The organism is Buttiauxella ferragutiae (assembly GCF_022637515.1).
GTDB classification, from domain to species: domain Bacteria; phylum Pseudomonadota; class Gammaproteobacteria; order Enterobacterales; family Enterobacteriaceae; genus Buttiauxella; species Buttiauxella ferragutiae.
The window spans coordinates 1,326,445-1,384,115 of the sequence record NZ_CP093332.1 but is presented as its reverse complement, the minus strand read 5'-3'; the positions used below and the strand labels follow the sequence as shown (position 1 = coordinate 1,384,115).

Sequence of the window (57,671 nt, the reverse complement as noted above, 5' to 3'; positions counted from 1 at the left end):
TAGCATAATGATATGCTCCTTAGATTACTGAATATTTATACGAGATAATTATTTTGTCTGAATGGCCTCTACGGGCAAGGTCGATGCTGTAATCTGTTTCTCGGTAATCATTTCTCCTTCGCTGGAGAATTCATTACGTTGTTGGCGATGGAAACACAACCAGCCTATAAACATGCCTAATGCAACAATCGAAGTCAGAATGGTGTACAACGCCACCGGTCCGGCATCGAGTAATACCGGTGTGACAAAAGCTAATAAAGCACATGATAAACGAGCGACACCCACAATCGCGCCCTGCGCCGTTGAACGTAACATGGTCGGGAATGACTCTTGCGACCATACTTTCATAATTCCTTCAAAAGCCATACCGCTACCGGTAGCCGTAAATAAAAGGAAGCAGAACCATGATAACTGAGAGAAATTAAGCAACACCGGCATCAAGAAACCACCGGCAAAAAAGAATGCGCCAATAATAAACACCAGCATCCTTTTTGAGGTATCGACCATCTTCATAAATAACAAACCGGACAACACGCCCACCGGCATTAACAACAGGTTCCAGAGAGAATTTTCTTCAACCGTAATACCAACCACATTCACCGCGACATAAGTCCCGAATTGCCCACCGGTATTTGCCGCCAGATTGACCAGCGTATAAAAAAAGCATAATGCGACAAACGGCCATAAGTACTTCCCATGCAGCAAATCTTTAAACGATGACTTTTGTGCGCGAACGGTTGTCGCACCTCGACGGTTCTCATCACGAGCAACCAGCCACATCGGTGATTCAGGAATAGTCCAACGCAACAGCAGTAATACGGCGGCGACAATACCGACATGGAGATACATAATTTGTGCCCCCAATTGCCCCCAACCCCCAACAACGGCTGAAACTCCCATCGTGGTACTGATGCCCACCAGCCAAAGAAGATTGGATAAGCCGATTATCTTGCCGCGGTTGTTATCGTTGGCAGCCTCTGCAATGGTTGCTAAAGAAACCGGTAAATCAGCACCTGTCGCCAGACCAACAAACATTGTCCCAGCCAGCAACACGACAAAGACTTCACCGAATGCCAACATCAGCGACCCCAGAACAATCATTGCCATGGTGGCAATAAACACTTTTCGCCTGCCAAGGCGATCCCCCAGCCGGCCACCTAAAAATGCCCCGATAGCAATGCATAGCGTTAACACGCCTGAAAGGACACCGATATCAGCAGAAGTAATACCAATAGCCTTCTGATAAATAACTAAAGCGGTACCATTGGAAACTATAGCGGCCGAGTCGATATAAGAAGCCATCCCTGAAACCACCCCAACATACCAGGGGTTAGTTACTTTCAATTTGCCCATATTATTTACTCCATTAAATTATGACTTACATCATGTGTTACTTCTTCCCATGAAAATAAAAACACATTCGTATAAAGGATTAATACAATGATATTTATGACTCTGCTATTGAAAAACTTAGATGTCTTTCTTGTGTAGGGGTGCGGGAAAATCTCTTCTTATAAACATCAGTCAATCGAGAGGCATTAACATATCCACAAAATAAGGCAACATCTCTTATTGGCCAGTCAGTCGTGCGTAACAGTTCCTGAGCTTTTAACAGGCAACAAATTTGCTGAAATTTCTCAGGCGTGGTACCTGTGATCTGTTTAAAAAAACGAAACATCGTGCGTTTAGCCATGCCACACTCATCACATAGATTGCTCCAGTTAATGTTCTTCGCGTAATTTTGTCGCACATAATTAATAATTTTTTGTCCGCTATTCTCTATGCTTCGATTTCTTTCACCTTTGCGTGCAATGCAACGGCACAACAAAGAAATTATTTCCAGAATAACCGCCTCCGTTGTCGAGAAGTAAATCGCATCAAAAGGATCATCACGCCTCGCCGTGACCCCATCGGTTAACAATACGATTTTATCCAGTTCACTTTCGGTTAAAGAGAGAAACTCTCTCGATGGAGGACGGATACTTTCCCTTACCACATCAAGCAATACATCAATATTATGTATAAAACTAAAATGCCGGTCTTTATGAAACAGAAGATTAATCAAAGAAAGATTATTGGTCGACTCGTAGTAGTGCGTGTCATTTGCAGAAACAAAAAAGAAGTCTCCCGCATAAACCAACTCCACCTGATCATTAATAATATGAAAACCACTGCCACCGCGAACAATAACCAGCTCATCAAAATCATGACCATGAACATCCGCCACCTCCTGATTATTCAACATGAATAAACAGAAAGCGTGTGCCTGTGAGAGAAAAAAGTCCTCTGGTTGTTTAATTTCCATCTATTCACCTGCCAATTATTTATTACATCGTGGTGATAGAGATATTAGAGCTTAATATTAATGACAAGTCATTATAGTGAAATGGCACTACAGCGTAAGTCGCCGTGACATTACTATCATTTTTGCCGATTAACTCAGCATCGGGAGGATAACTGCGAGGGGAAAAGGTTTTGCAGAGCGTTATCTACAAAACCATTTTGAACTTAGATGCCGGAACCTTGCGAATAACTCTCTTCGCCAAAAACGCCGGTTGATAAATAGCGGTCGCCACGATCGCAGATAATTGCCACCACCACAGAACCAGGGTTTGCCTGCGCTACACGCATCGCGCCAGCAACTGCACCGCCAGAACTCACACCGCAGAAAATCCCCTCTTCACGCGCAAGTTTTCGCATGGTTCGCTCGGCTTCGACTTGTGACATATCCATCACCTCATCAACCAGGCTGGGATTGAAAATCTTCGGTAGCCACTCTTCAGGCCAGCGGCGGATCCCCGGAATGCTGCTGCCATCTTCCGGCTGGAGGCCAACAATTTTGACCGGTTTTTCTTGCTCACGCATAAACTGGCTGACGCCGGTTACCGTACCAGTGGTTCCCATGCTGGAAACGAAGTGTGTGATTCGCCCTTGCGTCTGGTTCCAGATTTCTGGCCCGGTGGTGCTGTAGTGCGCATAAGGATTATCGGGATTATTGAACTGGTCGAGAACTTTGCCCTCACCACGCTCATCCATCAAACGCGCCAGTTCGCGCGCGCCTTCCATGCCCTGCTCTTTGGTCACCAGAATCAACTCGGCACCATAAGCCTGCATCGCCGCTTTGCGTTCCATGCTCATGTTGTCCGGCATCAACAGTTTCATGCGGTAGCCTTTCAGGGCAGCAATCATCGCCAGCGCAATTCCGGTATTCCCGCTTGTCGCTTCTATGAGCGTATCTCCAGGCGCGATTTCACCGCGAGCTTCAGCGCGCACAATCATCGAGAGTGCCGCTCGGTCTTTTACCGAACCTGCCGGATTATTGCCTTCAAGCTTGACCCAAATTTCACTGCCATTATCAAGGCCAGTGCGTTGTAATTTAACCAGAGGCGTATTGCCAATTGTGCTTTCTAAGGTGTTCACTTGCCTGTCCAAAAAATAAGAAAAGCGGCCACGTGGGCCGCCTTTGCGTGTCGTGTTGTGCGGTAAACTTATCAGGCAGTCTGCGCCAGGTCTACCTGGTCATTAAAAACGCGCTGGATTCGATTCTTCCCTTCATACAAACGTGCATGTTGCAGGCCAACGAACAGACGTTCGCCGCGCACCGGAACATGGTTTTCACGCAAAACCACGGTTAACGGTTCGTCGTACCAGCCCAGTGGCTGAACCACCAACTGCATGTAATGCCCACGCGGGCTGATTTCCAGCACCTGCACCGGCAGCGGTGAATCCAGATTAGTACGGCGGCTAACGTCTACTTCCCACGGGCGTAAGAACAAATCCACCGCGCCCTGATAAGCAGGCGTAAATCCAAGCGGCCAGCGGTGCGCTCCAACATGGAACTGGCTGCCGCGAATGGTGCCTTTCATGCGATTCACTTCACCGAGGAATTCCAGCACGAAGCGAGTCGCAGGTTCACGCCATACCGCTTCCGGTGTATCAACCTGTTCGATATTCCCCTGGCTCATCACTACCACGCGATCGGCGACTTCCATCGCTTCTTCCTGATCGTGGGTGACGAAGACGCTGGTGAATTTCAGCTCTTCATGCAACTGGCGCAACCAGCGGCGTAACTCTTTACGCACCTGCGCATCCAGCGCGCCAAACGGCTCATCAAGCAGCAGAATTTGCGGTTCAACCGCCAGCGCACGCGCCAGTGCCACACGCTGTTTCTGCCCTCCGGAAAGCTGTGCCGGGAAACGATCCGCCAGATGGGCTAACTGCACCATTTCCAGCAAACGCGTCACTTTCTGTTTGATAACCGCGGCTGAAGGACGCTCACGGCGTGGCAAAACCGTCAGACCAAAAGCGATGTTGTCGAACACGTTCATGTGGCGAAACAGCGCGTAATGCTGGAAGACAAAGCCCACTTTACGCTCACGCGCATGAATGCGGCTCACATCGGTGCCATGGAAACTAATGCGCCCACTGTTCTGGTGCTCAAGCCCGGCGATAATACGCAGCAGCGTGGTTTTACCGGAGCCAGACGGCCCCAACAGCGCTACCATTTGACCCGAAGGGATATCAAGCGTGATATCGTTCAGCACCTGGGTGCGACCAAAAGATTTCTTAATATTGGTAATATCAATGCTCATGATTCCCCTCCTGTTGCAGGCGTTTTTCCTGGCTATTCAAACGCCACTGCACCGCACTCTTTAAGAACAACGTAACGATAGCCATCAGGGTCAATAACGCGGCGGCAGTAAACGAGCCGACGGTGTTGTAATCCTGCTGTAGCAATTCAATCTGTAACGGCAGCGAGAAAGTCTCACCACGAATAGAACCGGAAACCACCGACACGGCACCAAACTCGCCAATGGCGCGGGCGTTGGTTAACACCACGCCGTAAAGTAGCGCCCAGCGGATATTCGGTAACGTGACGCGGCGGAACATTTGCCAACCGGATGCGCCAAGCAAAATAGCCGCTTCATCTTCCTGGCTGCCCTGGCTTAACATCACCGGCACCAGTTCACGCACCACAAACGGGCAAGTGACAAAAATCGTCACCAATACCATGCCCGGCCAGGCGAACATAATCTGAATATTATGCGCATCCATAAAGCCAGCAAGCGGGCCGTTGGAGCCGTAAAACAGCAGATAAATCAGGCCTGCGACAACAGGCGAAACCGCAAATGGAATATCCAGCAGCGTCAGTAATAACTGGCGGCCAGGGAAATCAAAACGCGTCACCAGCCAGGCCAGCAAAATACCGAACACCAGATTCACCGGCACGGTAATCAACGCAATCATCACCGTCAGCCAGATGGCGTGTAGCATGTCCGGGTCAACAATATTTTGCAGCGCAGGCATCAACCCTTTCGAGAAAGCCTGCGCAAAAATAGACGCCACCGGCACCACCAGCAGCAAAAACGAAATCAGTACGCCGAGGCCAATCAGCGTCCATTTTCCCCAGTTAAAACCGGTGCGGCGATAGCTTTTCAATTCAGTTACGTCCGTCATCAGTGACCTACCACGCGCCGACCAAAGCGACTTTGCAACGTGTTAATGGTGAACAGCAACAGCAGTGAAGCGGCCAGAATCACCGAAGCAATCGCGCTGGCTGCCGGGTAATCGAACTCCTGCAAACGCACGAAAATCATCAGCGATGTCACTTCGGTTTTCCAGGCGATGTTACCGGCGATGAAAATAACCGCGCCGAATTCGCCAAGGCTGCGCGTGAACGACAGCGCAACACCCGCCATCAGCGCCGGTGAAAGCTCGGGTAAAATCACGCGACGGAAACTCTGCCAGCGCGTTGCGCCCAGGGTTTCAGCCGCTTCTTCATATTCAGGCCCCAGTTCTTCAAGCACTGGCTGAATGGTGCGTACCACAAACGGGATACTGGTAAACGCCATCGCAACGGCAATGCCCAGCCAGGTATAAGTCACTTTAATGCCGAACTGCGCCAGCCATTCGCCGTACCAGCCATTAACCGAAAACAACCCCGCAAGGGTTAAACCCGCCACCGCCGTTGGCAAGGCAAACGGCAAATCCATTAACGCATCCAGCAGGCTGCGGCCTGGAAACTGGTAGCGCGTTAAAATCCACGCCATCAGCATGCCGAAGAAACCGTTGAAGATGGAAGCCACGCCCGCTGACAGCAGCGTCACTTTATAAGCGGCAACCACCTGCGGGTTGGTAATCACTTCCCAATACTGCGCCAGCGTCATCTCAGAGAGTTGCATTACCAGCGCGCTGAGCGGCAGCAGTAAAATCAGGCAAACGAACAGCAAACTGGTGCCGAGACTTAAGGTAAAGCCTGGCAGCACCCGTTTGGAGGCAACAGCAAACATTACTCACGCCCCTTTCCGAGCAGCTTGTCGAACTCACCGCCGCTGGCAAAATGGGTTTTCATCGCTTCAGGCCAGCCGCCGAATTCATCTTCCACGCGGAATAGCTCGGTCTGCGGGAATTTATCTTTCAGCTTCGCCATCACTTCCGGGTTATTCACGCGGTAGTAATAATCTGTGATGATGATTTGCGCCGCCGGGCTGTACAAGAAGTTCAGATACTCTTTGGCGGCTTTTTCAGTGCCGTTGGCTTTAACGTTTTTATCCACCCACGCCACCGGGAATTCAGCCAGAATATTGACCTTTGGGACGATCACTTCGTAGCCGTCTTTTTCGTATTGCTTACTGATGTTATTCACTTCAGATTCAAAGCTAATCAGCACGTCACCCAAACCACGTTCAACAAAAGTGGTGGTTGCGCCACGGCCGCCAGTATCAAACACTTCAACGTTTTTCAGGAACTGCGTCATGTACTGTTCGGTTTTGGCTTTATCGCCGCCGTCAGCTTTGTTCGCCGCACCCCATGCACCTAACCAGGTGTAACGGGCGTTACCGGAAGTTTTTGGATTAGGGAAAATCAGCTTCACGTCCGGGCGAACCAAATCGCTCCAGTCGTGGATGTTTTTTGGGTTACCTTTGCGCACCAGGAATGCCATGGTGGAGTAGAAAGGCGAGCTGTTGTTTGGCAAACGGGTCTGCCAGTCGGCTGGGATCAGGTTGCCTTTGTCATGCAGGATCTGCACATCTGAAACCTGGTTATAAGTTACAACGTCTGCTTTTAAACCCTGCAAAATCGCCAGCGCCTGTTTTGATGACCCGGCATGAGATTGTTTAATCACCAGCTTGTCACCGCTATTTTCCTGCGCCCACTGTTTTTCGAAGGCCGGATTCAGCGCGGCAAACAGCTCGCGAGACACATCATAAGAGCTGTTCAGCAGTTCTGTGGCATGGGCTGAACCTGCCAATAATGCAGAAACAACAAGCGCACTCCAGAGTTTTTTCACAGATGTATTGGCCATTGGGCACCCTTATAATTGTGGTAACGGTCATGCTTTATGGTTACCAGTGTATTTATAACGAGTGTCAAAGCTGTAACGGTTTTATATATCGTTTGGTGATTTGCAATAAGAAAGGGGTATAAGGTTTTTTTGCGGGGATTTGTCGGGCGTCGCGAACGCTAACCCGACGGGTTGTAAGGTGGATAAGCGCAAGCACCATCCACCATTTAATTCTACAGGTTCAATAACTTATCTAATGACGGTGCGAAGTAATAACCGCCGGTCACTGGTCGGGTGAAACGCAACATGTCGTCACGCTTGCCGTCGGTTTCGCCAAACATGCTCAGCAATTGCTGCTCAATGTTATGCAAACGCGCGCAATAAGCGATGAAGTACAGGCCGTGAGCGCCGCTGGCGGTGCCGTATGGCAGGCTCTGGCGCACAATCTTCAGACCTTTACCGTTTTCTTTTAAATCGACACGGGTCAGATGCGACGTGACCGGGCGTTCGTCACCATCAATCTCTTCATTGGCTTCTTTGGTGCGGCCAATGACCATTTCCTGGTCACTAATGCTCATGCGGTTGAGCTGCTTGAGATTGTGTTCCCAACGCTGCACCATCACATAACTGCCGCCGGCATCAATGCCATCGTTAATTACCGCGACTTCACGGCGCGTCTCTTCGCCCTGCGGGTTTTCAGTACCATCAACGAAACCACTGAGATCGCGTTCTTCAATCCAACGGAAGCCGTGGATCTCTTCTTCAATTTTCAGCGCGTCGCCAAATGCCGCGAGTGCCGCTTGCGCCACAGAGAAATTCACATCGTGGCGTAAAGAAAGAATGTGGATCATCACATCGTGCTGGGTCGCTGGTGCCAGGCCTTTGCCTAACGGCGTGAAGTTTTTCAGCTCGCTTGCACCCACGCCGCCACTTAAATCGCGCCACAGGTCATGACCAAATGCCACTACCGCGCCTAAATTGGCTTCCGGGAATTTATCCTGCAAAGCACTCAGTGACTGATTGAAGGTTTTGCAGCCCTGACGAATGGCATCGAAATCGCCCTGAAAACTCGCTTCCAGCCAAACAGCGGCGCGACAATGTTCTGGCAGAATGCCAGTTTGAACACGAGACATGAATCCTCCTAAATGAACACGCCACTCTACGTGGCGTTTATTCCCTGATGATACCCAATCGCGGCGGCGCCTTCTTGAGAAGACGCAAACCCAGGGTTAATTTTTATCGACGCCAGATAATTTTACTGATTTTCCAGTTTTTGAGCGTGTCGTCAGATGGCATCAACTCCGGCGCACCATGCCATTCGCCGCTAAACAGATAGCTAATATGCTGGCTGTTAGGTGCTTTGCACTCAACGCCATCGCTGTCGTCACCGGTCGCTTTGACACACGAACCAAATGCTTTGTCATAAAGAGTGCTAAAGGTGGTGCCAATTTTAACGCCACTATCGGTTTCAATATCGCTATCCAGCACATCGACACGACTGACCGTACCTTTTTCGCCGTTAACCACAACCATCACCGTTCTGTCAGTCATGGCTTCATAGAAGCGCACAATCTCGCCGTTATCGGTTTTCATGCCGCTGCGCAAACGGTAGTTATCGTTCAATGCACTGCTAACGGCTTTTTCATCCATTGGTGTGCTGGCAGTGATTTCACCCACACCTTGCTCGCTCACTTCAAGCGACGAACCGAACCAGTTCATTGGATTTGCCGCAGACCAGTTGACCGAAGACAGCGTCGAGCACCCACTTAAAACCAGTGGCAATCCTATTAGCATCAGGCGCAGTGTTTTCATCAGAAATTCCTTTATTAAGCATGGGGACGCGTTTTGGAGTACAAACTTTCCCAAAAGTGCCAGGTTAATCACGGCTAAGGGTGAAGTAATCGCGTAAACGTTGGCTGCTACACAGCCACCACAAGGCAAAGATATCGGCTATCAGCAGCGATAAAGTCACAGCGGTTAACTCTTCGCCTTGCCATAAAAGCAGCAGTTGCCAGGCCAGAACGATACCCTGCGCGGCAACTAAAACCCAGCGCCAAATCGCCCATAACCGAGGGTGCAAATGGCGACGGCCGCTAATCATGAATGCCAGCGCGGCGGGGATACCGGGCAATAATCCAAACCAAAAAGTATCGCGGTCAGGATAGAACACACTGAGGATGGCATCGCCCTGCTGGCGGGACGCCGCTGCAAGCACCAACACAAACCAGGTTCGTGCCTGCAGCAGGAGAATACACCAAAACAAAATGGGTGTTTTCAGATTACCGTGAGTATCGTAATCCGACGGTGGATACAGCTCAGGCATTAATATTCCTGGTCTTCAATCAGCCGTTTGCCGAGTAGCATCACATCCTGCTGCTCGTACTCGAGCCGCTCATACATGCCAATCACCAGGTCGTTTTCTTCACGCACCATGATTTGAATTTTTGGGCAACCGCGGGCAATCAGCTTTTTTTCCAGCCGGCTGAGCAGCGCATTGGCGATGCCGCGACCACGAAATTCTGGGTGCACGCCGAGGTAATAAGCGGAGCCACGGTGGCCGTCATAGCCGCCCATTAATGAGCCAACGACTTCGCCACCCACTTCCGCGACTAAGAACAGATCCGCGTCATGATTAAGTTTGCGCTCAATATCCATTTCAGGATCGTTCCACGGACGCAGTAAGTCGCAACGTTCCCAAAGCGTAATGACTTCTTCGAAATCATCCTGGCGAAAAACACGTATTTCCATGGGATCAGCCACCTGAAAGTCTAAAAGCCTGATTATGGCTTTAAGTTTCCGTTTAGCCAATAAGCAGCGAAAAAATGGCATACTAGCCACTCATTCATTTTTCGAAATAAAAATTCCGGAAAATGCTTGTCGTTTACCCTTTGCCGATACGCTATAAATGCCTATCAGCAATTTTGAAGATAAAAAAACTCGCCGTATGAGCAAAATTAAATCACTGACGCATTTGACTACTCGCCGCCAGCTACTGCTGACTGGTTTGGCTGCCTTAACCTTAACAGGCGTAAATAAGGCTTTGGCCAGTTCCGAAGCTAAACCCCTTAAAACCACCACTAACCACAGCAAACCGACGAAAAAATCTGGCGCTCGCCGGGTGGTGATGCTCGACCCAGGTCACGGCGGTATTGATACCGGCGCGATTGGTCATAATGGTTCCAAAGAGAAACATGTGGTACTGGCCATTGCTAAAAATGTGAGAAACATTTTAAAAAGTAATGGGATAGAGGCCAAACTCACACGTACCAGCGATGAATTTATTCCGCTATACGATCGCGTTGAAATCGCCCATAAACACGGTGCCGATCTCTTTATGTCGATTCATGCCGATGGATTTACCAACCCATCCGCAGCCGGTGCGTCGGTGTTTGCCCTTTCCAATCGTGGCGCCAGTAGTGCGATGGCAAAATACCTTTCTGATAAAGAAAACGCCGCCGATGACGTCGCGGGCAGCAAAGTGAAACACAAAGATCAGTATTTACAGCAGGTTCTGTTCGATTTGGTTCAAACCGATACCATCAAAAACAGCCTGACACTCGGCTCACATATCCTCAAACAGATAAAGCCAGTGCACAAACTGCACAGCCGTAATACGGAACAAGCGGCGTTTGTGGTCCTGAAATCACCGTCGATCCCGTCAGTACTGGTCGAAACCTCCTTCATCACTAATCCCGGTGAAGAGAAACTGCTTGGCACGACCGCGTTCCGCCAAAAAATTGCTAATGCCATTGCCTCTGGCGTCATTAGCTACTTCCATTGGTTTGATAACCAAAAAGCTCACAGCAAAAAACGTTGATGCCTATGAACACGCCTGATATTCATGCCGTAAAACAATTCCTGCTGCAATTGCAGGACACCATCTGCCAACAACTCAGCGCCGTTGATGGTGCCTCATTTGAAGAAGATAGCTGGCAGCGCGAAGGTGGCGGCGGTGGGCGCAGTCGGGTGTTACGTGGCGGGGGTATTTTTGAGCAAGCGGGAGTTAACTTCTCTCACGTTCATGGTGATGCCATGCCTGCATCAGCCACCGCACATCGTCCGGAACTTGCCGGACGCAGTTTTGAAGCAATGGGCGTATCGCTGGTAGTGCATCCGCTCAACCCGTACATTCCCACCAGCCACGCCAATGTGCGTTTTTTCATCGCAGAAAAACCGGGCTGTGAACCGGTGTGGTGGTTCGGCGGTGGTTTTGACTTAACGCCGTTTTACGGTTTTGAAGAAGATGCCGTTCACTGGCATAAAACTGCGCACGACCTGTGCCAACCGTTTGGCGATGACGTATTCCCGCGTTACAAAAAGTGGTGCGACGATTACTTCTTTATTAAGCATCGCAACGAACAGCGCGGTATTGGCGGCTTGTTCTTTGACGATCTCAACACGCCTGATTTTGCGCATTGCTTTAGCTTTATGCAGGCAGTGGGCAACGGTTATCTGGATGCGTATTTGCCAATTGTCGAGCGACGCAAAGCGTTGCCGTGGGGCGAGCGTGAGCGCGACTTCCAGCTTTATCGTCGTGGCCGTTATGTCGAGTTTAATCTGGTGTGGGATCGTGGCACGTTATTTGGTTTGCAGACCGGCGGGCGTACAGAGTCGATTTTAATGTCGATGCCACCACTGGTGCGTTGGGAATATAACTATCAGCCAGAAGAAGGCAGCCCGGAGGCTGCCTTGTATCGTGATTTCTTGCCGGTTAAAGATTGGGTCTAACCCTGTTGTCGGATGACGCTTACGCTTATCCGACCTACAAGACTCCACCAAACAATCACAACGGAACGGTCTGCGCCTCAACTACCGCCAGCGCCACCATATTCACAATACGACGAACAGAAGCAATCGGCGTTAACACGTGCACCGGTTTCGCCACGCCCATCAGTACTGGCCCGACGGTCACCCCTTCGGAGCTTGAAACACGCAGTAAGTTGTAGCTAATGCGTGCCGCTTCCACGTTCGGCATGATCAGGATATTTGCTGAACCTTTCAGCGGGCTGTCTGGCATACGTTCGTTGCGAATGCTTTCCACCAACGCCGCATCACCGTGCATTTCGCCATCAATTTCCAGCTCTGGTGCACGAGCACGCACCATCTCCAGCGTCGCGCGCATTTTGCAGGCGGCTTTCGAATCGGAAGAACCGTAGTTGGAATGCGACAGCAGCGCAACTTTCGGTTCGATACCAAAGCGGCGCACCGTTTCTGCAGCCAGCAAAGTGATTTCGGTCAACTCTTCCGGCGATGGATCGTCATTGACGTAGGTGTCAGCAATAAAGGTGTTGCCGCTTGGCAGCAACAGCGCGTTCATCGCCCCCGCCGCTTTCACGCCTTCACGGTAGCCGAACAGCTTCTCAACCACACTAAAGTGCTCGTGATATTCACCGATGGTGCCACAAATCATCGCGTCAGCTTCACCACGATGCACCATGATAGCGCCGATCACCGTCGTGTTGCTGATCACCGCACGCTGCGCTTGTTCTTGCGTAATGCCGCGGCGTTTCATGATGTTGTAGTACTCGTTCCAGTACTCTTTGAAACGCGGATCGGATTCGTTATTCACGATTTCGAAGTCGACACCGGCGCGCATTTGCAGGCCCAGTTTCTTCAGACGCATTTCGATAACCGCCGGGCGGCCAATCAGAATCGGCTTCGCCAGGCCCAAGGTAATCAGTTCCTGAGTCGCATGCAGCACACGCGCTTCTTCACCTTCGGTCAGCACCACACGTTTCGGATCTTTACGCGCCTGCGAGAAGATCGGCTTCATAAACAGGTTAGTTTTGTAAACGAACTCGGTCAGTTTTTCGCGGTAAGCGTCGAAATCCTGAATTGGGCGCGTAGCCACACCGGTGTCCATTGCCGCTTTCGCTACCGCTGGTGCGATTTGCACGATTAGACGCGGGTCGAACGGTTTTGGAATCAGGTAATCCGGGCCGAAAGTCAGCTCTTCTTCGCCGTAAGCTGAAGCCACCACATCACTTTGCTCGGCATGTGCCAGCTCGGCAATGGCGTGAACTGCTGCCAGTTTCATCTCTTCGTTAATCGCCGTTGCGCCAACATCCAGCGCGCCACGGAAGATGAACGGGAAGCACAGCACGTTGTTCACCTGGTTTGGGAAGTCAGAACGGCCGGTGCAGATAATCGCATCAGGGCGCACTTCTTTTGCCAACGGTGGAAGGATTTCCGGTTCAGGGTTCGCCAACGCCAGAATCAGTGGCGAACGCGCCATCTTCTTGACCATTTCCTGTGTCATGGCTTTCGGGCCAGAACAACCGAGGAAAATATCCGCACCTTCAATGACTTCAAGCAGCGTGCGCTTGCCGTTATCGTCCACCGCGTAGGCCGCTTTAGTTTCCGCCATGTTGGCTTCACGGCCTTTGTAGATAACGCCTTTCGAGTCGCAAACCACGATGTTGTGTTTCTGGATACCCAACTGAACCAGCAGGTTCATACAGGCAATCGCAGAAGCGCCCGCGCCAGAAACCACCAGGCGGACATCAGAAATATTCTTCTCAACTACGCGCAGGCCGTTAAGCACCGCAGCGGTACAAATGATGGCTGTGCCGTGCTGATCGTCATGGAACACAGGAATGTTCATGCGCTCACGCAGTTTTTTCTCGATGTAGAAACACTCTGGGGCTTTGATGTCTTCTAAGTTGATGCCACCAAAAGTAGGTTCGAGCGCTGCGATAACTTCAATCAGCTTATCCGGATCCATTTCATCGACTTCGATATCAAACACATCGATACCGGCAAATTTCTTGAACAGAACCCCCTTACCTTCCATCACCGGCTTGCCTGCCAGTGCGCCGATGTTGCCCAGACCCAGCACTGCGGTGCCGTTGGAAATCACGCCGACCAGGTTGCCACGTGCGGTGTATTTGTAGGCCGCAAGCGGGTCTTTTTCTATCTCAAGACAAGGTGCCGCCACGCCCGGGGAGTATGCCAATGCCAGGTCACGCTGAGTGGCGAGTGGTTTGGTTGGTGATACCTGAATTTTTCCGGGAGTTGGGAATTCATGAAAATCGAGGGCACTTTGCTTCAGTTGTTCATCCATTTCTTCGTTCCTTTCTTATTACTCTCAAGGGTCGGTAAGGACTTTGTAGGCCACGTAGTATCGCGCTTGCAGGCGCTCTAAACTTTGAACATAGCCATACTATCAGCAACGACTTATAAAAATGTTAGAAAACCAGAACTACTATGTTACCTGGCATTAACAACAATGCCATGCCTATCTGCTATGCTTTTTAGTTATGCCTTTGATGAATTTTCGTCACAAGCAACATGGAGCATGTAAGTAATATTCTGTATTTTAAGGAGATAGTCATGAGCCAGCTAGAGAGTATCAAGAAGTTCACCACCGTTGTTGCCGACAGCGGCGATATCGAATCTATCCGCCATTACCAGCCTATTGATGCAACTACCAACCCCTCGTTATTACTGAAAGCCGCAGGTTTAGCGCACTATCAAACGCTCATTGATGATGCCATTGCTTACGGTAAACAGCGCGGAGACACGCTAGAAGCGCAGGTTGTACAGGCCAGCGACAAACTGGCAGTTAATTTCGGCGCGGAAATACTTAAAAGCATTCCTGGCCGTGTTTCGACGGAAGTCGACGCCCGCCTCTCTTTCGATAAAGAAAAAAGCATCGCCAAAGCGCGCCATTTGATTGCGCTTTATGAAGAAATTGGCATTGATAAATCGAGAGTTCTTATCAAACTCGCTTCAACATGGGAAGGGATTCGTGCCGCTGAGGAACTGCAAAAAGAAGGTATCGACTGCAATCTGACGCTACTGTTCTCATTTGCCCAGGCGCGTGCCTGTGCCGAAGCGGGCGTATTCCTGATATCACCGTTCGTTGGCCGTATCTACGACTGGTATCAGGCTCGTAAACCGATGGACCCGTATGTGGTTGAAGAAGATCCAGGCGTCAAATCGGTGCGCAATATCTATGATTACTTTAAGCAGCATAACTACAACACCATTGTGATGGGCGCGAGTTTCCGCCGCACCGAGCAAATTCTGGCGTTGGTGGGCTGCGACCGCCTGACTATCGCCCCTAACCTGCTGCAACAATTGCAGGAAAGTGATGAACCGGTAGTGCGTAAATTGGTGCCGACTTCGCAAGGCTTCCGCCGTCCAGAACCGATTAGCGAAGCTGATTTCCGTTGGGAACATAATCAGGATCCCATGGCCGTCGAAAAACTCGCAGAAGGCATCCGCCTGTTCGCCATTGATCAACGCAAACTGGAAGATTTACTCGCCGCCAAACTTTGAACGACAACCACGGAGTGAAACATGTCATCTCGTAAAGAGCTTGCTAATGCCATTCGTGCCCTGAGTATGGACGCGGTACAAAAAGCCAATTCGGGCCACCCAGGTGCCCCGATGGGGATGGCAGATATTGCCGAAGTGTTATGGAATGACTTCTTGCACCATAATCCGACGAACCCCACCTGGGCTGACCGGGACAGATTTATTCTCTCCAACGGTCACGCCTCGATGCTGCTCTACAGCCTGTTGCATCTGAGCGGGTATGACTTGCCGATGGAGGAATTAAAAAACTTCCGTCAGCTTCACTCCAAAACCCCTGGCCACCCGGAAATTGGCTATACGCCAGGCGTGGAAACCACCACCGGTCCACTTGGCCAGGGTCTCGCTAATGCCGTCGGCATGGCGATTGCTGAACGCACATTAGGGGCGCAATTCAACCGCCCCGACCATGAAATTGTCGATCACTTTACTTACGTATTTATGGGGGATGGTTGCCTGATGGAAGGCATCTCCCATGAGGTTAGTTCGCTGGCGGGTACCCTCGGTCTGGGCAAACTGATTGGCTTCTACGATCACAACGGCATCTCAATTGACGGTGAAACCAAAGGCTGGTTTACCGACGATACCGCGAAACGCTTTGAGGCTTATCACTGGCATGTGGTGCACGAAATTGACGGTCACGACCCCGAAGCCCTGAAGAAAGCCATTCAGGAAGCGCAGAGTGTTAAAGATAAACCATCGCTGATTATTTGCCGTACCGTCATCGGTTTTGGCTCACCCAATAAAGCCGGTAAGGAAGAAGCGCATGGCTCACCGCTTGGTGAGCAAGAAGTAGCGCTCGCCCGTAAACAATTGGGCTGGAACTATCCGGCGTTTGAAATCCCAAAAGAGATTTATCACGCCTGGGATGCCAAAGAAAAAGGCGAGCAAGCGCAAGCCGTATGGAATGATAAATTCACCGCTTACGCCACAGCTCATCCTGAACTGGCCGCTGAATTTAACCGCCGGATGCACGGAGACATGCCAGAAAACTGGCAGGAAACTACGCAGAACTTCATCGAAAAATTGCAGGCTAATCCGGAAAAAATTGCCACCCGTAAAGCCTCGCAAAACGCGCTCAACGCCTATGGCCCGAGTTTGCCAGAGTTGCTTGGCGGCTCTGCGGATTTGGCTCCAAGTAACCTGACTATCTGGAAAGAGTCCAAATCCATCAAAGAGGACATCGCCGGGAATTACATTCACTATGGCGTGCGCGAATTCGGTATGACCGCCATCGCCAACGGCATCGCCCACCATGGCGGTTTTGTGCCATATACCGCCACGTTCCTGATGTTTGTTGAATATGCGCGTAATGCTGCGCGTATGGCAGCACTGATGAAAGCGCGGCAAATTATGGTGTATACCCACGATTCGATTGGCCTGGGTGAAGATGGCCCAACGCACCAGGCAGTTGAGCAACTCGCCAGCCTGCGCATGACACCAAACTTCAGCACCTGGCGCCCATGCGACCAGGTGGAAGCCGCGGTGGCGTGGAAAACGGCAATCGAGCGGCATAACGGCCCGACAGCTCTGATTCTTTCACGCCAGAACCTTGCGCAAATGGAACGCACGCCAGAACAGGTCAACGCCATCAGCCGTGGGGGTTACATTCTCAAAGACAGTGGCGGTACGCCGGATGTGATTCTGATCGCGACAGGTTCAGAGATGGAAATTACGGTGCTGGCGGCAGATAAGCTGGCGGCTGAAGGCCATAAAGTGCGCGTAGTTTCACTGCCTTCCACCGATATTTTTGATGCGCAGGAAGAGACGTATCGCGAGTCAGTACTGCCTTCTGGAGTTGCTGCACGAGTGGCGGTGGAAGCGAGTATTGCGGATTATTGGTACAAGTATGTCGGCCTGAAAGGGGCAATTGTCGGCATGACCACTTACGGGGAATCGGCACCTGCCGATAAGCTGTTCCCGTTCTTTGGCTTTACCACCGAGAATGTGGTGGCGAAGGCGAAGAAGGTTTTAGGTGTCTGATTCGTTTACACTCTTGTAGGGCGGATAAGCTTGCGTCATCCGCCGTTGTACTCCGGTGCAATTGGCGGATGACACTGCGTTTATCCGCCCTACAATAAATCTTACTTCGTCACCCACAACGTCGGCCACGACGGGCTAGCATTCCAGCCGTCACACGTCGGTTCCTCGGCATAACGCACCAGACGGAAACGTTGCCCGTCGAAACGCCAGCGCGTCGCGACTCCGCAGTCACCGATACCGCGCCCTTTCGCAAGCGTGGTCAGCTCTTTATTGGTTTCGTCGTATCCTGAATTCATCAGTTCAAGTTCGGTGTTACCGCTTGCTGGTGTGAAAGGCAGTTTTAGATGGATTTGCCGTGCAGCGAACGGCTTCTGGCGCGATACCACCCACGCGAGATCGACAATATTGTAAGCTCCTGCCTCACAACCAATCATCAGCAACGCTTTGTCGTCACTGACAGCAAACACGCGAACATCCCGACGCGCAGGATCTAACGAGCATTGGCTGCTATTGATGCGCCAGGATCCATAATCCATTAAGTCGCTGACTTCCACTTGCGTCAATGGCGTCGGTGTTGGGTTAGTCAGTTTGACGGCTTTTAGAGCGGGGGCGGGCGGGACACTCAATGGCGGATCGTCACCTTTTTTGACCCAGGCTGTTTCGCTACCGACGCGCTGTTGCTGGCTATCAATAAACAGCAACGACGCTTTTAGTCCGCTGAGCGAGATGTTTCCTTTCCCTTGTTTCAGGGTAATGGCATCCGCATTGCCGACTTTTTCGAGGAAACCATTTATCGCATCCGCATCACCGGTTTTGAGATGGTGGGGTGTTATCTGCCATTTTTCCGCATCCAACACCAGCAGCTCGCCATCCACTAACAGCTGTGAGGCAATCGGCAGCGCTGTCATGTCGGCAGTGGTCATATTGCCTAAATCGATTCTCAGCGTCGCGTCGGTATGCGCACCGGCACTGCGGGTCAGTGTCATGACCAGACCTTTATGCAGCCCAGAATTACGGGCTGAACAAAAATTTTGGTTGTTGCAGGTGACTTGCCAATCGGAAAACGATTTTTGTGCCGCTGCCGCAAAGGCAGAGTTCGCTATAAAGAATAAAAACAGTAACAGCGATGCTTTGCGCAGAAACATTGGCGACACGTATCCTGAGAAGACGAAGAGAAAAAATGGACAAAATGTGGCGATATCTTCGTCTGGTTAACGTTTGTGCTCAATCAGATTTATCGGATAGATATTGTTAAAAAAACCCATCCATAATCCATTGAATTTTAAACTCTTTAATCCATAAATCCGCGTAATTTCAGCTGTTGTAACAGAATGACTGTTTTTCCATCACGAATTTCACCTGTCGCGACCATTTCCATCGCTTGTTGGAAGGGAATTTCGAGCACATCGATATCTTCGTCATCAATCCCACCACCCGCATTTTCGCGTTGAGCGTCGCTGTATTCCGCCATGTAGAAATGGATTAACTCGGTGACACCGCCCGGCGACATATACAGCTCGAACAATTTTTCAACGTCCCCGACCTCGTAACCCGTTTCTTCGATGGCTTCTTTACGCGCACAAACTTCCGGTTCGTCGGCATCCAACAGCCCCGCGCAAGTTTCAATCAACATGCCGTCAGGGTTACCGTTGACCCACGTCGCGACGCGGAACTGGCGTGTCAGCACCACGGTTTTTTTATCGCGGTTATACAGCATCATAGTCGCGCCGTTACCCCGGTCATAGACTTCGCGTTTATGGCGAATCGCTTCGGAGTCGTTACGGTATAAATCGTAGGTGATATTGCGCAGGATGAAGTAATTATCTGAGAGGATTTTATCTTTGATGACTTCGATTTTAATCGACATACCGTCTCCACAGCGAGTTAGGGGAGCCGATAATCATAGGCTGCTAAGTGGGTAAGCGTCAATTTGATTACCCTCACCCCGGCCCTCTCCCACAGGAGAGGGAGAGAACCGAACCCGTTCCTTCTCCCTCAGGGAGAAGGTCAGGATGAGGGTGGTTACAGACTAAAAGCCATTTTTTACTTCGCTCATATCCGGCAACTTATGTGCAATCCCCTTGTGGCAATCCACACAGGTTTGCCCATCTTTAACTGCTTTATCGTGCATTTTCGCCGCTACAGTTTTCTGCGCGGTGAAATCCATGTAGTCAAAGTTGTGGCAGTTGCGGCACTCTTGCGAGTTGTTGTCTTTCATCCTGCGCCACTCGTTTTGCGCCATCGCCAGACGATGGTCATTAAACTTTTGTGGCGTGTCGATTATGCCAAACGCTTTGGCATACAACTCTTTGCTGGCCTGAAGTTTACGGATAATTTTCGGCACCCACTCGTGCGGGACGTGGCAATCCGGGCAAGTGGCCCGCACGCCGCTACGGTTGTTGTAATGCACGGTCTGCATGTATTCCTCGTAGACGTTGGCACGCATTTCATGGCAGCCGATACAAAATTCTTCGCGGTTAGTCATTTCCATGCCGGTGTTAAAACCGCCCCAGAAAATAATCCCACCAGCGAAGCCAATCAGCAGCAACGTGCCCAGAGCCAGGCGGCTCGGGCGACGCCACCACTGCCATATACGGCGGATGATGCCTGGTTTACCGGTTGATTTATCCATAATGGCCCCTAGTTTCCAAAGCCTTTAGACGGCGTGAAGGTGTTTTCCACAATCGGTGTCGCATCGGTTTGAGGAACATGACATTGCAGGCAGAAATAGCGGCGCGGTGCGACGTTCGAAAGCACTTTGCCATCGCTATCCATGAAGTGCGTCGGGCTGACACGCGGCGCTCCTGTGGCGCGGTAATGTTCAACGCCATGGCATTGCAGGCAACGGTTAGTGTTTTTGCTCACCTGATAACCGTCAACGCTATGCGGGATCATTGGCGGCTGGTTCACGTAGTTGAGCGCCATGCGCCCCTGCTGTTTAGGCATTTTTACCGAACCTTCCGGCGTGCCTGAAACTTCAGGAGATGGTGTGAGATCGACGCTGTTCGCCGCCCACAATGCGCCACTCACCAGCAGCGTCAATGCCGCCATCCATTTGAATAACATTCTGTTTTTCATGATACCCCCCTTACACCTTCGCCAGTTTGACAGCGCATTTCTTATAATCCGTCTCTTTTGAAAGCGGATCGGTCGCGTCGAGCGTCAGGTTATTGACCAGTTGCGCGGCGTCGAAGAACGGCATGTACACCAGCCCCTGCGGCGGCTTGTTACGACCACGGGTTTCGACAATCGAAATCACTTCGCCACGGCGTGAAATCACTTTCACTTTGTCGCCACGACGTAAATCACGCGCTTTGGCATCAAGCGGATGAATAAACAACACCGCTTCCGGGAAGGCACGATGCAGTTCCGGTACACGGCGTGTCATGCTGCCGGTATGCCAGTGTTCCAGCACGCGCCCGGTGGATAACCACAGGTCGTATTCCTGGTCCGGGGATTCTGCCGCAGGCTCAAATGGCAGTGCGAAGATCACCGCTTTGCCGTCGGGTTTGCCATAGAATTTGAAGCCTTCGCCCGCTTTCACATACGGGTCGTGGCCTTCGCTGTAGCGCCACAGCGTTTCTTTACCGTCGACCACCGGCCAGCGTAAACCGCGCGCTTTGTGGTAATCATCAAACGGAGCCAGGTCATGCCCGTGGCCACGCCCAAAACTGGCGTACTCCTCGAACAACCCTTTTTGCAGGTAGAAACCTAACTCGTGGGATTCGTCATTCAACTGCCCTTCAGCCAGTTCCGTGACCGGGAATTTGCTGACACTGGAGTTGGCAAACAGCACGTCAAACAGCGTTTTGCCACGATACTCCGGTTTCTGGTCGAGCAATTCAGCTGGCCACACTTCTTCAACTTTGAAGCGCTTCGCAAACTGAACGAGCTGCCAGAGATCGGATTTAGCCTCGCCCGGCGCTTTAACCTGCTGACGCCAGAACTGGGTGCGGCGTTCGGCATTGCCGTAAGCGCCTTCTTTTTCCACCCACATTGCGGTTGGCAGGATCAGATCCGCGCTTAATGCGCTGATCGTCGGGTAAGGATCGGAGACAATCACGAAGTTGCGCGGATCGCGCCAGCCCGGCATTCGTTCTTCGGTAATGTTCGGCCCGGCCTGCATATTGTTGTTACACATCACCCAGTAAACGTTGAGCTTGCCATCTTTCAGCGCACGGTCTTGTGCCACGGCATGTAAACCGACTTTCGCCGGGATGGTGCCAGCAGGAAGTTGCCAGGTGTTTTCGACGATTTGGCGGTGTTTCTCGTTGGTGACCACCATGTCGGCTGGCAGGCGGTGAGAGAAAGTCCCGACTTCACGCGCCGTGCCACAAGCCGAAGGCTGGCCGGTTAACGAGAACGGCCCACAGCCAGGCTGGGAAATTTTGCCGGTCAATAAGTGGATGTTGTAAACCAGATTGTTAGCCCAGACACCGCGTGAGTGCTGGTTGAAGCCCATCGTCCAGTAAGAAATGACTTTCTTGTTCGGGTCGGCGTACAACTTCGCCAGCGCTTCGAGTTGGTCTGTCGGTACACCGCTCATCTCAGCGGTTTTTTCCAGCGTGTACTCGGCAACGAACGCTTTGTAATCCTCAAAGCTCATCGGCTCGGAGGCATCAGAACCTGGGTTTTTGGCGGCTTTTTCCAGCGGATGGGTTGGGCGCAAACCGTAGCCGATATCCGTCACGCCTTTACGCAGATTCACATGCTGCTTAAAGAACGATTCGTTGATGGCATTGTTCTGAATGATGTAGTTCGCGATGTAGTTAAGAATCGCCAGGTCGCTTTGCGGCGTAAACACCATGCCGTTGTCGGCCAGCTCAAAGCTTCGATGCTCGAAAGTCGAAAGAACCGCGACGTTGACGTTTTCATTCGACAGACGACGGCTGGTGATGCGCGACCATAAAACCGGATGCATCTCGGCCATGTTCGAGCCCCACAATACGAAGGCGTCGGCCTGCTCGATGTCGTCGTAGCAACCCATCGGTTCGTCCATGCCGAAAGTGCGCATAAAGCCCACCACCGCCGAAGCCATGCAGTGGCGCGCGTTCGGGTCGAGGTTGTTAGAACGAAAACCGGCTTTGAATAATTTAGAGGCAGCGTAACCTTCCCAAACCGTCCACTGACCGGAGCCAAACATCCCGACCGCTTCCGGCCCTTTTTCCTTCAGGCTGGCTTTAAATTTTTGTTCCATGATGTCAAAGGCCTGCTCCCAGCTGATGGGAGCGAATTCGCCTTCTTTATCGTACTGGCCGTCTTTCATGCGCAACAGCGGCTGGGTAAGGCGGTCTTTTCCGTACATGATTTTTGGCAGGAAGTAGCCTTTGATGCAGTTAAGGCCACGGTTTACCGGCGCATCAGGGTCGCCCTGGCTTGCCACTACGCGTCCATCTTGTGTGCCGACTAATACGCCACAACCGGTGCCACAAAAACGGCACGGGGCTTTATCCCATTTGATGGCGTCTTGCTTCCCGACAACGGCTCGGGCAACGCTCGGTACGCTAAGACCTGCGGCAGCCGCCGCGGCTGCAATAGCGTTCGCTTTCATAAAGCTACGACGACTGAGTTTCATGGTGTTTCCTCACCTTGCTCATCCTGCTGGTGATAAACCAGCGACACCGCCAGCACACCCGCAATATTGCGTGCCGACTCAATTTGATTCAGCAGCACATCACTGCGCGCTGCCTCCATAACCACGACTAATTTGCCGTGTTCAGCATCACTTGCTGCAACTTCGCTGCCCGGTAGTTCGTTTATTGCGGCGCCAACCGCGAGAATATTGTGGGGTTGGGCCTGAACCACCAGACCTGCGACGTGCCAGTTAGCCTGCATTTGCGTGTCTCATAGTGATGGCTGAAACCGGACAACCGGCAATACATGCGCCGCAAGCGGTGCAATCAGCGTGGTTAAGTAGAGGTTGTGCGATGCCTTGTAGCGAGGGGCGAAAGGCAATCGCCTGAGTTTCGCAACTGTCCTGGCAACTGCGGCACTCGATGCTGTTTCTGGCAAGGCAGTTATCGCCAATCGACAAGGTATGTTCCCAGGGGGAAACCTCGCGTTTAAGAAAGATTTTTTCAGGGCAAGCTTGCGCGCAGGCGTAGCAGAAGGTGCATTCACCGTGGGCAAAGTTAACTTCGGGATAGCCACCCTGACCGCGTTTTAAAACACGTGTTTCACAGGCCGACAGGCAGGCATCGCAGCGCGTGCAATCCACCAGAAAATGGTTTTCATCTCCGCTCCAGGGTGGGCGGAAGGCAGTACCGGAGCGGCGAAAGCTGCCGGTTAATAGTCCACGTCGGGAAAAATCAGCCATAAGGCACATCCTTGCATCACAAAAGCCAGGCTCCACAACGCGAAGCTGGCAAAGATAACTTTGTTATTTCCATACTTTTTATGAGTTTTGTAGGGTGGATAAGCGTTAGCGTCATCCACCATTTACGCCAGTGGTGTCGGATGACGCTGCGCTTATCCGACCTACGAAGACGTTTGTCATCAGTCTCAGATAACGTTGTTATTTCCATACTTTTTATGAGCGTTACCATATGTGACGAAGGGGTGGTAGAGGCATCACCCTTTAGGGGTAAATACAGGGGTGGGATCAAAAAGGAATTCGTTTTGTAAAACAAACACTCACCCCGACACAAAGCCGGGGTGAGATTTGCCGTTAATTCAGGCGCTGAGGGGGAACCGCCAGATATTCCATTATTCCCGCAGCGGCATGGCGGCCTTCCGCCATCGCGGTCACCACCAGGTCGGCTCCACGTACCGCATCGCCCCCGGCAAAAATTTTCGGGTTGCTGGTTTGGTATCGCAATTTATCCTCAACGCTGGCGATGATTCGCCCCCAGCTGTCGAGTTTCACGCTGTGCTCTTCCAGCCACGGCATACCGTGCGGGTGGAAGCCAAATGCCATAATCACCGCATCTGCTGGCATCACAAATTCGGAACCTTCAATCGGTTCCGGACGACGGCGACCTTGCTCATCCGGCTCACCCATGCGCGTGCGCAGCATGCGAATTCCCATCACCTGGCCACTTTCATCAAGTTCAATGTTCAGCGGCTGCACGTTGAACTCAAACAATGCCCCTTCTTCGCGGGCATTTTTGACCTCTTTTTTGGAGCCCGGCATGTTGGCTTCGTCGCGACGATAAGCACATGTCACCCGCTCCGCCCCATGGCGTAAAGAAGTGCGCACACAGTCCATTGCCGTGTCACCACCGCCCAAAACTACCACCTGCTGACTCGCCATATTGATATACGGTTCATCAGGTAATTCAGGCAGCCCCATCACCTGTTTGGTGTTAGCAATCAGGAACGGTAGCGCGTCGTAAACCCCTGGCGCGTCTTCGTTTGGCAGCCCGGCTTTCATTGAGCGGTACGTGCCAACACCAACAAATACCGCATCAAACTCAGCCAGAACCTGTTGCAGCGGAATGTCACGACCCACTTCAGTGTTGAGTTTAAATTCGATACCCATCGCACTGAAAATCTCACGACGACGGCTTAATAACGATTTATCCAGCTTGAACGCAGGAATGCCAAACGTCAGCAGCCCGCCGATTTCTGGATGGCGGTCAAACACCGTGGCCTGAACGCCGTTTCGCGCCAGAATATCTGCACAGGCAAGCCCAGCCGGGCCTGCGCCAATCACCGCGACACGGCGGTTTGTCGCTGTGACATAAGAGAGGTCCGGCGTCCAGCCGCTCGCAAACGCATTATCGGAAATATAACGTTCAATATTGCCGATGGTGACAGCACCGTATTCATCTTTGAGGGTACAGGCGCTTTCACATAAGCGGTCTTGCGGGCAGACGCGTCCGGTCACCTCCGGCAGGCAGTTTGTCTGATGCGAAAGCTCGACCGCTTCCAGAATGCGCCCTTCTTTGACCAGTTCAATCCACTGTGGAATATGGTTGTGCAGCGGGCAAGTCCATTCACAAATACTGTGTTCACCGCATTTCAGACAGCGGTCGGCCTGGCTTTCCGCCTGGATTTTATCGAAGGTACGATAGATTTCACCAAAGCCGGTTTTGCGTGATACCAGGTCAATTTTGTCGGGGTCTTGTCGCGCTGGTGTGGCGCGCATTTTGTTCACTTTGGTTAAGTCAGCAGCCAGCAACGGCTGTTGCGCCATGTGTTGCTGCGCGCTACTGTGCCACGGCTGAGATTCCTGAGCCGCGGAGCGTAAACGCCGGGCTTTTGCCAGCCCAGCAAGTGTTTCACTGCTGATGAGTTTCAGTGCTTTACTGGGGCAGTTTTCTACACAAGCCGGGCCATTTTCACGGTGCTGGCATAAATCGCATTTATGGGCGCTGGCTTTTACCGACCGGCCATCATTAAGCGGAACGGTGATGATTTGCATGGCACCAAACGGGCAGGCTACCACGCAGGATTTGCAGCCGATGCACTTGCGCTGGTTAACCTGCACACTCTCTCTGACGCGGGATATTGCTTCATTTGGACAACTGCTGGCACATGGGGCATCTTCACAGTGGCGGCAAGTCACGGCATTGCGTCGTCCCTCATGCTTAATCACCGCAATCCGTGGCTGGAATTGCTGGCTGGTCAGAACATGCTTTTCTTCATTGTGGGACATCACACATGCCACTTCGCAGGCATGGCAGCCAATACATTGTTGAGCATTAGCGAGAACAAAACGATTCATCTTTACCCCTTGCCTGTTATCAAGAACAGAAGGCGATTACTCGTTAGCATTCAAGTTGCAGGTAGGCGGCCAGGGAGCTTATCCCGATGAGCTTACTTAAGTAAGTGATTCGGGTAAGTGAGTGCAGCCAACACCCCTGCGGCTTGAAGGATGACGGGTAAATTTTTTATGGGGTGATGTTATCACCTGGCGATGTATTAACTGGCAATGGTCATTTGCCCAGTTTGCTCTGAAATCTGCTAATAACCTGGTACGGATCAATTTCTTTTCGTGTTTGATGAAACCTCGTTTTTCTGCGTTTTGTTATGCAGCAGTTATGCTTGTGATGTCACAGAGTTAATTCCTAAGCTCTATTTTGGAAGATATGCCGAAATATAAACAACGAGGATTTGTGACGAAGCCAGTTTCTGGTACGTTTCGCTCTCTATTATTTCGACGGGTAAATATTTAGTGATAGTAAAACGCTCGGTTTCCACGAGCCTGGCCCGCGCCTTTTTTTATATTATTTTGCTATCGCTGCTTTCTACAGGCATTGCGATGCTTACCCTTGCGAGCAGTTTACGTGATGCCGAAGCGGTGAATGTCGCAGGGTCATTGCGTATGCAAAGCTATCGCCTGGGTTATGATTTGCAGGGCGACCGTGCCCATATCGATAAGCACCTTGAGCAATACAGCCAATCATTACTCTCACCTGCCCTGCTTAAAATCGAGAAATTCTGGGTGCCAGCGGAAGTCCGAACTCGCTTTGCCACAATTAATTACGCCTGGGCGGAGATGGAACAACACATCCGCCAGGGCGATTTGCAATGGTATCGGGCAAACATCGCAGGCTACGTCGAGCAAATCGATCTCTTTGTGCTGGCGCTTCAGCATTATGCTGAACGCAAAATGATGCAGGTTGTTATCGCCTCGGTGGTGGGTTTTATTGCCATTTTCACGCTGGTGTTTTTCACGTTACGCCGCTTCCGCCAGCAGGTGGTGGCTCCACTCAATAAACTGATGGAAGCCAGCCGCGCTATAGAGCGCGGTGAATTCGATTACCCTCTATTGAGTATGCAGTTGCCGAACGAACTGGGTTTGCTGTCACAGACCTTCACTCGCATGTCCGGTGAGTTGAAGAAACTTTATCGCTCACTTGAAGAGAGCGTGCAGGAAAAAACGCTGGATTTACAAGAGGCCAACCGCACACTGGAAGTCTTGTACGCCTGCTCGCAAGCACTGACGGTCAGTACCATCGATCAACACTGTTTCGAGCGCGTGTTGCAGCAAGTAAGACAGAAAACGCAGGTCAATTATCTTGAGATGAAAACCGGTGAAAACTGGAAGATACAAAACGGCGTTCAACATAATGATCAGGCATGGCAAACCTTGCCGATTGTGCTTGAGGATAAAGAACTGGGTCTGCTCCGTTGGCAAGCCCCACAAGGTGTTCCACCGCTGCCGCTGATGCAAAGCCTGGCCAATATGCTGGGGCGCGGGCTCTATTTCAATCAGGCGCAAAAGCACTATCAGCAGCTATTGTTGATGGAAGAGCGCGCGACCATTGCCCGCGAACTGCATGATTCGCTGGCGCAAGTGCTCTCCTATTTACGCATTCAACTCACCTTGCTAAAACGTGCAGTTCCGGCCCAGAACCAGCCTGCACAGCACATTATTAATGATTTTTCCCAGGCATTGAATGATGCCTATCGCCAGTTACGCGAGTTGTTAGCCACCTTCCGCCTGACGCTCCAGCAAGCAGACTTACCTTCGGCATTGCAGGAAATGATCGCTCCGCTGCGCAAGCAGACCGACGCAACTCTCACTCTGGATTGTAATATTCCGACTCAGGCGTTAGATGCCTCGCAGCAGGTGCATTTACTGCAAATTATTCGCGAAGCTGTGTTAAATGCGATTAAACATGCGCATGCCACTAAAATATCCGTAAGCTGTAGCACTTCACGCTCAGGAATTCATACTGTGAATATACTCGATGACGGTACTGGGATTGCCAGCCTGACCGAACCCGAGGGACATTACGGACTTAACATCATGCAGGAACGTGCCACCCGTTTAGGTGGTGAGCTGGCTATTTCCCGCCCTCCTCAGGGTGGGACTTTGATTGCGTTGAGTTTTAGATCGCCACCGGCAGAACAAGCGACGCACGAAACATCCATAAATTTATAATGATAAAAATGTGAAACATATTGGGGTATATGATGAGTGAGAAAACTGTCTGTCAGGTGTTGATCGTTGATGATCATCCGTTAATGCGTCGTGGCATCCGCCAGTTGCTGGAAATGGATGACAGCTTTCGCGTGGTGGGTGAAGCCAGCAGCGGTGCTGAGGCGATTAGTCTGGCGAATCGCCTGGCTCCCGATCTGATTTTGCTCGACCTCAATATGAAAGGTTTGAGTGGGTTGGACACGCTCAATGCGATGCGTCGTGATGGTGTCAGTGGGCGTATCGTGGTGCTGACGGTATCTGATTCACGTAGCGATATTTTCACGCTGATTGATGCCGGTGCCGATGGATATTTGCTGAAAGATAGCGATCCCGACGTGCTGCTCGAAGATATTCGTCGTGGAGCCACTGAGGGCGAAGCCTATAGCAAACAAGTCGCGGAATATTTACGTACCCGCAGTTTCGAAAAATACAGTGAAGATCCGTTTGCCGTGTTGACCGAACGTGAATTAGACGTGTTACAAGAAGTCGCCAGAGGGTTATCAAATAAACAAATTGCTTCAGGCCTGCATATTTCTGAAGAAACCGTGAAAGTGCATATTCGCAATTTGCTGCGTAAACTTCAGGTTCGTTCCCGAGTCGCAGCAACCGTCTTATATCTTGAACGTCGTGGCTTTTAACATCGCCAACAGCAAACCGATTCCACTACAGAGCGCGAAGATTTTTTACAATATCTCCTCAATTTCTCCACGTTTGGACCTGCGGTAAAGGCTACAGTGACGACTGAGACTCATAATCACAATCTGAAGTACTAACGAGGTCCTGACTGAATGGCGAATTTCTTTATCAATCGCCCCATTTTTGCGTGGGTATTAGCCATTATTTTGTGCCTCACTGGTTTGCTCGCGATTTTCTCTCTTCCTGTCGAACAGTATCCAGACCTCGCACCGCCAAACGTGCGTATCACCGCAAACTATCCAGGTGCATCGGCACAAACGCTGGAAAACACGGTTACGCAGGTGATTGAGCAGAATATGACCGGGCTGGATAACCTGATGTATATGTCGTCACAAAGCAGCGCCACCGGCCAGGCTAGTGTGACACTGACATTTATTGCAGGAACCGATCCTGACGAAGCCGTGCAACAGGTGCAAAACCAGCTGCAATCCGCCTTGCGTAAGCTTCCGCAAGCGGTGCAAACCCAGGGCGTAACCGTCAGGAAAACCGGCGATACCAATATTTTGACGCTCGCTTTCGTTTCTACTGACCACAGTATGGATAAGCAGGACATTGCCGATTACGTCGCCAGTAATATTCAGGAACCGCTGAGCCGTGTGAACGGTGTCGGCGATATCGACGCCTTTGGTTCGCAGTTCTCAATGCGCATCTGGCTCGATCCGAACAAACTCACTAGTTACCAAATGACCGCCAAAGACGTGACGGACGCCATTTCCTCCCAAAATGCGCAGATCGCCGTTGGGCAATTGGGCGGCACGCCATCGGTCGATAAACAGGCATTAAACGCCACCATTAATTCGCAATCCCTGTTACAAACTCCAGAGCAGTTTCGCGATATTACGCTACGGGTGAACCAGGACGGCTCCGTTGTCACCCTCGGTCAGGTGGCCACGGTGGAATTGGGGGGAGAGAACTACAACTACATCAACCGCTACAATCGCGACCCGGCATCTGGCCTTGGCATCAAGCTGGCTTCCGGCGCGAATGAAATGGCGACGGCGGAAAGAGTTCTCTCTCGCCTCGACGAACTGGCCCCCTATTTCCCCCACGGGCTGGAATATAAAATTGCCAATGAAACCACCTCTTTTGTTAAGGCCTCCATTACCGATGTAGTCAAAACATTGCTGGAAGCCATCGCGTTGGTTTTCCTTGTCATGTATTTGTTTTTACAAAACTTCCGCGCAACACTCATTCCCACGATTGCCGTTCCTGTGGTCCTGATGGGAACGTTCGCGATTCTCTATGCCTTTGGCTACAGCATTAATACGTTGACCATGTTTGCTATGGTGCTGGCGATAGGTTTGCTGGTGGATGACGCTATCGTGGTGGTGGAAAACGTCGAGCGCATCATGACCGAGGAAGGGTTATCGCCCAAAGAAGCGACCCGAAAATCAATGGGCCAGATTCAGGGCGCACTGGTAGGCATCGCGATGGTGCTTTCAGCCGTATTTGTGCCCATGGCCTTTTTCGGTGGCACTACCGGAGCTATTTACCGCCAGTTTTCCATCACGATTGTTGCCTCCATGGTGCTGTCAGTGCTGGTGGCGCTGATCCTCACCCCAGCGCTGTGTGCAACATTATTAAAACCGCTGCACAAAGGTGAACAGCACGGACAAAAGGGCTTTTTCGGCTGGTTTAACCGTATGTTTAACCGCAATGCCTTGAGATACGAAAATGCCGTTGGCCGGATTTTGCACCGCAGTCTGCGCTGGATCCTGGTTTATGTTCTACTGCTAGGGGGCATGGTAGTGCTGTTTTTACATCTGCCCACTTCATTTTTACCGCAGGAAGACCGCGGAATGTTTACCACCTCGGTTCAGCTTCCAAGCGGTGCGACCCAGCAACAAACGCTACAGGTTGTAGAGCAAGTGGAAGATTACTTTTTCAGCCACGAGCAGGAAAATATTCTCTCCATCTTCGCCACCGTAGGCTCCGGTCCAGGGGGGAATGGTCAGAACGTCGCACGTATGTTTATTCGTCTGAAAAACTGGGACGATCGCGATGCTAAAACCGGCACTTCATTTGCCATTATCGAGCGAGCCACCAAAGCATTTAACCGCATTAAAGAAGCACGAGTCTTCGCCAGCAGCCCGCCTGCTATCAACGGTTTAGGTAGTTCGGCAGGTTTTGATATGGAATTGCAAGATCACGGTGGCGTCGGTCACGACGTGCTAATGGCCGCCAGGGATCAGCTTTTGGACCTGGCGGGGAAAGACGATCGCCTCACTCGAGTGCGCCACAATGGCCTTGATGACAGCCCACAGTTGCAAGTCGATATTGACCAGCGCAAAGCTCAGGCATTGGGTGTCTCCATCGACGATATCAACGACACCCTGCAAACAGCATGGGGTTCGAGTTATGTGAATGACTTTATGGACAGGGGCCGCGTGAAGAAGGTGTATGTGCAGGCGGAGGCGAAATACCGCATGCTGCCGGAAGACATTAACCAGTGGTATGTGCGCAACAAAGACGGCGGAATGGTGCCTTTCTCGGCGTTTGCCAGTTCACATTGGGAAACCGGTTCGCCACGTCTTGAGCGCTACAACGGCTATTCAGCATTAGAAATTGTCGGCGAAGCAGCACCAGGCGTCAGCACCGGTACGGCAATGGATATTATGGAAAACCTGGTACACCAGTTACCTGGCGGGTTGGGTCTTGAGTGGACAGCGATGTCCTATCAGGAACGCCTCTCCGGTGCGCAAGCGCCAGCGTTATACGCCATTTCCCTGTTAGTGGTTTTCCTGTGTCTGGCTGCGCTTTATGAAAGCTGGTCTGTGCCATTCTCGGTGATGCTGGTTGTGCCATTAGGGGTAATCGGTGCGTTACTTGCCACCTGGATGCGTGGGCTGGAAAATGACGTCTACTTCCAGGTCGGCCTGCTGACAGTCATTGGGCTATCAGCGAAGAACGCCATATTAATCGTCGAATTTGCCAATGAAATGAATCAGAAGGGTCAGGATTTGCTGTCGGCTACGCTGTATGCCTGCCGCCAACGTTTACGCCCAATATTAATGACTTCTCTGGCATTTATCTTTGGCGTGTTGCCGATGGCCACCAGCAGTGGCGCAGGCTCCGGTAGCCAGCATGCGGTGGGGACAGGCGTGATGGGCGGGATGATTTCTGCCACGATACTGGCGATATTCTTCGTTCCCCTGTTCTTTGTGCTGGTGCGGCGGCGCTTCCCGCTTAAAGAGCATGCTGAAAAGTAGTCCACAAAAAAGCGACCTGAACAGGTCGCTTTTTGTATGGCTCAAAGTGTATTGAGAATAAGAGCATCATGCTCTTGCTGTTAGTTTCATTTACGAAGCATATCTTCGATGAAATCTTTCCAGTTCCCTAGTTCGTGTTCGATCATAACCGCCTCTCTTATAACTGCTCTAATTATACGTAATCCCTTCCATGGAGTGAAGCGACGATACTTAGTGGCTTCACTGGCTATCATCAAATATTGAGAGTCGACTGCGTATTGCGTTAATTATCAGCTCAGCAGGTAATTTAAAATGTGACGACGAACTTGAAACAAAATGATTCACCAACTTTCGGATTTTTACCCTGTAGGCCACGAAAAATCTGACTTATCGCAGCGTTCAAAGGCTCCGAGTTTATGTAACATCTAATGGCTATAAATTAACCACCCCGGTAAAAAGAAACGCTATTACCTAACTTTTAGATTAGCTATTAGGCTATATTTTGCCTTGCGACTTTTTTATCATTTTAATTATTCTAATTACCTGCATAAATAATCACCTCTAAAGATAAGGATTGACTCCGTGATAATTCTCTACGGTATTAAAAACTGCGACACCATCAAGAAAGCACGCCGCTGGCTGGAGACTCAAGGTGTGGATTATCAATTTCATGATTATCGCGTCGACGGGCTGGATGCGGATTTATTGAATAGTTTCATCGCGCAGTTAGGCTGGGAAGCGCTGTTAAATACCCGAGGAACAACATGGCGGAAACTCGATGAAGCCCATCGGGCGAGCATAACTGACGCGCAGAGCGCAGCGGATCTGATGATTTCAATGCCTGCAATCATCAAACGCCCATTGCTCTACGCGCCCGGTCAGCCTATGCTGCTGGGTTTCAATGAATCGAACTATCAGCAGTTTATCAACGAGGTGTAGTCCTATGTCTTGCCCAGTTATTGAGCTGACGCAACAGCTTATCCGCCGTCCTTCCCTGAGCCCAGACGACGCTGGCTGCCAGGCGCTGATGATTGAGCGACTGCGTGCTATCGGTTTTACTATCGAGCACATGGATTTTGGCGATACACAAAATTTCTGGGCATGGCGAGGAAAAGGCGAAACGCTCGCGTTTGCTGGCCATACCGACGTGGTACCTTCAGGTGACGCCGATCGCTGGATTAACCCGCCGTTTGAACCGACTATCCGCGATGGCCTGCTGTTTGGCCGTGGTGCAGCAGATATGAAAGGCTCGCTGGCAGCCATGGTGGTTGCGGCAGAGCGTTTTGTTGCACAGAACCCGCGCCACAAAGGTCGCCTCGCATTTCTGATTACTTCAGATGAAGAAGCCAGTGCCAAAAATGGCACGGTGAAAGTGGTTGAAACCTTGATGGCGCGTAATGAGCGCCTCGATTATTGCCTGGTCGGAGAACCGTCCAGCACTGAAGTGGTCGGCGATGTGGTGAAAAATGGTCGTCGCGGCTCATTGACCTGCAATCTCACCGTACATGGTGTGCAGGGGCATGTTGCTTATCCGCATCTGGCTGATAACCCAGTTCACCGCGCAGCACCGATGCTGAACGAATTAGTCACTATTGAGTGGGACAAAGGAAACGAGTTTTTCCCGGCCACCAGTATGCAGATTGCCAACGTTCAGGCCGGAACCGGCAGCAACAATGTCATTCCTGGCGATTTGTACGTGCAATTCAACTTCCGTTTCAGCACCGAACTGACTGACGAAGATATCAAACAGCGCGTGATTGCCCTGCTGGATAAATATCAACTGCGCTATACCCTCGACTGGTGGCTTTCCGGCCAGCCGTTCCTGACCTCACGCGGCAAGTTGGTCGATGCGGTAGTGAATGCAGTTGAGCACTATAATGAAATTAGACCGCAACTGTTGACCACGGGCGGCACGTCAGATGGACGCTTTATCGCGCGTATGGGTGCGCAGGTGGTGGAGCTTGGGCCAGTCAACGCGACCATTCATAAAATTAATGAGTGTGTGAACGCCGCAGACCTGCAACTGCTTGCCCGTATGTATCAACGTATTATGGAGCAGCTTGTCGCCTGACAGGCTGCGCAACTTAAGTGAGGTATTGGCATGGAATGGCTATCACACTACTGGTGGATTATCGTACTGGTATTTCTACTCGGTATTTTCCTGAATGTTATTAAGGATCTGAAGCGTATCGATCCGAAAAAATATATGGAGAATAAACCCGAGCTTCCCCCGCATCGTGACTTCAACGACAAGTGGGATGACGAAGACGACTTCCCGAAGAAAAAGCCTTAGTTTTTGCCCTCACCCCAGCCCTCACCCCCAGGAGAGGGAGAAGAAACACTCCTGGGGTGAGGGAGTCCCATCTCACATAAACTCAACAATATCGTCGTCGTTCGGTTTACCGCCGCTCAGCGCTTCATCGAAATAATGCTTCGGCACGGTATAACGCAGATGGTCCAGCGCAATCTGAATGCTGCGGTCATCAATGGCGTGGCCTAAATTGTCAATCACATCCAGCGTCACATCGCCTCCAAGTTCCGTTAACTTTTCCGAGGCGTCAAAGGCATGTTTCACATCAATCACCCCGTCAATATCACCATGAATCAAATGAATGGTGGTTGAGGTTGATGCGCTTTCAGGAAGCGTTGCATAGCGACCATTAAAAGCAACCACACGAGAAGCGAGGTACGGCTCGGCTTTCACGCCTTCAAGCGCCATGATCGCCCCTTGCGAGAAACCAATCAGCGCAGTGGCATTTGCCGCGACACCGCTGTGTCTCTGCCAGTCACGCACCACTTCGATAAACGTTGGCATGATGGTATCAACCCTTGCCTCGCGGTTTTCTTCCGTCACTCCCGCAACGGAAAACCATTCCCGACCTTGATACGGGCCACTGGGTGCCGGGCCGCCAATGCTGACCACCAGCGCATCAGGAAAATGTGGTGCAAACCAGCCGCCAATTTCACCCATGGCAACAGGATTATCGCCAACACCATGAAATAACAACATCAGTTGCTTAGCCGGAGTGGCAGGGCTTTGGACTACAAAATGGTCATGTTGCATGGTGTTCTCCTTAAGTTTCTGGAGTTGACTATACGCCGACGAATCGCGATGACCATGCCATTTGACTGAACGACTTAGTGGAAAAATTGCAATTGCAAAAGCGCGTTTTTCAGCGCAATGCACTGTTGCTCATCGAGTTTTTCCAGCGCCTTTTGCACTTCCTGGCGCATGACGTTCAATAGTGCTTTGCGCCCGGATATGCGCCATTGTTGGCAGAGTATTTCTACACTCAGGTGTTGCTGGATGCGACCACGCAATGCATTCATTGGCATATCACTAGTGAGTAATAAGCGATTCAGGGAACCCAGACAGGCTTCCTGCGGGCGATGCCCAAACGCAAAACCTGCCAACTCCAGCCAGTCATCACTGTTTAGCGTAGCCTCTTCACAGCCAATCACGGGTAATGGATGGTCAATCCACGGCTGTAACCAGGCAATATCGCGCTGTAATCGGTGCTGTTCGTGGTGAGTGAGTGCTTCCCCTTGTGGTGTAAGCGGTAACAACGCCATCGCGTTATAGCACCCGCTGCTGGCCTCACGATGGCTGCCCACGCGCACCAGCACGAAGCCACAACTTTCCCAAAAGCGCCAAAGCTCGTCGGTAAAACCAAAACTGACTGAAAGGTAATCTGCGGCCTGCTGCGCGTGAGCTTTCACTCTGGCAATCATTTGTTGGCCGATTTGCTGGCGCTGGCGCAGCGGATGCACCGCAATGCGGCTGACGCGCAAGCCTTTAAACGTGGCAGCTAATGGGCTACCGCCGTGAGCCGCCAGTGATTGTGCAACCAGATTCCCACGCGGGCGCCGGAAGCCAGCCCATACAGCACGGCTCAGGTTCTCACTCAGCCCGCCCTCTTCCACCAGCCAGCTGGCACCTATGGTTTCTTCACCGCAGTTGGCGGCAATGAAATGCTGCCCTGGCGCATCCAGCATCCGCCGCCAGTCCAGTGGTGAAGTGCGATAGTGCGCACCTGACAGTAAGCGATACATATGTTGTAGTTGAAGCGAGGGTTGTGCTTCACGATTGTGTTCAATGAGTTGCAGGGAAATCGTGCCCTGTGCAACGGTGCTGACATCTACCTCATCAAACAGCAAAACCGTATCGATGAGTTTTTCCAGCGGGTCGTTGATAGCCCAGCGAATAGGTGTCGACAGGGTATAGCGCGTTAACGTGTCGAGGCTTGCGCAAAATTTGAGGATAAAGCCTCTTCCGGTTCCTTCGTAACCCTGAACCGTGGTGGTCAGCAACACACGAGGAAAATGGGAGATTAACTGCCGTAATTGAGGAGCCGGAATAGAGGCCGCCTCATCAATGATTAGCCAGTCGGCCTTAAAGGCCTCACTATTGGTGAGCAGCGCGTCTGGTGCCACAAAATTAAAACAATCACCGGCATGTTCAGCGAGCACATCCGTTGCCGCTTTGGCTGGCGCTGTCACCAGCCCCGTACCGGTAATCCTGCGCAGTAACATCCCCGCAAGAGCGGATTTTCCACGCCCCCTCGGCGCGGTTACCACCGCAACCCCTCCAGGCATATCCAGCAATGTATCCAGAATAGCCGCCTGCTCATCGAAAGGCGCACCATTAGCCATATGCCACTGTGGACGTGGGGGAAACTCAGAGAGTTTTAGCGGCTGATGCTGCTGCCAGAGCACGCATTCATTGTCGGCTTGAATACAGTGTTGCAGATGAGAGATAAAGTGCGGCGTGGGAATGGCTTCAGATTGCTCACTCCAGCGGGTCGAATCGGAATCGGGACGTAGCGGCCAACTGTTCCACGCGGGCGCAAGCAGTACTAACCAGCTTCCCGCTTTGAGTGTACCGGCCAGGGCAGCGAGCGCTTCGGCATCCAGCCCGTTTCGCGCGTCAAATACTGCGTGCTGAAACTCTCGCCCCAGCAACGTGCGCAGCGCGGTGGTGGCGCAGTGAAGTGGCAGCTCAGGCGCAGCTCCTACCCACAACCAGTCTCCTGGCAGTTGCCGGACGAGAGACTGGACTTGTTGGCTGCTCCACGTGCTTTCACCGGCCAGTATCAACATGCGACGAATACCCGCATCTACCATGCGGGTGGTGGCTTGCCGAAGCTGTTCCATAGCTTGAATCCTTGTCACATCTTGTTATTTGACAGTGTTGCCAAAGGTATTGCACTGGGTAGGGTCACCGCTATCGAAACCGCGTTTAAACCAAGTGTAACGCTGCTCGGAAGTACCATGGGTGAAGCTATCTGGCACTACACGCCCCTGCCCTTGTTGTTGCAGGCGGTCATCGCCAATGGCTTCTGCGGCATTCAATGCTTCCTGTAAATCTCCGGCATCCAGCACTTCTTGTTTCTGCATGCTGTTACCCCAGACACCCGCGAAGCAGTCTGCCTGTAATTCCATTTTTACCGACAGACGATTTCCTTCAGCCTGGCTCGCCCCCTGCTGGAGCTGACGAACTTTCGGTTCAATGCCGAGCAATTTCTGAACGTGATGCCCCACTTCATGAGCAATGACATAGCCCTGAGCGAAATCACCATCTGCGCCCAGTTTGTTTTTCATTTCATCGTAGAAAGACAGATCGATATACACCGTGCTGTCTGCCGGGCAGTAAAATGGCCCCATGATTGACTGACCAGTGCCGCACCCGGTACGTGTCGCGCCACGGTACATCACCAGTTTTGGTTGCTGATACGTCCGCCCCATCTTCTGGAAAATTTGCCCCCAGGTATCTTCCGTGGTTGCCAGAATCACCGAGGTAAATTTGGCAGCTTCATCATCGTTAGGGCTGATTGAACGCTGTGTAGATTGCTGTTGAACGGGTTGCCCGCCAGACAACAGTGAAGTCAGGTCAACGCCGTAATAACTCGCGACCACAACCACGATGAGAATGACAATACCGCCTTTACCGCCAGGTAAACGGAACCCGCCACCTCCACCGCCAAAGTTTGGACCTGAAGATTGACCTCTCCTGTCTTCTACATTGTCGCTTTCGCGACGACCTTGCCAGCGCATAATAGACCTCAATATTCACATCTTGTAATCAGTAGATCGTAGGTGGTTAATAGCAGGATTACCATAGGAAACAAGATGTGAAAAAGCCGAATGTGAAAACACATTCGGCTTTAAAAATAATTATGCAGGAAATTAGTCTAATTTAACGCCAAGACGATGAGCCACTTCTTCGTAAGCTTCAATCAAACCACCGAGACTCTGGCGGAAGCGGTCTTTGTCCATTTTGTTGAGCGTTTGTTTGTCCCACAGGCGGCTACCGTCCGGGGAAAACTCATCACCCAATACGACCTCACCTTTGAATAAACCAAACTCCAGCTTGAAATCGACCAGGATCAGGCCTGCGTCATCGAACAACTTGCTCAGCACGTCGTTAGCTTTGTAGCTCAGCTCACGCATACGCGCCAGGTTCTCTTTGTTCACCCAACCAAACGTTTCGCAATAAGATTCGTTGACCATCGGGTCGTGCATCTCATCGTTTTTCAGGAACAAATCAAACAAGGGTGGATTCAGTTCAATGCCTTCTTCAATACCCAGGCGTTTAACCAATGAACCCGCAGCACGGTTGCGGATAACGCACTCAACCGGCACCATATCGAGCTTCTTCACCAGTATTTCGTTGTCGGAGAGCAGTGCTTCCATTTGCGTAGGAATGCCAGCTTCTTCCAGTTTGGCCATAATGAAATGGTTAAACTTGTTGTTCACCATGCCTTTACGGTCGAACTGTTCGATGCGGGCACCGTCCCCTGCTGACGTATCATTGCGGAATTCGAGCACCAACAGATCCGGGTTTTCCGTGCTGTATACGGTCTTCGCTTTGCCACGATACAACTCAGCTTGCTTTTGCATCTTTCTTACTCCAGGTGTGATTTAACTAAAAATTTCGTTATCCATCGCTACGCACACGTTTGCGTAGCCTGGCAGAAAAAAGGCCAGATTGCTCTGGCCTCTAAAAGTTACTTGCTGAATGCTGCCTGGAATACAGCGACCAGAGCATCGTTCTGGGACTGCGTCAGCGTGTGACCTTTTGGATCGATGAACTGCAGACTGCTGCGGTTATCGAGGTCGCCCACTTGCAGTTTATAGTCGCCACTGGACAGACCTGGGTCTTTCGCCCCTAAATCTTGCCATGCGCTATCAGACAATGGTTTGTAGGTCACCGCCACGCTACCGGTTGAACGCGTAGCATCGGTGACTTTCATGCCGACTTTCTCAAGCGTTGCAGGTAAACGGCCCCAAACAACGTTGTACGGAGCACGCACTACCAGCATTGGTAAGCCAGTGTCGTCAGCGGCACTTTGCACATCAAGTTGCGTCGCTGCACGGTTGTCTTTCGCGTTCTGCTGGTCAGTCTGGGTTTTATCCAGGCCTGCGCTAATGCTGTTCAACATTTCTGCGCTGTAACGCTGCAGGGATGCCGCGTCAGAAACTGGCTTGCCAGCCTGTTCCAGATTCAGCAGTTTAACCACCACAGCTTGTTGATAGCCCTGCGGTTTCACACTGATCTGGTAGCGCCCACGGTACTGTTGATCTTCATCAGCACGGTTCCATTCTACCCACTCAGTGGACAGAGTCTGGCTCGCGTCATCACGTTTATCAATGCCGTAGTTTTTTGCCTGAAGAACACTGACAACTTGCGGCCACAGCGTTGCGCTACGCGCACTTTCAACCATCAGCGTGGCGGTATCCCCAGTAAACTGAGTGCGCGCGCCACTGACTAATGCCAGAGGTTGAGCTGGCGGACGAATATCCAGCTCTTTGCCTACTGCGCCGCTGCCGTTGGTGACCGGAACATTATATTCACCGTTCTGCACCGGCAGGATCATCCCCGCCGGAGAATGGATTTCCGCAAGTGGTGCTGCATCTAAGTAGGCTTCGTCACCGCTAACCTGGCGCTTATAACGCTGGTCGGTGCTGCATGCTGCCAACAGCATGGCTAACGAAACCACTGCAACTTTCGCCACCATCGACTTCTGTACTGAGTGAGCCATCAAATCTCCCTAAACTTTACAGCAAACCGGCATGCTTGAGCGCGCTAATAATCACCGGACGACTGGCTTCAGTCAGCGGTGTCATTGGCAGGCGTAAGGTATCGGTTGCCACAAGTCCCAACTCCCGACATGCCCATTTGACTGGGATAGGGTTGGGTTCAACAAATAATTTATTGTGCAGCGGCATCAAACGTTCGTTGATAACGCGCGCTTGCGCATATTGCCCATTGGCGGCCAGTTTACACACTTCTGCCATTTCACGCGCGGCTACGTTTGCCGTCACAGAAATCACACCGTGGCCACCTAACTGCATGAAGTCCAGTGCACTAGCATCGTCGCCGCTAACCAGGATGAAGTCATCTTCAACCAGCTCTTTGATCTGGTTTACTCGAGTTAAGTTCCCGGTAGCTTCTTTGATACCGATAATATTTTTGATTTGCGCCAGGCGGCCTACTGTTTCAGGCAGCATGTCACAACCGGTACGAGAAGGAACATTGTACAGCATCTGCGGCAGGTCGGTGCTTTCAGCAATCGCTTTGAAGTGCTGGAACAGTCCTTCCTGAGTTGGACGGTTGTAGTAAGGCGTTACCGTCAGGCAACCGACGATCCCGCTATTTTCAAAACGCTGAGTCAGGGAGATAGCTTCAGAGGTGGCGTTTGCGCCAGTCCCTGCGATAACCGGAATACGGCCAGCGGCCAGCTCCAGCGTCATCAGAACCACATCACCGTGCTCTTCATGGCTCAACGTAGCAGACTCTCCGGTGGTCCCCACCGAGACAATCGCCGCAGTCCCGCTGGCAACATGGTAATCAATCAGTTTTTTCAGGCTTGACCGGCAGACATTACCTTTCTCATCCATCGGCGTCACAAGCGCGACAATACTTCCAGTGAACATTGGCCATCCTCTGTGCTAACAAGTGTCTCAATGGTACGTTTGGTGCAGGATCAAAAGCAAGTCACCAGGTGACGCTACACGGTTGTACGCAGGTTTTTTTTATGCTTTCCTTATGATATCTCACCGATTCACAGGAAGAATACGTTTGACTCCCTCACCACACCATTATTTGGTCATTACGGCCCTTGGGGCGGATAGACCTGGTATTGTTAATACCATCACCCGCCATGTGAGCAGTTGCGGCTGTAATATTGAAGACAGTCGCCTGGCTATGCTCGGTGAAGAGTTCACGTTTATTATGCTGCTGTCAGGCAGTTGGAATGCGATTACCCTGATTGAATCGACTCTCCCCCTGAAGGGCGCAGAGTTGGATTTGCTGATTGTCATGAAGCGTACCGCCGCGCAAGAACGCCCGGCAATGCCAGCGACAGTCTGGGTACAGGTGGAAGTCACTGATTCCCCTCATTTAATCGAACGCTTCACCAATCTGTTTGATATTCACCATATGAATATTGCCGAACTGAGTTCTCGTACCCAACCGACTCAAGATGGCCAACCAGCACAGCTTTATATTCAGATTACTGCGCATAGTCCCGCCTCAGAAGATGCGAGCCGGATCGAAGATGAGTTCAAGGCCCTCTGTACAGAACTCAAAGCACAGGGCAGTATTAACGTTGTGAATTATCCACAGCAAGATGATTAAGACGGAGAGTTGTAATGAGCCCACTGAAAGCCGGTGATATCGCACCGAAATTTAGCTTACCCGATCAAGACGGTGAGCAAATAAATTTAACCGACTTCCAGGGACAGCGCGTTCTGGTTTATTTCTATCCTAAAGCAATGACGCCAGGCTGTACCGTGCAAGCATGCGGGTTGCGCGACAACATGGACGAGTTGAAAAAGAAGGGTGTAGAAGTGCTGGGTATTAGCACCGACAAACCAGAAAAACTGTCACGTTTTGCCGAAAAAGAGTTACTTAACTTCACCCTGCTTTCTGATGAAGACCATCAAGTCTGCGAACAATTTGGGGTGTGGGGCGAGAAATCGTTTATGGGTAAAACTTACGACGGCATCCATCGTATTAGCTTCCTGCTTGATGGCGAAGGGAAAGTCGAGAAAGTGTTTGATGATTTTAAAACCAGTAACCATCACGATATTGTGGTGAACTGGCTGAAAGAAAACGCTTAATTAGCGCATCACCCGATTAAAGACAAACGTCTTCGTAGGTCGGATAAGCGCAGCGTCATCCGACACCACTGGCGTAAATGGTGGATGACGCTAACGCTTATCCACCCTACAAAACACATTTATCACCCTTTGCCAGCAATCTGAAAGCCGACTTAACGTCGGCTTTTTACTGTCTCTAATGTGGCTTGTCGTCGATAAGGAGAGTATCTGGCCAGGCATGCACCACCGCTTTAATCAGCGTGGCAAGTGGGATAGCAAAGAACACCCCCCAGAACCCCCACAGTCCACCAAAAATCACCACCGACAGAATAATGACCAACGGGTGCAGGTTAACAGCCTCGGAAAATAGCACCGGCACCAGCAAGTTTCCATCCAGTGCCTGAATGATTAAGTAGACGGCAAACAGCGTCCAGAACTCAGTGCCAAGGCCAAACTGGAATAAAGCGACACACACTACCGGAATAGTCACGACAAATGCGCCAATGTAGGGAATCAGCACCGAGAACCCGACCAGTACCGCCAGCAGCAACGAGTAATTCAGGCCAAACACCACAAAGCCAATGTACGTCACCACACCCACAACCAGCATTTCCAGCACTTTACCGCGGATATAGTTGGTAATTTGTTGGTTCATCTCCAGCCACACCTGCCCCGCAAGCCCACGATTTCGGGGTAACACGCGGCGCACAGCATTCAGCATCTGCTCTTTATCTTTGACCAGGAAGAACACCATTAGCGGGACGAGTACCAGATAAATAGCTAGCGTTAGCAGGCCAACTAAAGAGGCAAGCGAATACTTCACCACCTGATCGCCCATGCCTATCATGCGCCCGCGCATATTTTCCGCCATCGCATCAATGATGCCCGCGTCCATCAGCGCCGGATAACGCTTCGGCAGCGTTGCGGCATAATCAGAGAGTTTATTCAGCATCCCCGGCATGTCACGAATCAGGTAGATACCCTGTTGCCAGGCGACGGGAGCCACCACTAAGACTAACAACAACAAAATACCAACAAACAACACCAGAACAATTGTCGTCGCCCAGGTACGGGAACACCCGACATGCTGAAGACGCGCAGTGGGCCACTCCAGCAAATAAGCCAACACAATCGCCATCAATAACGGCGCTAACAGCCCATGGAAGAAGAAAAGAATAACAAATCCTGCAACCAGAATGACCAGCAGTGCGATAGCCTCGGGGTCGCTAAACCGCCGTCTATACCACTGCAACAACATTTCGAGCATACATCCCTTCCCTGACAGCATTGTGCGAGGATCGATTGTATCTAAATGTCACAATAAAGACTTCGCTTTTTATCGCTGTTCAATAGCAGTTTAAAATTGACGCAGATAAGATATGTCTTAGTCATGCGGTGAGTTAGAGTTCATCGTAGTGTGCGAACAAAATCAGGTAACACTTGTCGAAGATTAACTTTGATTAAACAGGACAGGACGTATGTTCAAGCAGTTGAAAAAATCGCTGGTTGCAACACTGATGGCAGCTTTGCTTGCGGGTCCGGTCACACCAGCGTTTGCTGATGTGACCGATCAACTGCCAGATATGGGAACTTCAGCCTCAAGCACCCTGTCAATCGGCCAGGAATTGCAGATGGGCGACTATTATGTTCGCCAACTGCGAGGCAGCGCCCCATTAATCAATGATCCTTTACTCGTACAGTACATTAATAAACTCGGCATGCGCCTGGTGAGTAATGCCAATTCGGTTAAGACCCCGTTCCACTTCTTCCTGATTAACAACGACGAAATTAACGCCTTTGCTTTCTTCGGCGGAAATGTGGTGCTGCACTCAGCCCTGTTCCGTTATGCCGATAATGAAAGCCAGCTCGCCTCGGTTATGGCGCACGAAATTTCACACGTTACGCAGCGCCACCTGGCGCGTGCCATGGAAGATCAGAAAAAGAACGCCCCCCTGACTTGGGTGGGTGCGTTAGGGTCCATTTTACTGGCGATGGCTAGCCCACAAGCGGGTATGGCGGCACTTAGCGGTACGCTTGCGGGAACGCAGCAGGGCATGATCAGCTTTACACAACAGAACGAACAGGAAGCTGACCGCATCGGGATTCAGGTGTTGCAGCACGCGGGCTTTGATCCGCAAGCGATGCCGACATTCCTGGAGAAACTCCTCGACCAGTCACGTTATTCCTCGCGTCCGCCGGAAATTCTTCTTACTCACCCATTACCAGAAAGCCGTTTATCAGATGCCCGTAACCGCGCCAACCAAATGCGGCCAGTAGTGGTGCAATCTTCTGAAGATTTTTACATGGCAAAAGCCCGTACGCTTGGGATGTACAACTCAGGTCGTAACCAGTTAACCAATGATTTGTTGGATAGCTGGTCGAAGGGCAATATCCGTGAACAGCATGCCGCCACTTATGGCCGTGCGCTTCAGGCAATGGGGGCAGAAAAATGGGATGAGGCGCGCAAGCTATTGCAACCGCTACTCTCAGCGCAACCGGCTAATGAGTGGTATCTCGATTTATCGACCGATATCGACCTTGGGCAGAAGAAAACCGCAGATGCGATTAATCGCCTGAAGAACGCCCCAGGCCTGAAACAAAACCCGGTGTTGCAGCTAAACCTTGCCAACGCCTACGTGCAGGCGGGCCAGCCTAACCAGGCAGCAGAAATCCTTAATCGCTATACCTTTGCTCATCCGGACGACAGCAACGGCTGGGACTTGTTAGCGCAAACCCAGGCTGCATTGGGTAATCGCGATCAAGAACTCGCCGCTCGTGCCGAAGTTATGGCGCTGGTCGGGAAACTCGATCAGGCTATTACGCTGCTCAGTGGTGCCAGCGCTCAAGTTAAGTTGGGTAGTTTGCAACAAGCGCGTTATGACGCGAGAATCGATCAGTTCCGCGAATTGCAAAAACGTTTCCTTCAGTATTCGAAGATGTAACAGGAGTTACGATGTCCACAACTGTTTCTATTTATCACAATCCACGCTGCTCCAAGAGCCGTGAAACATTAAGCCTGCTGAAAGCGAATGGCATAGAACCTGAAGTGGTGTTGTATCTGGAAACCCCGCCCGATGCCGCAACGATAGAATCATTGCTGAGCAAGCTGGGTTTTGGCAGCGCACGTGACCTGATGCGTCAGAAAGAGGATTTATACAAGGAGTTGAATCTGGCTGAGCCGACATTAAGCGAGGATCAATTGATTCAGGCGATGGTCAAGAATCCAAAATTGATTGAACGCCCGATTGTGCTGGCGAATGGCGAAGCAAGAATTGGCCGCCCACCGGAGTCGGTGCTGGAGATTTTGTAATCTAGTGATTTAACGCCCTCACCCTAACCCTCTCCCCCAGGAGAGGGAATTGGATTTCTCCTTCTCCCTCAGGGAGAAGGCCGGGATGAGGGTGGTTTTACAGCCCCAAAATCTCTTTCACAAACGGGATAGTCAATTTACGTTGCGCTGTAATCGAAGCCAGATCAAGCTGATCAAGCGTCATAAACAGCGTACGCATTTCCCTGTCCAGACGTTTTAGCAGGAAACGCCCCACGTCCTCGGGCAATTCAAAACCACGAAGTCGGGATCGCAATTGCAGCGCCTGGAGTTTGTCATCATCAGAAAGCGGTTGCAGCTTATAGATTTGGCCCCAATCAAGGCGTGATGCGAGATCGGGCAATTGCAGGTTGAGCTGGCGCGGTGGGCGATCGCCGGTAATTAACAGCCGCGTTTTGCCAGATTCCAGAATGCGGTTATAGAGATTAAAAATCGCCATTTCCCACAGTTCGTCGCCCGCAACACACTCAATATTGTCGATACACACCAACGAAAGCTGTTCCATGCCATCAAGCACTTCCGGAACAAACCAGGTGCGTTTATCGAGAGGCACATAGCCAACGGCTTCGCCACGTTGCGAGAGTTCCGCACAGGCTGCATGAAGCAAGTGGCTACGTCCTCCTCCTTCTCGCGACCAGAAATAGATATATCCGCTGTGATCCTGACGGAGCACGGACTGGAGTGCGGCGAGTAAAGAAGGGTTATCACCCGGCCAGAAACTTGCAAAAGTTTCGTCATCAGGCAAATAGAGTGGCAGTGATAGCTGTGCCGGCGTATTCAGAATTACCTCAACCATAACAGGCAGAAAAACGCAGAGAGTCTATCACAGAATTGGCGATCAGGAGAACCGGGCGCACACGTCGCCCGGCTTGCATCAAAACTACGGTTTTACGTTGGTTTCTTCTGCATCAAGCACCACTTCTTCCGGACGCAGGATACTGATCAATTTGAAGATCAGGCTCAGACCAATACCGACGATAGTCGCCAGCGCCATCCCTTTCAGCTCAGCCGCACCAATATGTAGGGTCGCACCGCTGACGCCGACGATCAGAATGATAGCGGTCAGGATCAGGTTTTGCGTTTTGTTGTAATCCACTTTCGAATCAATCAGCACGCGGATACCTGAAGCGCCGATCACCCCATACAGCAACAGAGAAACACCGCCGATTACCGGAACCGGGATGATTTGGATCGCCGCCGCCAGTTTACCGACACACGACAATAGAATCGCGATAATCGCCGCACCGCCGATAACCCAGGTGCTGTACACGCGGGTTATCGCCATAACGCCAATGTTTTCACCATAAGTGGTGTTCGGCGTAGAGCCGAAGAAACCGGAAATCACGGTGGAAAGACCGTTAGCAAACATCGAACGATGCAGACCTGGGTCGCGGATCAGATCCTTTTTGACGATATTCGCCGTCACCACCAGGTGCCCAACGTGCTCGGCGATAACCACCAGCGCTGCTGGCAAAATGGTGAAGATGGCAAACCACTCAAAGCGCGGCGTGTAGAAGGTTGGCAGTGCAAACCACGGAGCCTGAGCAATCGCCGCGGTATCCACAATGCCGACGGCAAATGACAGCGCGTAGCCAGTCAGCACGCCAATCAGAATTGGGATAATTGCCAGAAAACCACGGAACAAGACTGAGCTAAATACCGTCACACCCAGCGTTACCAGCGAGATCATGATGCTGGTGGTATTCGGTTCGGTACCCGCAGCTGGCAATAGGCCTGACATTTCTGCGGCAACACGTGCCAGTTCCAGGCCGATAACCGCCACAATTGCGCCCATTGCCGCCGGAGGGAACATCACATCCAGCCAGCCGGTACCGGCTTTTTTCACAATCAACGCCACGATACAGAACAACACACCGCACATAATAAAGCCGCCCAGCGCCACTTCATAACCCAATGGCAACAGCAGCAGTACTGGCGAAATAAACGCAAAACTTGAACCGAGATACGCCGGGATTTTGCCTTTACAGATAAAGAGGTACAGCAGCGTCCCGATCCCGTTAAACAGCAAAACCGTAGCCGGGTTGATGTGGAACAGGAATGGCACCAGAACGGTAGCTCCAAACATAGCGAACAGGTGCTGTAAGCTTAACGGTATCGTTTGCAGCAGGGGTGGTCTTTCGTGTACCCCAATGGCGCGGCGCGTCATAATGTTGTCCTCTGAATGATGGTGTTGTTGTGTTTTAGTCAAAAAAAAGCCGACTCTCAAAGTCGGCTCAATTTTTTAATGCTCAATAGATTTCGGATTGCAGGAAGGCGGCAACTGCGCAAATCCCTGGGAGCGTAGATTTGCTACGTGACCAAGGTGAGCAAAGGCAGCCAACGCATCAGCAATTCGAAAGATGAAGAGCATTATTTGGTACCAAAAATCTTATCGCCGGCATCGCCAAGCCCCGGAATAATGTATCCGTGCTCGTTCAGACCCTGATCGATAGAAGCAGTAAACAGCTCTACGTCCGGGTGCGCTTTTTCCAGTGCCGCGATACCTTCTGGTGCTGCCACCAGAACCAGCACCTTAATGCTGGTACAACCGGCGTTTTTCAGCAGGTCGATAGTAGCAATCATAGAACCGCCGGTTGCCAGCATTGGGTCAACCACCAGCGCCATACGTTCTTCAATGTTAGAAACCAGTTTCTGGAAGTAAGGCACTGGCTCCAGGGTTTCTTCATTACGATAGATACCCACTACGCTGATACGTGCGCTTGGAACGTTTTCCAGCACGCCTTCCATCATGCCCAAACCGGCACGCAGAATTGGCACAACGGTAATCTTTTTGCCTTTGATCTGGTCAATTTCTACCGGGCCGTTCCAGCCTTCGATAGTGACTTTTTCAGTTTCCAAATCCGCCGTGGCTTCGTAAGTTAGCAAGCTGCCAACTTCTGAGGCGAGTTCACGAAAGCGTTTGGTGCTAATGTCGTTCTCACGCATCAGGCCCAGCTTGTGTTTGACGAGTGGGTGTTTGACTTCCACGATCTTCATACTCTTTCTCCCCGAGATAGTTGGCCACCACAAAAAAAATCGCCGGATTATACCGCTTTTTGATGGTGGTGCCACAGGAATTGGCACCGATTGGGGTTGATCAAGATCAACGAGACTGGAATGAGTATATATCAACAATAATTACATCCTGCTGAATAAGGGGCTCGCAAACGTTTGCCTGCACTGTTAGAATTGCGGCGTTTTTTATTCCTAACCCATCCGCGGGGACTTAGCAGTGACCGACAAAACTTCTCTTAGCTATAAAGATGCCGGTGTTGATATTGATGCTGGTAACGCTCTGGTCGATAAAATCAAAGGTGTAGTGAAAAAGACCCGCCGCCCGGAAGTGATGGGTGGCCTGGGCGGTTTCGGTGCGCTGTGTGCGTTACCGCAGAAGTATCGTGAACCTGTGCTGGTTTCCGGCACCGACGGTGTGGGTACTAAACTGCGTCTGGCTATGGATTTAAAACGTCACGACACAATCGGCATCGACCTGGTGGCCATGTGTGTGAACGACCTGGTCGTTCAGGGTGCTGAACCGCTGTTCTTCCTCGATTATTACGCAACGGGCAAACTTGAAGTCGAAACGGCTGCAAGCGTCATTACTGGTATTGCCGAAGGTTGTCTGCAATCTGGCTGCGCATTAGTCGGCGGTGAAACTGCTGAAATGCCGGGCATGTACCATGGTGAAGATTACGACGTGGCTGGTTTCTGTGTCGGTGTGGTCGAGAAATCTGAAATCATCGACGGCTCCAAAGTGACCGATGGCGATGTGCTGATTGCGCTGGCTTCCAGTGGCCCGCATTCCAACGGTTATTCTCTGGTACGTAAAGTGCTGGAAGTGAGCGGTACTGACCCACTGACTACCGAATTAGAAGGCAAACCGCTGGCAGATCACCTGCTGGAACCGACGCGCATTTACGTGAAGTCGATTCTGGAATTGATTGAACAGGTTGACGTTCACGCGATTGCACACCTGACCGGTGGCGGTTTCTGGGAAAATATCCCACGCGTTCTGCCAGACAACACTCAGGCGATTATCACTGAATCTTCATGGCAGTGGCCTGCGGTATTCGGCTGGTTACAACAAGCCGGAAATATCAGCCGTCATGAAATGTACCGCACCTTTAACTGTGGCGTGGGTATGCTGATTGCGCTGCCTGCTGCTGAAGCGGACAAAGCGGTTGAGTTTTTGAATGCAAAAGGTGAAAACGCCTGGAAAATCGGTAGTATCAAAGCTTCCGATTCCTCTGAGCGCGTGGTTATTGAGTGATGAAACGCATTGTGGTGCTGGTTTCCGGCAACGGAAGCAATCTTCAGGCAATCATTGATGCCTGCAAGCTTAAAAAGATTAATGGCACTGTAGCGGCTGTATTCAGTAATAAAACCGAAGCTTTTGGGCTTGAACGTGCGCGTGAAGCAGAAATTCCTGCTCACGCGTTAACCGCCAGCCAGTTCGTCGATCGCGCAGCGTTCGATCGTGAATTAATGCTTGAGATCGACGCTTACGCCCCGGATCTGGTGGTTTTGGCAGGTTACATGCGTATTTTGAGCCCAGAGTTTGTCGGGCATTATGCCGGGCGCTTGATTAACATCCACCCTTCTCTGTTGCCGAAATATCCCGGCCTGCATACCCATCGTCAGGTACTGGAAAACGGTGATGAAGTCCATGGGACATCGGTGCATTTTGTCACCGAAGAACTGGATGGCGGCCCGGTTATTCTGCAAGCCGAAGTGCCTGTTTTTGAAGGTGATGACGAAGAAGACATCACCGCTCGCGTGCAGAATCAAGAACACGCAATTTATCCGTTAGTCGTTTCCTGGTTTATTGAGGGGCGGCTGGAGATGCGTGAAAACAGCGCCTGGCTTGATGGCAAAGAATTACCACCGCAAGGCCACGCTGCAGACGAGTAAATCAACTGCCTTCTCCTCAACAGAGAAGGCAGTATCCCGCTTATTTCGCTCGTTCGTTCATCACCTTCATTGTTAACACGGTCGCCGCTAACAACAGGGTGATGCCGTTGGCGATCATCAGCGGCATATCACCGCTTGTTAGCCCATAAAGCAACCAACACAACACCCCAAAAACAAACACCAGATACATACTCAGAGAGATCGCTTTAGTATCGCGATTTTTCAGGATATGAATCACTTGCAGGGCAAAAGAACCGGTGGTGCAGCAGGCAGCAACTCCACCCAGCCATGCGAAATCAGACATCTTGTTTTACTCCATCACACTCTACCAATACCACAGCCTGTTCGTTCCAGTCGGAAGGTAGAGGCTGTGGACGAAAAACATCGATATTACGCAGCGTCAGGCCATTCACCCCACAGCAATACAGCGCGGGCAAACCACCGGGATAAGCCTCAACACCGTAAGCACGCTGCGTATCTGGATTAAGACACCAGGCGTTGTCCAGCCCCATACCCGTTGGCGAAAGCGGGTTACAGGGTGGACGAATGTCGTATAAACCCTGCTCCGGTGAGGCGCTGATGCTTTGGGTGAGTTGCAAACCATCAATGATTACCTGGCGCACCAGTCCGGGTTGCTCGCTGTGTAAATTAACCGCCCCTTCACTCACGCCGGTTAAACCACGGAACTGGATAAACTCAATCGCACCAGGTTGAATCGCTGGGTCACGGAAACGGGCAGACAAGTAGACTGGATCAGCCTTACCCCAATGGCAGGCATGCACCATCTCGCAGTTAAAAGTGATGTTACTGAAGATCATGCGTCGTAAGCGTCCGCCGTCGCGGGAGACAATCCCGATGGCGCGGTTTGATTCGTAAATGGCACAGTTGGTGACACAAATATCTTCAATGTCTTCCCAGGTTTCAGTACCAATTTTTACCGCACAACTTTTGGAACGTAACGTGCAGTTGTTCACTACCACATGGCGCGTCGGGCGTTGCAACGGTGCCGGTTTACGGCTCGTCTTCAGGCAGATAGTGTCATCGGCGGCGCTGAAATGACTATTGCTGATATGCACTTGCTGGCAACTGTCGATATCCAGTGCATCGGTATTAGCCAGTGAAAGATCGTTATCGATGGTGATGCCATGTACTTTTACCAGCTCACACGCCACCAGATGAATCGTCCACATTGGGGCATTTTCGATAGTAAAGTCGCGGAGCTGTACGTGACGGCAATCTTCAAAAACAATCATGCGCGGGCGCTGTTCGGCAGGCTTGCGATAGCCCATATCATCGGCCTGTGCATCAAACCAGCCGTCAGCATTGCCATTAATCTTCCCGGCGCCACAGATGGTGATGTTATGCGCACCATAGGCGTATAAGAATGCCCAGCGCGAGCATTCCGCCTGGCTTTTAGTGGTGGCTTGCCCAAAGTCCTGGCCGTCATCGCTGACCCACAACTCAGCACCAGCCTGCAAACTGAGTGTAATATTGGAACCAAGTGTCAGACCACCCAGTCTGTAACAGCCACTTTCAACTTCCAGCGTTCCTCCCCCCTGTTGCGCCAAAGTATCCAGCGCTTTTTGGAAGCGGAGCGTATCGTGATTCTTATCGTCAGTATTCGCCCACTGCGGGGTCAGAGTCAGTTTCATGGTTCTCTCATCACTCGATGTAATAGACCCAGACATCTCACCATGCCCCTTCTCAGCACTCCACCGCGCCGCAATAGCTGATTAGCAGGAATGCTGCCTGACTCGCAAAATACCTTTTGCCCTGGGGTAAAAGGTGATCTTCATCACATCAGGTTTAAGCAGCATTTTTCCATTAGTGACGCAGATCACACTTTATTGCCCTTTCTGGCTTCTACGCCGCTCAAATACCAGGGGAACGATGAATACACATTCGATATTTCCCCACCCCCTTCGCATTACCGGACAAAACCCTTCCTGTCGCCATAGAGACTGCGGCCCACACTTCGTACCGTAGATGCCGAACTCCTTTTTTATCGACACGAGATAAGAACAATGGACACAACGACAAAAAACACGGCTCCAGCTGGAAGGGAAGTCAAAACCAAAAATATTCTCGCCTGGGGTATGGGCGATATTTTTGGTAGTGGCGCGATGACCATTACCGGCCTTTGGCTGCTGTATTTCTATATTGAGGTTGCCGGGTTATCGCCTGCTGCTGCCGCTTCCATCTTTGCCATCGCCAAAATTTGGGATGGGATTACCGACCCGGTGATGGGCTACATCACGGATAACATTCGCAGCCGTTGGGGACGCCGCCGCCTGTTCTTTATTATTGGCGCACCGTTCTCACTGACCTTCGCCTTGATGTGGATGAGTGGCTACGGATACTTCTGGTATCTCGGCACCTATTTGCTGTTCAGCACTGTCTTCACATTGCTGATGGTGCCTTACGATACGCTACCTGCGGAGATGACCAACCGCTACGAAACCCGCTCGAAAATGTCGGGGGCACGTATGCTGTTTGCACAAGCCACCGCGTTTCTTTCCGCACTGATACCTGGGCAAATTCTGGCGCATGTTGCTGATAAAGATCAGGCATTTATGCTTATCGGTATTACCTTCGCCGTGCTGTTCTCGCTGCCGTGGATTTTCGTCTGGCGTGGCACCTGGGAGCGTGACAACCTGCCGCCGCCACAAACGCAAACCGGGCTGCTCAACACGCTGAAATCTCTGTATCGGGAAATGTTGTCAACGTTTCGCCTTAAGACCTTCCGCATTCATATCATGATGTATGTCGGCGGCGCGGTTGCACTGGATATCTTCGGCTCGCTGTTTATGCACTTCATGACCTACGTGCTGCAAATCAGTGCCGGTCTGGCTTCGCAGGCGCTGAGCCTGATGACCTTGTTCCAGTTTCTCGCCATCCCTGTTTTCACCTGGCTGTGTATTCGCGTCGGCAACGGCCATGCGTATAAAGCGGCTATCGGCATGATTTTGATAAGCCTGGTCTACTTCAGCCAACTTTCCGCAAGCTACGCCTCCATTGGCATGCTGGTGCTTGGCGGGGCTGTCATGATGGGTATCGCGCGTGGTGGTACCTATCTCATTCCATGGAACGTGTACAACTTCTTACCTGATGTCGATGAGGCTTATACCGGCGTGCGCCGTGAAGGGATCTATGCCGGTGTCATGATGTTGACCCGCAAATTCTCCCAGGCACTGGCACTGTTTATTGTTGGCCTGGCGCTTGAGTCTTTCGGTTTTACCAAAGGTGTAGCATCGCAAAGCAGCACGGCCATTGATGGCATCTGGTGGGTGTTCGTTGTCGGCCCTGGCGTGTTGGCAGTCATGGCGATGTGCGGTGCCTTCCGCTTCCGCCTCAGCCAGTCACGCCACCAGGTACTGATCAGCGAACTGGAACGCTTACGTGCAGGTGGGAAACCGGAAGATGCCAGCCCTGAGACCAAAGAGGTTGTCGAAACCCTGACCGGCCACCCGCACAGCAATGCTAACTGGGCGTATCGTCCAACCCACGAAATCAAAATTACTCCAGCTACAACTTCTGTTTAAGGAACAGACCATGACTACGACACTGTTATCCCCAACCCGTGAACACACCACTGAGCTGATTGATAGCCTGATTGGTGGTCTGGTCGACATCAAAGACGCTGACGGGCGTTTTTTACAACGCCTCAGTGATGGCCGAATTGTTGATACCAAAGGCTGGGCAGGCTGGGAATGGACACACGGAATCGGCCTGTTTGGTTTATATCGCTACTATCAAGTAAGCGGCTCTGAGCGCGCCAAAGAGCTTATCGACCTCTGGTTTAGCGATCGTTTTGCCGAAGGTACACCGGTCAAAAACGTCAATACTGCCTGCCCATTCCTGACACTGGCATTATGTTATGAAGAGCAGCCAAATCCGCAATGGCTGCCATACCTGGAAACCTGGGGCCGTTGGCTCCAGCACCAGCTGCCGCGCACCGATGAAGGCTGCTTCCAGCATGTGACTTATGAAAACGACCACCACCAGCAAATCTGGGACGATACGCTGATGATGGCAGTTCTTCCGCTGGCTAAGATTGGCAAAATGCTCAACAAACCAGAGTGGATTGAAGAAGCGAAGTATCAGTTTACTCAGCATATTCAGTACCTGGCGGAACCTAAAACAGGGCTGTGGTATCACGGCTGGAACTTTGAAGGGCGACACCATTTTGCTGGCGCACTGTGGGCGCGTGGCAATAGCTGGATTACGCTCGCCATTCCTGAGTTTTTGGAGTTGTTAGATTTATCACCGCAGGACGCGCTGTATCGCCAGTTGTGCAATGTTTTGCGCAATCAGGTCGCGGCACTGGCCGAATGCCAGGCGGAAAATGGCCTGTGGCCAACGCTGCTTAATGACCCTGAAAGCTATGTTGAAGCTTCGGCCAGTGCTGGCTTCGCGGCGGGGATCTTCAAAGCTGTGCGTCTGGGTTACCTGGAAAGCCACTGGCTGCCAGTCGCACAACGCGCCACCGATGGGATTATCAAGCACATCACGCCAGAAGGTGAATTGACGCAGGTTTCATTTGGTACCGCGATGGGTCACGACCTTGACCATTACCGAAACATTCCACTGACCTCAATGCCATACGGGCAAGCAATGGCCATTCTTTGCCTGGTTGAATCACTGCGTTTACACATCTAGTCATCAGGTGGATAAAGCTTTTGCTTTATCCACCTTTTCTCCCCCTAACCTGACAATTTCGCTAACTCTTTGCTTAAACTCCCGGCCAGTGCGCGGGCGCGCCCGGCATCAAACATCACATGAATGGCCGGAGGAATGTCACTCCATTTGCCACAGAAATCTTCCATCTCATGAGCAGTGCCATACAAAGCCTGAATATTGGCCTGGCAAACTTCACGTAGGCTCCAGTTGTTTTCAACTTCACGCGCGTAGTGCAGGGTGAAAAAGGCTTTCTGCGCATGAATAAACGCCCGGCAATATAAAAACAGCCCCTGCCACTCCGTTTGCCAGCGTTGCGCTAATGCTGGCGGGAAGCCAGCATGTTTCGCGAATTCTAATGCCTGGCGCTGTACATTTTCCGCCCCTTGCCAGGCGAGATCTTTCTCGGCAGCAATCAACGACAGCTTCCGTGAAGCCCCTGCCGCATCCTGGCTTGCAAAGACGATGTCATCAGCAGATCCGGGCAACCAGTGGTTACGGTTAAGTTGCCCGTACAAACTCCAGACCACCTGGCCGTAGCTTTCAGGCAACAAGCTGTGACGATGAAAAACATGGTGGCGGGCATAAATAGCGCTGTAAATCACCTGATGCGCCTGTTCAAACAACCCCATTAGTACCAGAAGCTGTTGTTCATCCGCCGGCCATTGCCAGCATTCCAGTAACCAACGTTTCAGCAGTTGCGCGGTATTCTCTGACTGAGCCTGGGGATCGAGAAATTTGGCGCAGCTAAACAGGTTAAATTCACTTAACGTGCCAATCACACAGTGGTTATCGATACCTTCCCAACTGGCTTTGCATAACACACCTTTGATCGCCGGATTGCTGGCCCGGCACCACAGTAATCGCCCCTGGATTTCATCAACGCGGATAAACGGCAGATTTCCCCAGCAGACCTCTTCGCCTGCGGCATCGACTTCCGCCCAGACTTCGCGGTCTGTAATCGCCAGCAATGCCGGGTTATTAGGGAATTCGGGCCAGAAGCGTTCTGGTGTCAGTTTTATCGACACCGCCACATCAGCAGGTAAACCGGTGATAGCTTCAAGAACCGGTTCAACGCCGTCGATACTGGCGGGAAAAAGACGCAGCACCAGATGTTTGTGATGGCGAGCCATGACCTGAGCGGCAGCATTAAAGCAGCAACGATAAAGCGCCGAGCTGGCCGATTTTTTTTGCTGCGCCACGTTCTTTTTCCAGTCAGGCGTGGCTATCGGCACCAGACTGTCAGTATTGGAAATGGCCAGCAGCAGGCCATCTATCGCGGGAATCTGCTGGCACACCAGCGCCAGTTTATCGGCCAGATACTGGCTCCAGAAATCAACATCAAAACGCAGGCCGCCGTGACCATCGAATAATTGCGGTTGATGGAGCAGTAAATCAGCCGGAAAGCCTAGCTCTTTAGCCTGCAGATAAAAACGTAGACCGCGCGCTTTGCAATACTGAGCAAGCCGATTCAGGTAAACGCAACAGCAACGCTGATGCACGGAGATACGGTCATTGTATTGCGCAGGAGTGTAGCCCGCCGGAGTGACAAGCTTGCCGAGCAGATCGGTTTGCCCGATCACCACGGTATTAAAGTTATGTGCACAAGCGTAATCGACAAACTGGCAGGCTTGATGCCAGTTCCATAGCTCCTGGTTGTTCAGTTCAAGCGCCCGTGTTTCCCACATTCCCTACTCCTACTACAGTTTAAAACGCTATTTTAATTTATAGTTTCGCCTGTGACTGTTTCCTTTCTCACAGAGTCATGCGCTATACCTGAAGTTATTCAGACCCCAGCATTGGACAATCCCCGCCAAAGCTCGCCATAATGTCCAACGTGACGGCATTTAACGTCCACGAAAACGCAAGTGAGGGCTAATGGGTCAGGATAAGCTGTATATCGAAAAAGAACTGAGCTGGTTGTCTTTTAACGAACGTGTGCTCCAGGAAGCAGCGGACAAAATTAATCCGTTGATTGAGCGAATGCGTTTTCTCGGCATCTATTCGAATAACCTTGATGAGTTTTACAAAGTCCGTTTCGCTGAACTCAAACGGCGCATTCTGATCAGTGAAGAACAAGGTACGGCGCCCAATTCGCGTCATTTACTCAATAAAATTCAGGCGCGGGTGCTGAAAGCCGATCAAGAATTTGATGGCTTATACAACGATCTGCTGCTGGAAATGGCGCGTAATCAGATATTTTTGATCAACGAACGCCAGCTTTCCCCAAATCAGCAAAACTGGCTGCGCCACTACTTTAAACATTATCTGCGCCAGCACATCACCCCGATTCTGATTAACCACGAC

General features: G+C 51.3%; 54 protein-coding genes (2 of these 54 only partly in view). 19 read left to right on the top strand and 35 right to left on the bottom strand.

Annotated features, from left to right (window positions below; translation table 11 throughout):
- The 12 genes from MNO13_RS06270 to MNO13_RS06215 form a co-directional block, all read right to left on the bottom strand.
- A protein-coding gene (locus tag MNO13_RS06270) for an alpha-L-rhamnosidase (protein ID WP_241939656.1) crosses the window boundary here: on the bottom strand, positions 1 to 6 show its 5' end (the start). 2,649 nt of this gene lie to the left of the window's left edge; only the first 6 of its 2,655 coding nucleotides appear in the window; the start codon lies at positions 4 to 6; its stop codon lies beyond the left edge, outside the window.
- A 42-nt stretch (positions 7 to 48) separates the two neighbouring features.
- Entirely contained in the window at positions 49 to 1,353 is a 1,305-nt protein-coding gene (locus MNO13_RS06265; protein WP_133521998.1) for an MFS transporter, read from the bottom strand.
- Positions 1,354 to 1,447: 94 nt separating this feature from the next.
- Entirely contained in the window at positions 1,448 to 2,305 is an 858-nt protein-coding gene (locus tag MNO13_RS06260) for an AraC family transcriptional regulator (RefSeq protein ID WP_064544583.1), read from the bottom strand.
- A gap of 203 nt (positions 2,306 to 2,508) precedes the next feature.
- Positions 2,509 to 3,420 carry a cysteine synthase CysM gene (cysM, locus tag MNO13_RS06255; RefSeq protein ID WP_064544580.1) on the bottom strand — a complete coding sequence of 304 codons (912 nt, stop codon included), beginning with the start codon at positions 3,418 to 3,420 and terminating at the stop codon, positions 2,509 to 2,511.
- A 71-nt stretch (positions 3,421 to 3,491) separates the two neighbouring features.
- Positions 3,492 to 4,592: a sulfate/thiosulfate ABC transporter ATP-binding protein CysA gene (cysA, locus tag MNO13_RS06250; protein ID WP_064544579.1), complete on the bottom strand. Its 1,101-nt coding sequence runs from the start codon at positions 4,590 to 4,592 to the stop codon at positions 3,492 to 3,494.
- Positions 4,582 to 5,457 carry a sulfate/thiosulfate ABC transporter permease CysW gene (cysW, locus tag MNO13_RS06245; protein WP_064544576.1) on the bottom strand — a complete coding sequence of 292 codons (876 nt, stop codon included), beginning with the start codon at positions 5,455 to 5,457 and terminating at the stop codon, positions 4,582 to 4,584. Before cysW ends, cysA begins: the two co-directional genes overlap by 11 nt.
- The gene (gene cysT, locus MNO13_RS06240; protein WP_064544574.1) at positions 5,457 to 6,290 is read right to left on the bottom strand and encodes a sulfate/thiosulfate ABC transporter permease CysT; all 834 of its coding nucleotides are present in this window, start codon (positions 6,288 to 6,290) and stop codon (positions 5,457 to 5,459) included. The genes cysW and cysT overlap by 1 nt, the downstream gene beginning before the upstream one ends.
- Positions 6,290 to 7,306 (bottom strand): sulfate ABC transporter substrate-binding protein, encoded by a 1,017-nt coding sequence (locus MNO13_RS06235; protein ID WP_064544572.1) that lies wholly within the window; start codon positions 7,304 to 7,306, stop codon positions 6,290 to 6,292. Before MNO13_RS06235 ends, cysT begins: the two co-directional genes overlap by 1 nt.
- Positions 7,307 to 7,518: 212 nt before the next feature.
- Positions 7,519 to 8,418, bottom strand: a complete 900-nt coding sequence (locus tag MNO13_RS06230) for a Dyp-type peroxidase (protein WP_232886273.1) — start codon at positions 8,416 to 8,418, stop codon at positions 7,519 to 7,521.
- Positions 8,419 to 8,521: 103 nt separating this feature from the next.
- Complete coding sequence (locus MNO13_RS06225) at positions 8,522 to 9,097, bottom strand: RpoE-regulated lipoprotein (protein WP_064544568.1); 576 nt, start codon at positions 9,095 to 9,097, stop codon at positions 8,522 to 8,524.
- A gap of 64 nt (positions 9,098 to 9,161) precedes the next feature.
- On the bottom strand, positions 9,162 to 9,608 hold the full coding sequence (locus MNO13_RS06220; RefSeq protein WP_064544566.1) for a DUF2919 domain-containing protein: 447 nt from the start codon (positions 9,606 to 9,608) through the stop codon (positions 9,162 to 9,164).
- Entirely contained in the window at positions 9,608 to 10,033 is a 426-nt protein-coding gene (locus MNO13_RS06215) for a GNAT family acetyltransferase (protein ID WP_064544564.1), read from the bottom strand. Before MNO13_RS06215 ends, MNO13_RS06220 begins: the two co-directional genes overlap by 1 nt.
- A gap of 196 nt (positions 10,034 to 10,229) precedes the next feature.
- Here MNO13_RS06215 and amiA point away from each other — a divergent pair, with 196 nt between their 5' ends.
- Together amiA and hemF are read left to right on the top strand one after the other, a co-directional pair.
- Positions 10,230 to 11,102 carry an N-acetylmuramoyl-L-alanine amidase AmiA gene (amiA, locus tag MNO13_RS06210; protein WP_064544604.1) on the top strand — a complete coding sequence of 291 codons (873 nt, stop codon included), beginning with the start codon at positions 10,230 to 10,232 and terminating at the stop codon, positions 11,100 to 11,102.
- Positions 11,103 to 11,107: 5 nt separating this feature from the next.
- Positions 11,108 to 12,013 carry an oxygen-dependent coproporphyrinogen oxidase gene (gene hemF / locus MNO13_RS06205; protein WP_064544603.1) on the top strand — a complete coding sequence of 302 codons (906 nt, stop codon included), beginning with the start codon at positions 11,108 to 11,110 and terminating at the stop codon, positions 12,011 to 12,013.
- A gap of 55 nt (positions 12,014 to 12,068) precedes the next feature.
- Here the strand turns inward: hemF and maeB are convergent, their stop codons facing one another.
- Positions 12,069 to 14,348: an NADP-dependent oxaloacetate-decarboxylating malate dehydrogenase gene (gene maeB / locus MNO13_RS06200; RefSeq protein WP_064544563.1), complete on the bottom strand. Its 2,280-nt coding sequence runs from the start codon at positions 14,346 to 14,348 to the stop codon at positions 12,069 to 12,071.
- A 269-nt stretch (positions 14,349 to 14,617) separates the two neighbouring features.
- On the opposite strand from maeB, the gene tal reads away from it, so the two are divergent.
- Together tal and tkt are read left to right on the top strand one after the other, a co-directional pair.
- On the top strand, positions 14,618 to 15,568 hold the full coding sequence (tal, locus tag MNO13_RS06195; protein ID WP_064544560.1) for a transaldolase: 951 nt from the start codon (positions 14,618 to 14,620) through the stop codon (positions 15,566 to 15,568).
- A gap of 21 nt (positions 15,569 to 15,589) precedes the next feature.
- The gene (tkt, locus tag MNO13_RS06190) at positions 15,590 to 17,587 is read left to right on the top strand and encodes a transketolase (RefSeq protein ID WP_241939655.1); all 1,998 of its coding nucleotides are present in this window, start codon (positions 15,590 to 15,592) and stop codon (positions 17,585 to 17,587) included.
- A gap of 101 nt (positions 17,588 to 17,688) precedes the next feature.
- On the opposite strand, the gene MNO13_RS06185 is transcribed toward tkt, so the two are convergent.
- The 8 genes from MNO13_RS06185 to aegA all read right to left on the bottom strand — a co-directional run bounded on the left by MNO13_RS06185 (position 17,689) and on the right by aegA (position 26,255).
- Positions 17,689 to 18,726, bottom strand: coding sequence for a DUF1176 domain-containing protein (locus MNO13_RS06185; RefSeq protein WP_370090882.1), 1,038 nt, complete (start codon positions 18,724 to 18,726; stop codon positions 17,689 to 17,691).
- A gap of 152 nt (positions 18,727 to 18,878) precedes the next feature.
- Positions 18,879 to 19,454 carry a GDP-mannose pyrophosphatase NudK gene (nudK, locus tag MNO13_RS06180; protein WP_064544556.1) on the bottom strand — a complete coding sequence of 192 codons (576 nt, stop codon included), beginning with the start codon at positions 19,452 to 19,454 and terminating at the stop codon, positions 18,879 to 18,881.
- A gap of 162 nt (positions 19,455 to 19,616) precedes the next feature.
- Positions 19,617 to 20,219, bottom strand: a complete 603-nt coding sequence (gene napC, locus MNO13_RS06175) for a cytochrome c-type protein NapC (protein WP_064544554.1) — start codon at positions 20,217 to 20,219, stop codon at positions 19,617 to 19,619.
- A gap of 8 nt (positions 20,220 to 20,227) precedes the next feature.
- Positions 20,228 to 20,665 carry a nitrate reductase cytochrome c-type subunit gene (gene napB / locus MNO13_RS06170; protein WP_133522003.1) on the bottom strand — a complete coding sequence of 146 codons (438 nt, stop codon included), beginning with the start codon at positions 20,663 to 20,665 and terminating at the stop codon, positions 20,228 to 20,230.
- A 10-nt stretch (positions 20,666 to 20,675) separates the two neighbouring features.
- Positions 20,676 to 23,162, bottom strand: coding sequence for a nitrate reductase catalytic subunit NapA (napA, locus tag MNO13_RS06165; RefSeq protein ID WP_241939654.1), 2,487 nt, complete (start codon positions 23,160 to 23,162; stop codon positions 20,676 to 20,678).
- Positions 23,159 to 23,422 carry a chaperone NapD gene (gene napD, locus MNO13_RS06160; protein ID WP_064544547.1) on the bottom strand — a complete coding sequence of 88 codons (264 nt, stop codon included), beginning with the start codon at positions 23,420 to 23,422 and terminating at the stop codon, positions 23,159 to 23,161. Before napD ends, napA begins: the two co-directional genes overlap by 4 nt.
- The gene (gene napF / locus MNO13_RS06155) at positions 23,412 to 23,903 is read right to left on the bottom strand and encodes a ferredoxin-type protein NapF (protein ID WP_133522004.1); all 492 of its coding nucleotides are present in this window, start codon (positions 23,901 to 23,903) and stop codon (positions 23,412 to 23,414) included. The genes napD and napF overlap by 11 nt, the downstream gene beginning before the upstream one ends.
- Positions 23,904 to 24,254: 351 nt before the next feature.
- Complete coding sequence (gene aegA / locus MNO13_RS06150) at positions 24,255 to 26,255, bottom strand: formate-dependent uric acid utilization protein AegA (RefSeq protein ID WP_241939653.1); 2,001 nt, start codon at positions 26,253 to 26,255, stop codon at positions 24,255 to 24,257.
- 450 nt (positions 26,256 to 26,705) lie between these two features.
- Between aegA and narQ the strand changes: the two genes are divergently transcribed.
- The 3 genes from narQ to acrD all read left to right on the top strand — a co-directional run bounded on the left by narQ (position 26,706) and on the right by acrD (position 32,365).
- On the top strand, positions 26,706 to 28,421 hold the full coding sequence (narQ, locus tag MNO13_RS06145; protein WP_121815121.1) for a nitrate/nitrite two-component system sensor histidine kinase NarQ: 1,716 nt from the start codon (positions 26,706 to 26,708) through the stop codon (positions 28,419 to 28,421).
- Positions 28,422 to 28,453: 32 nt separating this feature from the next.
- A complete protein-coding gene (gene narP / locus MNO13_RS06140) occupies positions 28,454 to 29,098 on the top strand; it encodes a nitrate/nitrite response regulator protein NarP (protein WP_064544536.1) in 645 nt (214 codons plus the stop codon).
- A 150-nt stretch (positions 29,099 to 29,248) separates the two neighbouring features.
- Entirely contained in the window at positions 29,249 to 32,365 is a 3,117-nt protein-coding gene (acrD, locus tag MNO13_RS06135; RefSeq protein ID WP_064544534.1) for a multidrug efflux RND transporter permease AcrD, read from the top strand.
- A gap of 86 nt (positions 32,366 to 32,451) precedes the next feature.
- Here the strand turns inward: acrD and ypfM are convergent, their stop codons facing one another.
- On the bottom strand, positions 32,452 to 32,511 hold the full coding sequence (gene ypfM / locus MNO13_RS06130; protein WP_087867655.1) for a protein YpfM: 60 nt from the start codon (positions 32,509 to 32,511) through the stop codon (positions 32,452 to 32,454).
- A 415-nt stretch (positions 32,512 to 32,926) separates the two neighbouring features.
- Here ypfM and MNO13_RS06125 point away from each other — a divergent pair, with 415 nt between their 5' ends.
- From MNO13_RS06125 to MNO13_RS06115, 3 genes are read left to right on the top strand one after another with little or no spacing between them, the layout of a single operon-like run.
- Positions 32,927 to 33,283 carry an ArsC family reductase gene (locus MNO13_RS06125; protein ID WP_064544531.1) on the top strand — a complete coding sequence of 119 codons (357 nt, stop codon included), beginning with the start codon at positions 32,927 to 32,929 and terminating at the stop codon, positions 33,281 to 33,283.
- 4 nt (positions 33,284 to 33,287) lie between these two features.
- Positions 33,288 to 34,415, top strand: coding sequence for a succinyl-diaminopimelate desuccinylase (gene dapE, locus MNO13_RS06120; RefSeq protein WP_064544529.1), 1,128 nt, complete (start codon positions 33,288 to 33,290; stop codon positions 34,413 to 34,415).
- A gap of 30 nt (positions 34,416 to 34,445) precedes the next feature.
- Complete coding sequence (locus tag MNO13_RS06115) at positions 34,446 to 34,637, top strand: YpfN family protein (RefSeq protein WP_064544527.1); 192 nt, start codon at positions 34,446 to 34,448, stop codon at positions 34,635 to 34,637.
- Between the two features lie 72 nt (positions 34,638 to 34,709).
- On the opposite strand, the gene ypfH is transcribed toward MNO13_RS06115, so the two are convergent.
- From ypfH to dapA, 6 genes are all read right to left on the bottom strand, one after another.
- Positions 34,710 to 35,408 (bottom strand): esterase, encoded by a 699-nt coding sequence (ypfH, locus tag MNO13_RS06110; protein ID WP_241939652.1) that lies wholly within the window; start codon positions 35,406 to 35,408, stop codon positions 34,710 to 34,712.
- A gap of 74 nt (positions 35,409 to 35,482) precedes the next feature.
- The gene (locus tag MNO13_RS06105; RefSeq protein WP_241939651.1) at positions 35,483 to 37,498 is read right to left on the bottom strand and encodes a tRNA(Met) cytidine acetyltransferase TmcA; all 2,016 of its coding nucleotides are present in this window, start codon (positions 37,496 to 37,498) and stop codon (positions 35,483 to 35,485) included.
- A gap of 24 nt (positions 37,499 to 37,522) precedes the next feature.
- Positions 37,523 to 38,398: a KPN_02809 family neutral zinc metallopeptidase gene (gene ypfJ, locus MNO13_RS06100; RefSeq protein WP_064544520.1), complete on the bottom strand. Its 876-nt coding sequence runs from the start codon at positions 38,396 to 38,398 to the stop codon at positions 37,523 to 37,525.
- Positions 38,399 to 38,530: 132 nt separating this feature from the next.
- Positions 38,531 to 39,244 carry a phosphoribosylaminoimidazolesuccinocarboxamide synthase gene (purC, locus tag MNO13_RS06095; protein ID WP_241939650.1) on the bottom strand — a complete coding sequence of 238 codons (714 nt, stop codon included), beginning with the start codon at positions 39,242 to 39,244 and terminating at the stop codon, positions 38,531 to 38,533.
- A gap of 107 nt (positions 39,245 to 39,351) precedes the next feature.
- Positions 39,352 to 40,386, bottom strand: coding sequence for an outer membrane protein assembly factor BamC (gene bamC / locus MNO13_RS06090; RefSeq protein ID WP_064544517.1), 1,035 nt, complete (start codon positions 40,384 to 40,386; stop codon positions 39,352 to 39,354).
- A gap of 16 nt (positions 40,387 to 40,402) precedes the next feature.
- Positions 40,403 to 41,281 carry a 4-hydroxy-tetrahydrodipicolinate synthase gene (dapA, locus tag MNO13_RS06085; RefSeq protein WP_064544515.1) on the bottom strand — a complete coding sequence of 293 codons (879 nt, stop codon included), beginning with the start codon at positions 41,279 to 41,281 and terminating at the stop codon, positions 40,403 to 40,405.
- A gap of 145 nt (positions 41,282 to 41,426) precedes the next feature.
- Here dapA and MNO13_RS06080 point away from each other — a divergent pair, with 145 nt between their 5' ends.
- Together MNO13_RS06080 and bcp are read left to right on the top strand one after the other, a co-directional pair.
- Positions 41,427 to 41,984: a glycine cleavage system transcriptional repressor gene (locus MNO13_RS06080; RefSeq protein ID WP_064544513.1), complete on the top strand. Its 558-nt coding sequence runs from the start codon at positions 41,427 to 41,429 to the stop codon at positions 41,982 to 41,984.
- Between the two features lie 14 nt (positions 41,985 to 41,998).
- A complete protein-coding gene (bcp, locus tag MNO13_RS06075) occupies positions 41,999 to 42,469 on the top strand; it encodes a thioredoxin-dependent thiol peroxidase (RefSeq protein WP_064544511.1) in 471 nt (156 codons plus the stop codon).
- A gap of 175 nt (positions 42,470 to 42,644) precedes the next feature.
- Here bcp and MNO13_RS06070 read toward each other — a convergent pair whose 3' ends face one another.
- Positions 42,645 to 43,715 carry an AI-2E family transporter gene (locus MNO13_RS06070; protein WP_064544509.1) on the bottom strand — a complete coding sequence of 357 codons (1,071 nt, stop codon included), beginning with the start codon at positions 43,713 to 43,715 and terminating at the stop codon, positions 42,645 to 42,647.
- Positions 43,716 to 43,926: 211 nt separating this feature from the next.
- On the opposite strand from MNO13_RS06070, the gene bepA reads away from it, so the two are divergent.
- On the top strand, positions 43,927 to 45,390 hold the full coding sequence (gene bepA, locus MNO13_RS06065) for a beta-barrel assembly-enhancing protease (protein ID WP_064544507.1): 1,464 nt from the start codon (positions 43,927 to 43,929) through the stop codon (positions 45,388 to 45,390).
- An 11-nt stretch (positions 45,391 to 45,401) separates the two neighbouring features.
- Complete coding sequence (arsC, locus tag MNO13_RS06060; protein ID WP_064544505.1) at positions 45,402 to 45,758, top strand: arsenate reductase (glutaredoxin); 357 nt, start codon at positions 45,402 to 45,404, stop codon at positions 45,756 to 45,758.
- A gap of 97 nt (positions 45,759 to 45,855) precedes the next feature.
- Here the strand turns inward: arsC and MNO13_RS06055 are convergent, their stop codons facing one another.
- From MNO13_RS06055 to upp, 3 genes are all read right to left on the bottom strand, one after another.
- Positions 45,856 to 46,557: a DnaA inactivator Hda gene (locus MNO13_RS06055; protein WP_221200562.1), complete on the bottom strand. Its 702-nt coding sequence runs from the start codon at positions 46,555 to 46,557 to the stop codon at positions 45,856 to 45,858.
- A 99-nt stretch (positions 46,558 to 46,656) separates the two neighbouring features.
- Positions 46,657 to 47,943, bottom strand: a complete 1,287-nt coding sequence (uraA, locus tag MNO13_RS06050) for a uracil permease (RefSeq protein WP_064544501.1) — start codon at positions 47,941 to 47,943, stop codon at positions 46,657 to 46,659.
- Between the two features lie 203 nt (positions 47,944 to 48,146).
- Positions 48,147 to 48,773, bottom strand: a complete 627-nt coding sequence (gene upp, locus MNO13_RS06045; RefSeq protein WP_034459132.1) for a uracil phosphoribosyltransferase — start codon at positions 48,771 to 48,773, stop codon at positions 48,147 to 48,149.
- Positions 48,774 to 49,008: 235 nt separating this feature from the next.
- On the opposite strand from upp, the gene purM reads away from it, so the two are divergent.
- Both purM and purN read left to right on the top strand, forming a co-directional pair.
- Positions 49,009 to 50,046 (top strand): phosphoribosylformylglycinamidine cyclo-ligase, encoded by a 1,038-nt coding sequence (gene purM / locus MNO13_RS06040; RefSeq protein WP_064544499.1) that lies wholly within the window; start codon positions 49,009 to 49,011, stop codon positions 50,044 to 50,046.
- Positions 50,046 to 50,687: a phosphoribosylglycinamide formyltransferase gene (purN, locus tag MNO13_RS06035; RefSeq protein WP_064544498.1), complete on the top strand. Its 642-nt coding sequence runs from the start codon at positions 50,046 to 50,048 to the stop codon at positions 50,685 to 50,687. Before purM ends, purN begins: the two co-directional genes overlap by 1 nt.
- 40 nt (positions 50,688 to 50,727) lie before the next feature.
- On the opposite strand, the gene MNO13_RS06030 is transcribed toward purN, so the two are convergent.
- On the bottom strand, positions 50,728 to 50,991 hold the full coding sequence (locus MNO13_RS06030) for a SemiSWEET family sugar transporter (protein WP_064544495.1): 264 nt from the start codon (positions 50,989 to 50,991) through the stop codon (positions 50,728 to 50,730).
- Complete coding sequence (locus tag MNO13_RS06025) at positions 50,984 to 52,339, bottom strand: glycoside hydrolase family 28 protein (protein WP_064544493.1); 1,356 nt, start codon at positions 52,337 to 52,339, stop codon at positions 50,984 to 50,986. Before MNO13_RS06025 ends, MNO13_RS06030 begins: the two co-directional genes overlap by 8 nt.
- A 444-nt stretch (positions 52,340 to 52,783) precedes the next feature.
- Between MNO13_RS06025 and MNO13_RS06020 the strand changes: the two genes are divergently transcribed.
- Together MNO13_RS06020 and bglB are read left to right on the top strand one after the other, a co-directional pair.
- A complete protein-coding gene (locus MNO13_RS06020) occupies positions 52,784 to 54,229 on the top strand; it encodes an MFS transporter (protein ID WP_064544491.1) in 1,446 nt (481 codons plus the stop codon).
- A gap of 10 nt (positions 54,230 to 54,239) precedes the next feature.
- The gene (bglB, locus tag MNO13_RS06015; RefSeq protein ID WP_064544489.1) at positions 54,240 to 55,346 is read left to right on the top strand and encodes a beta-galactosidase BglB; all 1,107 of its coding nucleotides are present in this window, start codon (positions 54,240 to 54,242) and stop codon (positions 55,344 to 55,346) included.
- 44 nt (positions 55,347 to 55,390) lie between these two features.
- Here bglB and MNO13_RS06010 read toward each other — a convergent pair whose 3' ends face one another.
- Entirely contained in the window at positions 55,391 to 57,052 is a 1,662-nt protein-coding gene (locus MNO13_RS06010; protein WP_241939649.1) for a hypothetical protein, read from the bottom strand.
- Positions 57,053 to 57,242: 190 nt separating this feature from the next.
- Between MNO13_RS06010 and ppk1 the strand changes: the two genes are divergently transcribed.
- Positions 57,243 to 57,671, top strand: partial view of a polyphosphate kinase 1 gene (ppk1, locus tag MNO13_RS06005; protein ID WP_064544485.1) — the beginning only. It continues 1,632 nt past the right edge of the window; only the first 429 of its 2,061 coding nucleotides appear in the window; it begins with the start codon at positions 57,243 to 57,245; its stop codon lies off the right edge, out of view.

Bases quoted from the DNA above. Each gene is read 5' to 3' on its own strand.
- tkt (WP_241939655.1), top strand. From the start codon at position 15,590: ATGTCATCTCGTAAAGAGCTTGCTAATGCCATTCGTGCCCTGAGTATG.
- bepA (WP_064544507.1), top strand. From the start codon at position 43,927: ATGTTCAAGCAGTTGAAAAAATCGCTGGTTGCAACACTGATGGCAGCT.
- MNO13_RS06265 (WP_133521998.1), bottom strand. From the start codon at position 1,353: ATGGGCAAATTGAAAGTAACTAACCCCTGGTATGTTGGGGTGGTTTCA.
- maeB (WP_064544563.1), bottom strand. From the start codon at position 14,348: ATGGATGAACAACTGAAGCAAAGTGCCCTCGATTTTCATGAATTCCCA.
- napB (WP_133522003.1), bottom strand. From the start codon at position 20,665: ATGAAAAACAGAATGTTATTCAAATGGATGGCGGCATTGACGCTGCTG.
- MNO13_RS06070 (WP_064544509.1), bottom strand. From the start codon at position 43,715: ATGCTCGAAATGTTGTTGCAGTGGTATAGACGGCGGTTTAGCGACCCC.
- MNO13_RS06230 (WP_232886273.1), bottom strand. From the start codon at position 8,418: ATGTCTCGTGTTCAAACTGGCATTCTGCCAGAACATTGTCGCGCCGCT.
- MNO13_RS06025 (WP_064544493.1), bottom strand. From the start codon at position 52,339: ATGAAACTGACTCTGACCCCGCAGTGGGCGAATACTGACGATAAGAAT.
- hemF (WP_064544603.1), top strand. From the start codon at position 11,108: ATGAACACGCCTGATATTCATGCCGTAAAACAATTCCTGCTGCAATTG.
- bglB (WP_064544489.1), top strand. From the start codon at position 54,240: ATGACTACGACACTGTTATCCCCAACCCGTGAACACACCACTGAGCTG.
- aegA (WP_241939653.1), bottom strand. From the start codon at position 26,255: ATGAATCGTTTTGTTCTCGCTAATGCTCAACAATGTATTGGCTGCCAT.
- MNO13_RS06105 (WP_241939651.1), bottom strand. From the start codon at position 37,498: ATGGAACAGCTTCGGCAAGCCACCACCCGCATGGTAGATGCGGGTATT.
- napF (WP_133522004.1), bottom strand. From the start codon at position 23,903: ATGGCTGATTTTTCCCGACGTGGACTATTAACCGGCAGCTTTCGCCGC.
- nudK (WP_064544556.1), bottom strand. From the start codon at position 19,454: ATGTCGATTAAAATCGAAGTCATCAAAGATAAAATCCTCTCAGATAAT.
- cysA (WP_064544579.1), bottom strand. From the start codon at position 4,592: ATGAGCATTGATATTACCAATATTAAGAAATCTTTTGGTCGCACCCAG.
- uraA (WP_064544501.1), bottom strand. From the start codon at position 47,943: ATGACGCGCCGCGCCATTGGGGTACACGAAAGACCACCCCTGCTGCAA.
- MNO13_RS06235 (WP_064544572.1), bottom strand. From the start codon at position 7,306: ATGGCCAATACATCTGTGAAAAAACTCTGGAGTGCGCTTGTTGTTTCT.
- MNO13_RS06220 (WP_064544566.1), bottom strand. From the start codon at position 9,608: ATGCCTGAGCTGTATCCACCGTCGGATTACGATACTCACGGTAATCTG.
- MNO13_RS06115 (WP_064544527.1), top strand. From the start codon at position 34,446: ATGGAATGGCTATCACACTACTGGTGGATTATCGTACTGGTATTTCTA.
- ypfH (WP_241939652.1), bottom strand. From the start codon at position 35,408: ATGCAACATGACCATTTTGTAGTCCAAAGCCCTGCCACTCCGGCTAAG.
- napD (WP_064544547.1), bottom strand. From the start codon at position 23,422: ATGCAGGCTAACTGGCACGTCGCAGGTCTGGTGGTTCAGGCCCAACCC.
- MNO13_RS06215 (WP_064544564.1), bottom strand. From the start codon at position 10,033: ATGGAAATACGTGTTTTTCGCCAGGATGATTTCGAAGAAGTCATTACG.
- bamC (WP_064544517.1), bottom strand. From the start codon at position 40,386: ATGGCTCACTCAGTACAGAAGTCGATGGTGGCGAAAGTTGCAGTGGTT.
- purC (WP_241939650.1), bottom strand. From the start codon at position 39,244: ATGCAAAAGCAAGCTGAGTTGTATCGTGGCAAAGCGAAGACCGTATAC.
- tal (WP_064544560.1), top strand. From the start codon at position 14,618: ATGAGCCAGCTAGAGAGTATCAAGAAGTTCACCACCGTTGTTGCCGAC.
- MNO13_RS06260 (WP_064544583.1), bottom strand. From the start codon at position 2,305: ATGGAAATTAAACAACCAGAGGACTTTTTTCTCTCACAGGCACACGCT.
- cysW (WP_064544576.1), bottom strand. From the start codon at position 5,457: ATGACGGACGTAACTGAATTGAAAAGCTATCGCCGCACCGGTTTTAAC.
- purN (WP_064544498.1), top strand. From the start codon at position 50,046: ATGAAACGCATTGTGGTGCTGGTTTCCGGCAACGGAAGCAATCTTCAG.
- arsC (WP_064544505.1), top strand. From the start codon at position 45,402: ATGTCCACAACTGTTTCTATTTATCACAATCCACGCTGCTCCAAGAGC.
- MNO13_RS06225 (WP_064544568.1), bottom strand. From the start codon at position 9,097: ATGAAAACACTGCGCCTGATGCTAATAGGATTGCCACTGGTTTTAAGT.
- MNO13_RS06020 (WP_064544491.1), top strand. From the start codon at position 52,784: ATGGGCGATATTTTTGGTAGTGGCGCGATGACCATTACCGGCCTTTGG.
- napA (WP_241939654.1), bottom strand. From the start codon at position 23,162: ATGAAACTCAGTCGTCGTAGCTTTATGAAAGCGAACGCTATTGCAGCC.
- ypfJ (WP_064544520.1), bottom strand. From the start codon at position 38,398: ATGCGCTGGCAAGGTCGTCGCGAAAGCGACAATGTAGAAGACAGGAGA.
- MNO13_RS06010 (WP_241939649.1), bottom strand. From the start codon at position 57,052: ATGTGGGAAACACGGGCGCTTGAACTGAACAACCAGGAGCTATGGAAC.
- upp (WP_034459132.1), bottom strand. From the start codon at position 48,773: ATGAAGATCGTGGAAGTCAAACACCCACTCGTCAAACACAAGCTGGGC.
- bcp (WP_064544511.1), top strand. From the start codon at position 41,999: ATGAGCCCACTGAAAGCCGGTGATATCGCACCGAAATTTAGCTTACCC.
- napC (WP_064544554.1), bottom strand. From the start codon at position 20,219: ATGGATAAATCAACCGGTAAACCAGGCATCATCCGCCGTATATGGCAG.
- acrD (WP_064544534.1), top strand. From the start codon at position 29,249: ATGGCGAATTTCTTTATCAATCGCCCCATTTTTGCGTGGGTATTAGCC.
- narP (WP_064544536.1), top strand. From the start codon at position 28,454: ATGAGTGAGAAAACTGTCTGTCAGGTGTTGATCGTTGATGATCATCCG.
- dapE (WP_064544529.1), top strand. From the start codon at position 33,288: ATGTCTTGCCCAGTTATTGAGCTGACGCAACAGCTTATCCGCCGTCCT.
- amiA (WP_064544604.1), top strand. From the start codon at position 10,230: ATGAGCAAAATTAAATCACTGACGCATTTGACTACTCGCCGCCAGCTA.
- MNO13_RS06030 (WP_064544495.1), bottom strand. From the start codon at position 50,991: ATGTCTGATTTCGCATGGCTGGGTGGAGTTGCTGCCTGCTGCACCACC.
- cysT (WP_064544574.1), bottom strand. From the start codon at position 6,290: ATGTTTGCTGTTGCCTCCAAACGGGTGCTGCCAGGCTTTACCTTAAGT.
- dapA (WP_064544515.1), bottom strand. From the start codon at position 41,281: ATGTTCACTGGAAGTATTGTCGCGCTTGTGACGCCGATGGATGAGAAA.